General features: G+C 66.0%; 57 protein-coding genes and 1 tRNA gene (2 of these 58 only partly in view). 44 read left to right on the forward strand and 14 right to left on the reverse strand.

What is annotated here, in order from left to right; translation table 11 throughout:
• From ssuD to DIE03_RS24840, 9 genes are all read left to right on the forward strand, one after another.
• Positions 1-436, forward strand: partial view of an FMNH2-dependent alkanesulfonate monooxygenase gene (ssuD, locus tag DIE03_RS24800; RefSeq protein ID WP_124454931.1) — the 3' portion only. Its footprint begins 722 nt before the window's first position; only the last 436 of its 1,158 coding nucleotides appear in the window; its start codon lies off the left edge, out of view; the stop codon is at positions 434-436.
• A 17-nt stretch (positions 437-453) separates the two neighbouring features.
• On the forward strand, positions 454-1,266 hold the full coding sequence (ssuC, locus tag DIE03_RS24805; protein ID WP_124454933.1) for an aliphatic sulfonate ABC transporter permease SsuC: 813 nt from the start codon (positions 454-456) through the stop codon (positions 1,264-1,266).
• On the forward strand, positions 1,263-2,222 hold the full coding sequence (locus DIE03_RS24810; protein WP_124454935.1) for an ATP-binding cassette domain-containing protein: 960 nt from the start codon (positions 1,263-1,265) through the stop codon (positions 2,220-2,222). Before ssuC ends, DIE03_RS24810 begins: the two co-directional genes overlap by 4 nt.
• A gap of 57 nt (positions 2,223-2,279) precedes the next feature.
• Positions 2,280-2,495 (forward strand): molybdopterin-binding protein, encoded by a 216-nt coding sequence (locus DIE03_RS24815; protein ID WP_006476104.1) that lies wholly within the window; start codon positions 2,280-2,282, stop codon positions 2,493-2,495.
• 144 nt (positions 2,496-2,639) lie between these two features.
• A complete protein-coding gene (locus DIE03_RS24820; RefSeq protein WP_059234572.1) occupies positions 2,640-2,837 on the forward strand; it encodes a hypothetical protein in 198 nt (65 codons plus the stop codon).
• A 55-nt stretch (positions 2,838-2,892) separates the two neighbouring features.
• Positions 2,893-3,141 carry a hypothetical protein gene (locus DIE03_RS24825; protein ID WP_124454937.1) on the forward strand — a complete coding sequence of 83 codons (249 nt, stop codon included), beginning with the start codon at positions 2,893-2,895 and terminating at the stop codon, positions 3,139-3,141.
• Between the two features lie 130 nt (positions 3,142-3,271).
• On the forward strand, positions 3,272-4,258 hold the full coding sequence (gene dusA, locus DIE03_RS24830; RefSeq protein ID WP_260434944.1) for a tRNA dihydrouridine(20/20a) synthase DusA: 987 nt from the start codon (positions 3,272-3,274) through the stop codon (positions 4,256-4,258).
• A gap of 54 nt (positions 4,259-4,312) precedes the next feature.
• A tRNA-His gene (locus DIE03_RS24835) sits at positions 4,313-4,388 on the forward strand.
• 769 nt (positions 4,389-5,157) lie between these two features.
• Positions 5,158-5,673: a GNAT family N-acetyltransferase gene (locus DIE03_RS24840; protein ID WP_124454941.1), complete on the forward strand. Its 516-nt coding sequence runs from the start codon at positions 5,158-5,160 to the stop codon at positions 5,671-5,673.
• A gap of 45 nt (positions 5,674-5,718) precedes the next feature.
• Here the strand turns inward: DIE03_RS24840 and DIE03_RS24845 are convergent, their stop codons facing one another.
• Entirely contained in the window at positions 5,719-6,183 is a 465-nt protein-coding gene (locus tag DIE03_RS24845; RefSeq protein WP_124454943.1) for a plasmid fertility inhibition factor family protein, read from the reverse strand.
• A gap of 313 nt (positions 6,184-6,496) precedes the next feature.
• On the opposite strand from DIE03_RS24845, the gene DIE03_RS24850 reads away from it, so the two are divergent.
• Complete coding sequence (locus DIE03_RS24850) at positions 6,497-6,907, forward strand: hypothetical protein (protein WP_124454945.1); 411 nt, start codon at positions 6,497-6,499, stop codon at positions 6,905-6,907.
• A 303-nt stretch (positions 6,908-7,210) separates the two neighbouring features.
• Here DIE03_RS24850 and DIE03_RS24855 read toward each other — a convergent pair whose 3' ends face one another.
• Both DIE03_RS24855 and DIE03_RS24860 read right to left on the reverse strand, forming a co-directional pair.
• A complete protein-coding gene (locus tag DIE03_RS24855; protein ID WP_124454946.1) occupies positions 7,211-7,411 on the reverse strand; it encodes a hypothetical protein in 201 nt (66 codons plus the stop codon).
• Positions 7,412-7,865: 454 nt separating this feature from the next.
• A complete protein-coding gene (locus tag DIE03_RS24860; protein ID WP_124454948.1) occupies positions 7,866-8,609 on the reverse strand; it encodes a DUF695 domain-containing protein in 744 nt (247 codons plus the stop codon).
• 182 nt (positions 8,610-8,791) lie between these two features.
• Between DIE03_RS24860 and DIE03_RS24865 the strand changes: the two genes are divergently transcribed.
• The 4 genes from DIE03_RS24865 to DIE03_RS24880 all read left to right on the forward strand — a co-directional run bounded on the left by DIE03_RS24865 (position 8,792) and on the right by DIE03_RS24880 (position 10,880).
• The gene (locus DIE03_RS24865; protein ID WP_124454950.1) at positions 8,792-9,100 is read left to right on the forward strand and encodes a phosphatidylserine/phosphatidylglycerophosphate/cardiolipin synthase; all 309 of its coding nucleotides are present in this window, start codon (positions 8,792-8,794) and stop codon (positions 9,098-9,100) included.
• Between the two features lie 172 nt (positions 9,101-9,272).
• Positions 9,273-9,680: a lysozyme inhibitor LprI family protein gene (locus DIE03_RS24870; protein ID WP_185658216.1), complete on the forward strand. Its 408-nt coding sequence runs from the start codon at positions 9,273-9,275 to the stop codon at positions 9,678-9,680.
• 31 nt (positions 9,681-9,711) lie between these two features.
• Positions 9,712-10,251 (forward strand): aspartyl-tRNA synthetase, encoded by a 540-nt coding sequence (locus DIE03_RS24875; protein ID WP_124454954.1) that lies wholly within the window; start codon positions 9,712-9,714, stop codon positions 10,249-10,251.
• Between the two features lie 155 nt (positions 10,252-10,406).
• Complete coding sequence (locus DIE03_RS24880; protein ID WP_124454956.1) at positions 10,407-10,880, forward strand: VOC family protein; 474 nt, start codon at positions 10,407-10,409, stop codon at positions 10,878-10,880.
• A 63-nt stretch (positions 10,881-10,943) separates the two neighbouring features.
• Here DIE03_RS24880 and DIE03_RS24885 read toward each other — a convergent pair whose 3' ends face one another.
• On the reverse strand, positions 10,944-11,915 hold the full coding sequence (locus tag DIE03_RS24885) for a diguanylate cyclase (RefSeq protein WP_124454958.1): 972 nt from the start codon (positions 11,913-11,915) through the stop codon (positions 10,944-10,946).
• 263 nt (positions 11,916-12,178) lie between these two features.
• On the opposite strand from DIE03_RS24885, the gene DIE03_RS24890 reads away from it, so the two are divergent.
• Positions 12,179-12,394, forward strand: coding sequence for a hypothetical protein (locus DIE03_RS24890; protein ID WP_124454960.1), 216 nt, complete (start codon positions 12,179-12,181; stop codon positions 12,392-12,394).
• Between the two features lie 151 nt (positions 12,395-12,545).
• On the opposite strand, the gene DIE03_RS24895 is transcribed toward DIE03_RS24890, so the two are convergent.
• Complete coding sequence (locus DIE03_RS24895; protein ID WP_124454962.1) at positions 12,546-13,169, reverse strand: phospholipase D family protein; 624 nt, start codon at positions 13,167-13,169, stop codon at positions 12,546-12,548.
• A 139-nt stretch (positions 13,170-13,308) separates the two neighbouring features.
• Positions 13,309-13,797, reverse strand: a complete 489-nt coding sequence (locus DIE03_RS24900; protein ID WP_124454964.1) for a helix-turn-helix domain-containing protein — start codon at positions 13,795-13,797, stop codon at positions 13,309-13,311.
• Between the two features lie 176 nt (positions 13,798-13,973).
• Between DIE03_RS24900 and DIE03_RS24905 the strand changes: the two genes are divergently transcribed.
• Both DIE03_RS24905 and DIE03_RS24910 read left to right on the forward strand, forming a co-directional pair.
• Positions 13,974-14,411, forward strand: a complete 438-nt coding sequence (locus DIE03_RS24905) for a PaaI family thioesterase (protein ID WP_124454965.1) — start codon at positions 13,974-13,976, stop codon at positions 14,409-14,411.
• 147 nt (positions 14,412-14,558) lie between these two features.
• Positions 14,559-15,611: an NADP(H)-dependent aldo-keto reductase gene (locus DIE03_RS24910; protein ID WP_124454967.1), complete on the forward strand. Its 1,053-nt coding sequence runs from the start codon at positions 14,559-14,561 to the stop codon at positions 15,609-15,611.
• 77 nt (positions 15,612-15,688) lie between these two features.
• On the opposite strand, the gene DIE03_RS24915 is transcribed toward DIE03_RS24910, so the two are convergent.
• A complete protein-coding gene (locus DIE03_RS24915) occupies positions 15,689-16,975 on the reverse strand; it encodes an MFS transporter (RefSeq protein ID WP_124454969.1) in 1,287 nt (428 codons plus the stop codon).
• A 35-nt stretch (positions 16,976-17,010) separates the two neighbouring features.
• Complete coding sequence (locus DIE03_RS24920; protein WP_124454971.1) at positions 17,011-18,432, reverse strand: M20 family metallopeptidase; 1,422 nt, start codon at positions 18,430-18,432, stop codon at positions 17,011-17,013.
• 164 nt (positions 18,433-18,596) lie between these two features.
• Between DIE03_RS24920 and DIE03_RS24925 the strand changes: the two genes are divergently transcribed.
• From DIE03_RS24925 to DIE03_RS24940, 4 genes are all read left to right on the forward strand, one after another.
• On the forward strand, positions 18,597-19,550 hold the full coding sequence (locus DIE03_RS24925) for a LysR family transcriptional regulator (protein WP_124454973.1): 954 nt from the start codon (positions 18,597-18,599) through the stop codon (positions 19,548-19,550).
• Positions 19,551-19,614: 64 nt separating this feature from the next.
• A complete protein-coding gene (gene mnmH / locus DIE03_RS24930) occupies positions 19,615-20,742 on the forward strand; it encodes a tRNA 2-selenouridine(34) synthase MnmH (protein ID WP_124454975.1) in 1,128 nt (375 codons plus the stop codon).
• The gene (locus DIE03_RS24935) at positions 20,739-21,797 is read left to right on the forward strand and encodes a permease (protein WP_124454977.1); all 1,059 of its coding nucleotides are present in this window, start codon (positions 20,739-20,741) and stop codon (positions 21,795-21,797) included. Before mnmH ends, DIE03_RS24935 begins: the two co-directional genes overlap by 4 nt.
• 96 nt (positions 21,798-21,893) lie before the next feature.
• The gene (locus DIE03_RS24940; RefSeq protein WP_185658217.1) at positions 21,894-22,316 is read left to right on the forward strand and encodes a hypothetical protein; all 423 of its coding nucleotides are present in this window, start codon (positions 21,894-21,896) and stop codon (positions 22,314-22,316) included.
• Positions 22,317-22,353: 37 nt separating this feature from the next.
• Here the strand turns inward: DIE03_RS24940 and DIE03_RS24945 are convergent, their stop codons facing one another.
• Both DIE03_RS24945 and nodI read right to left on the reverse strand, forming a co-directional pair.
• A complete protein-coding gene (locus tag DIE03_RS24945) occupies positions 22,354-23,187 on the reverse strand; it encodes an ABC transporter permease (protein ID WP_124454981.1) in 834 nt (277 codons plus the stop codon).
• A 6-nt stretch (positions 23,188-23,193) separates the two neighbouring features.
• Positions 23,194-24,108: a nodulation factor ABC transporter ATP-binding protein NodI gene (gene nodI, locus DIE03_RS24950; RefSeq protein WP_124454983.1), complete on the reverse strand. Its 915-nt coding sequence runs from the start codon at positions 24,106-24,108 to the stop codon at positions 23,194-23,196.
• A 330-nt stretch (positions 24,109-24,438) separates the two neighbouring features.
• Here nodI and DIE03_RS24955 point away from each other — a divergent pair, with 330 nt between their 5' ends.
• Positions 24,439-24,936 (forward strand): universal stress protein, encoded by a 498-nt coding sequence (locus DIE03_RS24955; RefSeq protein WP_124454985.1) that lies wholly within the window; start codon positions 24,439-24,441, stop codon positions 24,934-24,936.
• Between the two features lie 84 nt (positions 24,937-25,020).
• Here DIE03_RS24955 and DIE03_RS24960 read toward each other — a convergent pair whose 3' ends face one another.
• The 3 genes from DIE03_RS24960 to lexA are packed head-to-tail and all read right to left on the reverse strand — an operon-like array spanning position 25,021 to position 26,769.
• Positions 25,021-25,731 carry a DUF2939 domain-containing protein gene (locus tag DIE03_RS24960; RefSeq protein WP_124454987.1) on the reverse strand — a complete coding sequence of 237 codons (711 nt, stop codon included), beginning with the start codon at positions 25,729-25,731 and terminating at the stop codon, positions 25,021-25,023.
• Positions 25,732-25,760: 29 nt separating this feature from the next.
• Entirely contained in the window at positions 25,761-26,096 is a 336-nt protein-coding gene (locus DIE03_RS24965) for a hypothetical protein (RefSeq protein ID WP_006476078.1), read from the reverse strand.
• A 25-nt stretch (positions 26,097-26,121) separates the two neighbouring features.
• Complete coding sequence (gene lexA, locus DIE03_RS24970; protein WP_006759459.1) at positions 26,122-26,769, reverse strand: transcriptional repressor LexA; 648 nt, start codon at positions 26,767-26,769, stop codon at positions 26,122-26,124.
• 264 nt (positions 26,770-27,033) lie between these two features.
• On the opposite strand from lexA, the gene DIE03_RS24980 reads away from it, so the two are divergent.
• From DIE03_RS24980 to DIE03_RS25060, 16 genes are all read left to right on the forward strand, one after another.
• Positions 27,034-28,071, forward strand: coding sequence for a sulfate ABC transporter substrate-binding protein (locus DIE03_RS24980; RefSeq protein WP_124454989.1), 1,038 nt, complete (start codon positions 27,034-27,036; stop codon positions 28,069-28,071).
• 121 nt (positions 28,072-28,192) lie between these two features.
• Positions 28,193-29,086, forward strand: coding sequence for a sulfate ABC transporter permease subunit CysT (gene cysT / locus DIE03_RS24985; RefSeq protein WP_124454991.1), 894 nt, complete (start codon positions 28,193-28,195; stop codon positions 29,084-29,086).
• Positions 29,083-30,021 (forward strand): sulfate ABC transporter permease subunit CysW, encoded by a 939-nt coding sequence (cysW, locus tag DIE03_RS24990; protein ID WP_124454993.1) that lies wholly within the window; start codon positions 29,083-29,085, stop codon positions 30,019-30,021. The genes cysT and cysW overlap by 4 nt, the downstream gene beginning before the upstream one ends.
• A 13-nt stretch (positions 30,022-30,034) precedes the next feature.
• Positions 30,035-31,093 carry a sulfate/molybdate ABC transporter ATP-binding protein gene (locus DIE03_RS24995; protein ID WP_011545347.1) on the forward strand — a complete coding sequence of 353 codons (1,059 nt, stop codon included), beginning with the start codon at positions 30,035-30,037 and terminating at the stop codon, positions 31,091-31,093.
• Between the two features lie 75 nt (positions 31,094-31,168).
• The gene (locus tag DIE03_RS25000) at positions 31,169-32,095 is read left to right on the forward strand and encodes a CysB family HTH-type transcriptional regulator (protein WP_006484201.1); all 927 of its coding nucleotides are present in this window, start codon (positions 31,169-31,171) and stop codon (positions 32,093-32,095) included.
• Between the two features lie 344 nt (positions 32,096-32,439).
• On the forward strand, positions 32,440-32,826 hold the full coding sequence (locus DIE03_RS25005) for a DUF805 domain-containing protein (protein ID WP_124454995.1): 387 nt from the start codon (positions 32,440-32,442) through the stop codon (positions 32,824-32,826).
• 325 nt (positions 32,827-33,151) lie between these two features.
• Positions 33,152-34,102 carry a sugar ABC transporter substrate-binding protein gene (locus tag DIE03_RS25010; RefSeq protein WP_011545349.1) on the forward strand — a complete coding sequence of 317 codons (951 nt, stop codon included), beginning with the start codon at positions 33,152-33,154 and terminating at the stop codon, positions 34,100-34,102.
• A gap of 145 nt (positions 34,103-34,247) precedes the next feature.
• Positions 34,248-35,861: a sugar ABC transporter ATP-binding protein gene (locus tag DIE03_RS25015; RefSeq protein ID WP_124454996.1), complete on the forward strand. Its 1,614-nt coding sequence runs from the start codon at positions 34,248-34,250 to the stop codon at positions 35,859-35,861.
• Complete coding sequence (locus tag DIE03_RS25020; protein ID WP_124454998.1) at positions 35,858-36,877, forward strand: ABC transporter permease; 1,020 nt, start codon at positions 35,858-35,860, stop codon at positions 36,875-36,877. The genes DIE03_RS25015 and DIE03_RS25020 overlap by 4 nt, the downstream gene beginning before the upstream one ends.
• 35 nt (positions 36,878-36,912) lie before the next feature.
• Positions 36,913-37,944 (forward strand): LacI family DNA-binding transcriptional regulator, encoded by a 1,032-nt coding sequence (locus DIE03_RS25025; RefSeq protein WP_034186950.1) that lies wholly within the window; start codon positions 36,913-36,915, stop codon positions 37,942-37,944.
• Positions 37,941-38,876 carry a ribokinase gene (gene rbsK, locus DIE03_RS25030; protein ID WP_124455000.1) on the forward strand — a complete coding sequence of 312 codons (936 nt, stop codon included), beginning with the start codon at positions 37,941-37,943 and terminating at the stop codon, positions 38,874-38,876. Before DIE03_RS25025 ends, rbsK begins: the two co-directional genes overlap by 4 nt.
• 296 nt (positions 38,877-39,172) lie before the next feature.
• A complete protein-coding gene (locus DIE03_RS25035) occupies positions 39,173-40,933 on the forward strand; it encodes a methyl-accepting chemotaxis protein (protein ID WP_124455002.1) in 1,761 nt (586 codons plus the stop codon).
• Positions 40,934-41,482: 549 nt separating this feature from the next.
• Positions 41,483-43,405, forward strand: coding sequence for a PrkA family serine protein kinase (locus DIE03_RS25045; protein WP_124455003.1), 1,923 nt, complete (start codon positions 41,483-41,485; stop codon positions 43,403-43,405).
• A 125-nt stretch (positions 43,406-43,530) separates the two neighbouring features.
• The gene (locus tag DIE03_RS25050) at positions 43,531-44,799 is read left to right on the forward strand and encodes a YeaH/YhbH family protein (protein WP_124455005.1); all 1,269 of its coding nucleotides are present in this window, start codon (positions 43,531-43,533) and stop codon (positions 44,797-44,799) included.
• Positions 44,796-46,475 carry a SpoVR family protein gene (locus tag DIE03_RS25055; protein WP_124455007.1) on the forward strand — a complete coding sequence of 560 codons (1,680 nt, stop codon included), beginning with the start codon at positions 44,796-44,798 and terminating at the stop codon, positions 46,473-46,475. The genes DIE03_RS25050 and DIE03_RS25055 overlap by 4 nt, the downstream gene beginning before the upstream one ends.
• A gap of 235 nt (positions 46,476-46,710) precedes the next feature.
• Complete coding sequence (locus DIE03_RS25060) at positions 46,711-48,015, forward strand: MFS family transporter (RefSeq protein ID WP_124455009.1); 1,305 nt, start codon at positions 46,711-46,713, stop codon at positions 48,013-48,015.
• A gap of 78 nt (positions 48,016-48,093) precedes the next feature.
• Here DIE03_RS25060 and DIE03_RS25065 read toward each other — a convergent pair whose 3' ends face one another.
• On the reverse strand, positions 48,094-49,023 hold the full coding sequence (locus DIE03_RS25065) for a LysR family transcriptional regulator (protein ID WP_124455011.1): 930 nt from the start codon (positions 49,021-49,023) through the stop codon (positions 48,094-48,096).
• Between the two features lie 101 nt (positions 49,024-49,124).
• Here DIE03_RS25065 and DIE03_RS25070 point away from each other — a divergent pair, with 101 nt between their 5' ends.
• The 6 genes from DIE03_RS25070 to DIE03_RS25095 form a co-directional block, all read left to right on the forward strand.
• Complete coding sequence (locus DIE03_RS25070) at positions 49,125-50,162, forward strand: agmatine/peptidylarginine deiminase (RefSeq protein ID WP_124455013.1); 1,038 nt, start codon at positions 49,125-49,127, stop codon at positions 50,160-50,162.
• Between the two features lie 45 nt (positions 50,163-50,207).
• Positions 50,208-51,122: an N-carbamoylputrescine amidase gene (gene aguB, locus DIE03_RS25075; RefSeq protein WP_124455016.1), complete on the forward strand. Its 915-nt coding sequence runs from the start codon at positions 50,208-50,210 to the stop codon at positions 51,120-51,122.
• A gap of 9 nt (positions 51,123-51,131) precedes the next feature.
• Positions 51,132-52,244 (forward strand): polyamine ABC transporter substrate-binding protein, encoded by a 1,113-nt coding sequence (locus DIE03_RS25080; RefSeq protein WP_124455019.1) that lies wholly within the window; start codon positions 51,132-51,134, stop codon positions 52,242-52,244.
• A gap of 50 nt (positions 52,245-52,294) precedes the next feature.
• Positions 52,295-53,407 (forward strand): agmatine/peptidylarginine deiminase, encoded by a 1,113-nt coding sequence (locus tag DIE03_RS25085; RefSeq protein ID WP_124455021.1) that lies wholly within the window; start codon positions 52,295-52,297, stop codon positions 53,405-53,407.
• A 149-nt stretch (positions 53,408-53,556) separates the two neighbouring features.
• Positions 53,557-55,071, forward strand: coding sequence for an agmatine/peptidylarginine deiminase (locus DIE03_RS25090; protein WP_124455023.1), 1,515 nt, complete (start codon positions 53,557-53,559; stop codon positions 55,069-55,071).
• A 277-nt stretch (positions 55,072-55,348) separates the two neighbouring features.
• Positions 55,349-55,835 carry the 5' portion of an alpha/beta hydrolase gene (locus DIE03_RS25095; RefSeq protein ID WP_124455025.1) on the forward strand. 206 nt of this gene lie beyond the right edge of the window, so the window shows 487 of its 693 coding nt (coding positions 1-487); the start codon lies at positions 55,349-55,351; its stop codon lies beyond the right edge, outside the window.

Consider the following 55,835-nt stretch of genomic DNA (forward strand, 5'->3'; position numbering starts at 1 on the left):
ATGGCGTGACGCCGAGCGCCTGATCAGCCGTCTCGACGACGACACGATCGCGCGCGCGCAACAGGCGTTCGCGAACATGGATTCGGAAGGCCAGCGCCGGATGGCCGCGCTGCATGGCGGCAAGCGCGGCGGCCGCGACGCGCTCGAGGTGTATCCGAACCTGTGGGCCGGCGTCGGCCTCGTGCGCGGCGGCGCGGGCACGGCGCTCGTCGGCAATCCCGAGCAGGTCGCGGAACGCATGCGCGAATACGCGGATCTCGGTATCGAGACGTTCATCCTGTCCGGCTATCCGCACCTCGAGGAGTCGTATCGCTTCGCCGAGCTCGTGTTCCCGCTGATCAAGGGCAAGGGCGCAGAGAAGGCGACCGGCCCGCTGTCGGGGCCGTTCGGCGAGATCGTCGGCAACAACTATCTGCCGAAGGCGAGCCAGAGCTGAGCGAGAGGAGGCCTGCGATGACAACGAAAACGTCGACGACGGGCGCCGTCGTGGCCGCCCGCGCGTGGCGCAGCGTCGCGCCGTGGCTCGTGCCGCTCGCGCTGCTGGTGGCGTGGGAGGTCGGTGCGCGCACCGGCTGGCTGTCGACCCGCGTGCTGCCCGAGCCAGTGGCGGTCGTCCGCGCGGCCTGGTCGCTCGTGACGTCGGGTGAAATGTGGGCGAACGTGAAGGTCAGCACGTGGCGTGCGCTGTTCGGCTTCGCGATCGGCGGTGGCGTCGGCCTCGCGCTGGGGCTCGCGACCGGTCTGTCGAAGGCCGCCGAAGTGGCGCTCGATTCGACGATCCAGATGATCCGCAACATCCCGGCACTCGCGATGATTCCGCTCGTGATCCTGTGGTTCGGCATCGACGAGAAGGCGAAGCTGTTCCTCGTCGCGCTCGGTGTGTTCTTCCCGGTCTACATCAACACGTATCACGGGATCCGTTCGGTCGACGCGAACCTGATCGAGATGGCGAAGAGCTATGGCGTGCGCGGTTTCGCGCTGTACCGCGACGTGATCCTGCCCGGTGCGCTGCCGTCGATCCTCGTCGGCGTGCGTTTCGCGCTGGGGCTGATGTGGGTGATGCTGATCGTCGCGGAAACGATTTCCGCGCAGTCGGGCATCGGCTACATGACGATGAACGCACGAGAATTCCTGCAAACCGACGTGGTGGTGGTCGGCATCCTGCTGTACGCGGTGCTCGGCAAGCTGGCCGATGTGCTGGCGAAATGGCTCGAGCGCGTGACGCTGCGCTGGCACCCCGCTTATCAATCAGGAGCAAAGGCATGAATGCGACGACTTCGGCGGCCGCCTACGGCCCGCTCGCCGGCGCAGACCTCGAGGTCGAACTGGCGCAGGCACGTGTCGCGGACGACGACGCGCGCAACGCGGCGATTCTCGATCGTGACGGCGGCGCATCGGTCGTGCCGCTCGCGCGGCGGCGCGCGGGCAGCCCGGCACCCGACGACGCGGTGACGCTGTCCGGCGTCAGCAAGCGTTTCGGCGCACGCACGGTGCTCGACGACGTCGAGCTCGGCATCGCACGCGGCAGCTTCGTCGCGATCGTCGGCCGCAGCGGCTGCGGGAAATCGACGCTGTTGCGCCTCGTCGCGGGACTCGAGCAGCCCAGCAGCGGCGCGCTCGTGACGCGCGGCGAGGGCGGCGGCGTGCTCGATACGCGGATCATGTACCAGGATGCGCGCCTGTTGCCGTGGAAGACCGTGCTGCAGAACGTGATGCTGGGGCTCGGGCGCGGTGCGCGCGACCGGGCGCGCGCGGTGCTCGATGAAGTCGGCCTGCTGGAACGGGCCGACGACTGGCCCGCGCAACTGTCGGGCGGTCAGCGGCAGCGCGTTGCGCTGGCCCGTGCGCTCGTGCACCGGCCGCAGCTGCTGTTGCTCGACGAACCGCTCGGCGCGCTCGACGCGCTGACCCGCATCGAGATGCATGCGCTGATCGAGCGGTTGTGGCGCGAGCATCGGTTTACCGCGTTGCTCGTCACGCACGATGTGCAGGAGGCCGTCGCGCTCGGCGACCGCATCCTGCTGATCGAGCAGGGGCGCGTGGCGCTCGACCAGCCCGTGCCGCTCGACCGGCCGCGTGCCCGTGCGTCGGCCGCGTTTGCGGCGCTGGAAGATCGCGTGCTGAAACGCGTGCTCGCCGGTGGGCCCGGCGCGGCCGATCAGCACGCGGAACATGAGGCAGAAAACGTTCGACCGGTCGGGCAGATCCGCTGGGCCGTTTAATTCCGGGCGGCTCCGGCCGCCCGTTCTGAGACTTTTTTCTTCGGAGCGATCATCCCGATGAGCATCACTGCAATCAACGTACGTAATCAGTTCAAGGGCAAGGTGAAGGAGATCATTCGCGGCTCCGTGGTCTCCGAAGTCGACGTCGAGACGCCGTTCGGCATCGTCACGTCGGTGATCACGACCCGTTCGGTCGACGAACTCGAACTGAAGGTCGGCGCGGAAGTCGTCGCGCTCGTGAAGTCCACTGAAGTATCGATCGCGCGTCTCTGAACGCGCGTGTGTCCTGCGCCGGCGGTGCCGGCGGGCAACGTGCCCGTCGGCGCCGCGTCGGCATTTCCGCAGCGCGTTTGCCTCGGTATTCGACGTCCGGATGAAGTGCTAGGATGGAAAGAAACCGATGCCGGAGGCCAACGCATGACCCCCATCCTTTCCCCTGAAGCCATCGAGGCGCTGAAATGGATCGACCAGTTTGGCGAAAGCCGGCCGGTTCCCGCCGCGTTCGACGACGTCGTCTATGCGTTGCTGAACGAGGGGCTGATCTATCAGGCAACGGCTGACCGGGTCGACCTGACGGCCGACGGCAAATCCTTTTTGTCCAACGAATACGATTGAGCGCCCGGCGCTGGCCGCGGGAGCGGCCTGGCGCCGCGTCGCCACGGAGCGTGCGATGGAACCGAGAGGCAGCGACCTCGGCGATTTCAGCGAGCCGTACCGCGGCTTCGAGATCGAGGTGAAGACCGAGCAGGTATGGGACGGCGAGCACGCGCACTACCGCGTGCTGCAAGGCGATGCCGTGCGGATCGACTGGCGGCTCGTCAAGGTCGACGGGGTGCTGCTGACCGAGCGACGCGTGATCGAGCGCGTGTTCGACGAGGCGCGCCGGGCCGTCGATGCGGAGCTGGGCGAGGGCGGCTAGCGCGGGTGCCGGGCAGGTACGGCCCGTGTTGCGGTAAAATGCACGGTTGTTCCCGTGCCGCCTGGCCTGTTGCCCGAATTCCATGTCCGTTTCGTCCTCGCTTCCTCCCCGCCGCGTTTCCGTCGCGCCTATGCTCGACTGGACCGACCGTCATTGCCGGTCGTTCCACCGTACGCTGACGCGCAACACGTGGCTGTATACGGAGATGATCACGACGGGCGCGCTGCTGTTCGGCGATGCCCAGCGGCATCTCGCGTTCACGCCGAGCGAATCGCCGATCGCGCTGCAGCTGGGCGGCAGCGAGCGTGACGACCTCGCGCGCGCCGCGAAGCTCGGCGAGCAGTGGGGCTACGACGAAATCAACCTGAATTGCGGATGTCCGTCCGAGCGCGTGCAGCGAGGCGCGTTCGGCGCGTGCCTGATGAACGAGCCGCAGCTCGTCGCCGACGGCGTGAAGGCGATGCGCGATGCGGTGTCGGTGCCGGTCACGGTCAAGCACCGGATCGGTGTCGATGCGGTCGAGGACTACGCGTTCGTGCGCGACTTCGTCGGCACGGTGGCCGAGGCTGGTTGCGAAACGTTCGTCGTGCATGCACGCAACGCGATCCTGAAGGGGTTGTCGCCGAAGGAGAATCGCGAGATCCCGCCGCTCAAGTACGACTATGCGTATCAGCTGAAGCGCGATTTCCCGTCGCTGGAGATCGTCATCAACGGCGGCATCACGACGCTCGATGAAGTTGCGCAGCATCTGGAGCATGTCGACGGCGTGATGCTGGGCCGCGAGGCGTATCACAACCCGTTTGTGCTGGCCGAAGTCGATGCGCGCTTCTACGGGGCGACCGCAGCGGTACCGACGCGCGAAGAAGCCGAAGCGCAGTTGATCGAATATTGCGCGGCCGAACTGAAGCGCGGCACCTATCTCGGTGCGATCGTGCGGCACGCGCTTGGGTTGTACCGCGGCATGCCGGGCGCGCGTGGCTGGCGTCGTGTGCTGTCCGACAACAAGAAGCTCGCACGCGGCGATCTGGCCGTGTTCGACGAGGCGCGCGCGCATCTGAACGAAGCCGAAGAAATTTTTGAAAAAAAGGCTTTGCAAGATTCAAAAGTCTTCGTATAATCTTGTTCTTCGCTGCTGAAACAAAACGGCGAAACGAAGTAAGCAGTATCAGTGGTGGCTGTAGCTCAGTTGGTAGAGTCCAGGATTGTGATTCCTGTCGTCGTGGGTTCGAGTCCCATCAGCCACCCCAACAAATTCAAGCAAAAAGCCCGGTTCATTGAACCGGGCTTTTTGCTTTCCGGCGTCGGTGTCAGGCAGTGCAGCCTGCAATCGACAACACCTGGATTGCGAACGGTTCGGGTCTGTAAAGAAGGAGCCGAATCGACCAGGCGATATGATTTCGACATTGCGTGTGACACCTCGGGCGATGCGAAGTGCGCACGCGTCAAGATTGAGCGCGCACTTCGTGTTCGGCTACTAACCGATAGCACCGTCGCTGTTGAATTTGCGATGTTGCCGGCGCAAATCGCGAATGCCTTGGAAGGCCCGGGTTCGAATCACTTCACGTTTCCCGGTCGTTGCGCTGACAACGTCCACACCTGTTCGCCTGCATTGCTTCCTTTCCCGCCTAAGGTTCGCGCGCGCCGTGCCGTTATCTTTCCTGGACAGCCCTCGTGCCTCGAATGCTGATCCGTTTCCTTGCCTGCTCGCGTTTCGCTCGAGCAGGCTTTTTTCGTTTACGGCGCGCCGTTGCCGGATGGGTTGGCGGAATGGAACAGTGACTTGGCGTGACCCGACAAAGCGCAACAGTCTTACATTGGTGTAATGTATCGACTTCCTCGTGCGCGCATGCTTTTCAGGGCCGTTCGATCCCGACGACCCATGAAGGCGCCGGGATTTTTTTGCATGCGCGCTGAGTCTCCGCGACACGCCATCGAGAAATGCATTCTGCAAAGCACGGTATATTTTGCGACGAGACATACCGATCGAGAGAACACGCTGCAAGGAGCCGCCACCCCATGCCGGACACCCGGACCACGCTGCGCGCCGCGACGGCGCACGACGCGCCCCTCATCGCTCGCCTGCATACGCTTAGCCGGCAGACCGCATACAGCCATATCCTTCCGGCCGCCTATCTGTCCGATGAGGCGCCGACGGAGCACGCGGTTCGGTGGCGCAAGTATCTCGATCGCAACGAAGGCGAGTGGGGCCTGGTGCTGATCGCCGAGTCGGACGGCGAGCCCGTGGGCTTCGTCAGTGCGGAACGTCCTGCCGATCCGGCACTCGGCGTGTTGCTCGATTGCCTGCATGTCCATCCTTCGCATCACGGCGGCGGGACGGGCAAGCGCATGATCGAAGCCGTTCGCGCCTGGGCGCGATCGATCGGCGTGTGCAAGGTCCACCTGCAGGTGCTGGACGACAACGTGCGTGCAATCGGCTTCTACGAGCACAACGGCTGGCAATTGGCCGGTATCGAAACGAGCCGCATCGGCCAGACGGAGGTCACCGATCGGATCTACGTGATACAGGCCTGAAGGCTTGCCGGCATCCGCTGGGCGAAAGCCGGACGCGCTTCGCCGTTACTCGCCGCAATACCGAACGAGCAAATCGGCTTCGGTCTCGTGGATCTCGACGGGCAGCGCCGTTGCGCCTGCATAGGCAAGATAGCGCGCGCGATGCTGGCCGTTGCGAAACGACGCGACGCCAATTTTCGACAGGCCGGGAATGCCGAGCAGCGTTCGCGTCCTGGTCTCGCGAAACGTGATGAACGGCATGTCGGGAATCCTGTGCTGGTCCGGGGCGAGGAATTCGCGAATTCCCGCGGCTTTCCCCGGCGCCCAGTACTGAACTGACGGCAGCACATAGTCCGTGGTGTCGCGGTCAGCGCAGGCCAGCAATTTCTTGAGGTCGATCGTCACGACCCGGTGTCGCGAGTCGTCGGACGAGAACACCCGCTTGAGTTGCGTATAGGCATACGGGGCATGCCCGGGGAGCTGGACAATCCAGACATCTACGCCGCTCTGTTGTGCGTGGGCGAGTGCCATTATTTCCTCTTCTGGCGCAATCGATCTCTTTGGTTTGAGTTTAACAGCGCGATCACGGCCGCGGAGCAGGCCGATGCCCGGAATGGAAAAACGGAGCGACTCGCCGCGCAGCCGGAAGCGCAGAACAAACAGGTGGCAAATTAGAGGCGGTCATGCGTCGGCGATCGATATCGACAGGTTGCGAGAATATCGTGATACTGCCAGCCGAAACGACACGCTGTGCAACAGTCATGCAAGATTCACGCAGCGACACGAAACGCGGCACGAGCGGATCATCACGAGAGCGGAGAGGGTGGAGTGTCGGGAGCGAACCATGTCGTCGAAACTTGAGATCGAGTATCTCGATTACTGTTTCACCGCGACGCTCGAAATCAGGGCGTCCGGCCGGACTGCCGTCGTCGACTGGCAACTCGAGTCCGATACGCGAAGCAAGACACTCGCGTGGATCGTGTTCGATCGCTTTCTCGCGCGGAATGACTTCGCCGATGAAGAAGAGGCGCGTGCCAATATCGTCGACTGGCTGGAGCGGCTTGCCGATCCGAGGTCCGGCGCATCTGCCGAGATCGCGAGGGCGGGTGCGGTAGCTCCCAGGGCGGACGCTTCCGGGGCGGTGGCGACAGACGCATCGGCTGCCGAAATCGTCGGCGAAACCGTCATTGAAATCGTCAGCGACATGGACTGGATCGATATGATTGCCGACTGGTTTTCCAGCGGCTCGCCTTGATGACCAAACCGGATTAACGCGATTTCGGATGATTCCGGCTATTGTGCGCTCGCGAAATGCCGCTTCACAAAACCAGGCACGAGAAAATGCAGCCGGAATTACGTCACTTAAAAAATAGAATAAACCTGCTTTGACAATACGCGTGACTTAACGGAAACTGCGTCGATTCCGAGAGAGGCCGCTTGAACCAGAAAAATAGAACTCCAGACATGAAAGGAAAAACGCCGCTGACGGCTGGCGCAATCAAAATCGCTGTCGTCGTGGCAGACCGTACTGTCATGCCGATCGATGACGGCAGAAATATCACACCATCTTCGATATGCCCGAGTGTCGCGGCGCGGTATGGGCGTCGTCCTGCCGGCGATCGATCGCGGTGTTGTGATACGGGTTCGTCACGCTGGGTGGAAAGATCGCGGGCACATTCCATTCGCACTTTACTGCACCGCCATGACCGATTGCCGACCGCGTAATGGCGATCGGGGCGACGATACCGATGCCCGTCATCGTCGCGGTGCTCGATCGACCGTGGATCTTGTGTCCGGCCCGTGAGGCTATCGGCCGTCGACGCATTGTCACCAAAGGGTGAGTTGCCGCACAGACCGTCGTGTGACCCGCGATCACAATTTGGCCGGTTGACCGTTCTTCCCCGGCCCGGTCAACCATTTCCCCGCTCGCTCGCGCAGGAGCGGGGGCTTTTTGCCCACCCGACGCCGGAAGGCTGCGTCGGCGGAACCGGACAGGCGTTCGGCAGGCTGCTCGATGGCACCCACGGCGTGCCTCGGCAACCGTTCACCTGATCCGCACGCATCGCTTTCCTCGTGCCTGAGCGAACCCTCAGGCCCATCGCCGGTTTCGGCCGGCGATGCCTTGATCCCGGCGGCGCGTCACAACGCTGCCGGGATGTTTTTTGCGCCGGACGCATCGCGTCAACTCGTGCGCAGCGGCCATGCCGATCGACTTAGCCAGCCTGTTCGACGCTGGTTTCCCATCCGTCGTATTCCCCGCCGAGCGAACGCACCTCGCGATTGATCGCGATCGTATGGCGCGTGATGTCGGCCAGCGCCATCGTGCCTTCGTGCGAAAACCGTACGGCCGACTTGCCGTCTTCGGTCGGCGCGACGGATTCGACCGGATAGCCTTTTGCTTCGGCCCAGTCCGCGAACTGGTGCGCGTCGCTCGGGTCGGGGAAGTACGCCCAGTGCATCACGCGCCGGCTCACGCCGCTGGCGTCGCCTTTCTCCCGCAGTGCATCCAGTACGCGCATGTCGCGCATCATCTGCCAGTCGTCGTCGGTCGGGTAAAGGGTCTGCCAGTACGCTTCCTTGTCCGGATCGTCCTGGTGCGCGTACTGAAGCGCATAGGTCGTCTGTTCGTCCAGAGCGTCGACGATCTCGGCCGCAGCCGCTTCATCGAACGGCACATAGAACAGGAAATCGCGGTTGCCGTCGACGGTAATGCGGCCGACCTGCACGCCGCCTTGTGCGGTGATCGCCGCGTCCAGCAGGTCCTCGACCTTCGCGAGATCGGCGAATTCGTCGCCGGCCGGCAGGCCTTCGGGCGTCGGGTGCGCGAACGGAACGCGCACGGTGAGCAGCGACGTGCGCGGATCGCCTTCGGCCATTTCCGCGAAGCTGTGGTTGAAGCTGATGAATGCCTGATGGTCGCCCATTCTGGCAGGGAAGGTTCCCCAGGCGTCGGTCATGTGTTTCTCCCGTACACGATCGTCTGTTGACGGTTGCAAAGCGTCCCAATGTATCATCGAAAATCGCGTTGGCAGGGGAAGCGCGCATGACGGCGGCCACGCGGGGCGCAAGCGAGATCCGCGCGCGCTCGTGACTCGCCGCAGGTGTGCGACGGGCCGCAAGAAAATCGAAGGAGAATCCGATGTCGATGTTTGCGGTGAATGGTGTTCGAATCGACCCGCGCAGTGCGCGCGTGACGCACGTGCGCTGGGCGGCCGTGAATCCGGCCGACCGGTCCTGGGCCGCAACGCCGAGCGAGGCGCCGGTGGCCGACGTGGCGCGCGCGCTTGCGTCCGGCAGCGATGTGCGCGCGGTCTTCTCGGCGGCGGACGCTACCGCGATCGGGCCCAGGCTGAAACGCGTGCTGTATCGCGACGCGTCGGAAGGCATCGAACTCGACATCGATGCAACGAGCGAGTCGCGCACGTTGCGCGATCTTCCGCAGATCTGACCGGAACGGCCCGCGCCGACACGCGCGCGAGTCTGCATCGACTACTGCGCCTGGCCGAACGGTCGACTCGCGCAACGCCGATCGCGACGCGTTGTCGCGTATCGTCACAGTTTCGACGGCATCGCTTGCCGTCCGCCGGGTGAACGCGAACCGATCAGAGCTGGATGATTCGATGAACAGGTTGTTGTCAAACAAGTGGCTGGCGAGCGTGATGCTCGCAGCGATTCCCGTTTTGGCGTTTGCACTCGATTGTGACGCGCCGTCAGGCGGCGTCGGTCTCGAGGCCGCGCGCGCGAGTCTCACGTGCGCTGAACGCGATGCGGCCAGGAACGACAAGGCGCTGAACGAAGCGTATGGGCGCCTGAATGCCTCGCTCGGCAGCCGGCCTGACGAGCGAGATGCGTTGCGCACGGCGCAGCGCGCATGGATCGCGTTTCGTGACGCCGAATGCGACCTGCGCGCGATCGATGCCGGCGGTGCGCCGCAATGGGTGCCCGTCAACCGCATACAGTGCGTGTCGGAGCTGACGGCCGAACGGGCCGCGCAACTGCGCAGTTATCGAGACGGGCATGCCGACTGATGCCGGTGGCCATTGCCGAGGCGATCGAACGATGAGCGACGAACACGCAGCAAGCGATTCCGGCTTGCATGTCGATCCTGCCGGCGGAACGGTCCTCGGCCCGTTGCCGGTGACGCTGGCGGTCGACGGCCGGAGCCTAAAAAGAAGGGCGATGGTGTGTGCGGTGCTGGCCGCGGCGAGCCTGTGCGGTTATGCGGCCGATCCGACGCTTTGGCCCGTGGCGGCGCTGGCCGCGCTGCTGGCGCTGGCCAGTGGGGCCTTCTTCGCCTCGTCGCGGCGCAAGCTGGCGTTGCATATCGACGAGACAGGTTTCAAGCTGATCGGGGCCGTGCGCGAAAAGCCCGTCACGCCATGGCGCGACGTCACCGAATTCCGGATCATCAGCGTGGCCGGAAATCGCTACATCGGCTACCAGTTCTCGCCGCATTCGTCGCGCACCAAGGTGCCGGGCGGCGTGATGCTGCCGATCGCGCGGTTTGTCGATCTTCCACTCGACGCGGTGGCCGGATTGCTGGAGGCATGCCGTCGCCAGTTCGGTGTGCCGGATGATCGGGCCGACCGAATGGAGTGACGGCAACCGATTCAGGCGCCCGCCGACCGGCGCCTAAAAAAAAGTCGGGCGTCGTGTCGAATTTCGCTGCGGTCGTCCGTCGTAGCATCGGAGGCGTGCGCATCGCGCGTCCGTCCCGATTTTCGATACGACAACCGACTGAAGGAGCGACACCCATGTCCACGTCCGTCAAACCGATCCCGGAAGGGATGCGCACGCTGACGCCGCACCTGATCTGCGCCGGCGCGACAGCCGCCATCGACTTCTACAAGCGCGCATTCAATGCAATCGAACAGTTTCGCCTGGCAATGCCTGATGGCCGGCTCGCGCACGCGTGCCCCTTGATCGGCGATTCGACGCTGATGCTGGTGGATGAAATGCCCGAACACGGCGCGCTCGGGCCGAAGGCGCTGAAAGGCACGTCGGTCTGCCTGCATCTGTACGTACCAGACACCGATGCGGCGATCGCGAAGGCTGTCGCGGCCGGCGCGACGGTCACGATGCCGGCCGCCGACATGTTCTGGGGCGATCGCTATGGCCAGGTCGAGGATCCGTTCGGCCATCGCTGGTCGCTCGCGACACATCAGCGCGACCTGACGCCCGAGCAGATCGCGGAGGCCATGGCCAGCGCGCCGCCGTGCGGGAACTGATGCAGCGGCGCCACCGCCGTTGAAAAAGGCGGCGCCAAGTGCCAAAGGCCGGTTCGCGCGTCGCTATGTGCCGGCCGTCTTGCCGCGCTGCTTGTCCTCGTACATCAGGTGATCGGCGGAGGCGAGCAGGTCGGCCACGGCCGGATGGCGGGCGGGATCGTATGCGACGTGGCCGACGCTGAACCGGATTGCATAGCCGCGCGCATCGGCCGCGTTGCGTACCGCGAGTGCCTGTGTCACGCGTTCGACCGGCTCGGCGACGTCGGCCGGATCGGTGGCGCTCAGCAGCACGACGAACTCGTCGCCGCCGAGCCGGGCGATCACGTCGCTGTCGCGCAGCGCGCCCGTCAACGTCTCGGCGAATGTCTTGAGCGCACGATCGCCTTCGGCATGGCCGAAGCGATCGTTGATCGCCTTGAAATCGTTCAGGTCGAAGAACAGCAGCACCGCGTGACGGTCGAGGCGATCGCACAGGCTCAGCACGTGACGGGCGAGGATCTCGAAGCCGCGCCGGTTCGTCAGTTGCGTGAGTTCGTCGGTGGTCGCGAAATGCAGTGCGGCGATCTCGCGTTCGGTCATGTGCGCGAGATCGCCGAGCAGCGCGAGTTCTTCGGGTTCGAGCGAACGCGGCCGCGTGTCGATCAGGCACAGTGTGCCGATGGGGGCGCCGTTCGGCGCCGCGAGCGGCCGGCCGGCGTAGAAGCGGATGCCCGGCGTGCCGGTGACGAGCGGGTTGTCGTGGAAGCGGTTGTCGTTCAGTGCGTCCTGGATGACCATCGTATTGCCCGTGAGCAGCGCGTGCGCGCAGAACGATACGTCGCGCGATGTCTGCGTGGCGTCGAGGCCCGCGTGGCTCTTGAACCACTGGCGATCCTCGTCGACGAGACTGACGAGTGCGATCGGTACGTCGAACAGCCGGCGCGCGAGACGCGTCAGGCGGTCGAATCGCTCTTCGGGCGGCGTGTCGAGGATCGAGAGCGAATGAAGCGTGTCGAGTCGGGCCGCCTCGTCGGCCGGTTTCGGTGCGATTTGCATGGGCTTCGTCTCTTGTCCGGGCTGAAACGCCGGTCACGGGATCATATGTCGGACAGTATCGCGCATTATTCGGCGCATCGCCAAGTTGCCAGTCCGGCGACGGGCATTTCGGCGTCGCCCCGATCGATGAAGATGCGGTGAGAAGCAGGTGTCATGAACCTGCGTTGCATCACGATGCGGAATCGGATGCGTGACGTCTCAAGGTGCGCGGCGCAATGCCGTAAATAGGGCGAGTCCAATCGTTCATCGCATCCCACCGCACCATGGTTCGAATTCTGTACGCGGGCTATCTCGCGTTTGCGCTGTATCTTCTGTACCCGATGGTTCAGAACACACTGGCATTCAGCACCGATTGCGTGCGCAATGCACTGCCCGGTTTGTCGACGTCTTCGGCAAGCGGCGTGGACGGGCACGCGAACCGCTGTGCGCCGACCACGCAGGCCGGCACCGCGACCGGGCGAACGACCGAAATCCATTGAGTGCGATGGCCGTTACGTGTCCCGTTCGATGCACGAGGCGGTGTACTGGCCATTCGGCCGAATTGATTGTCGCGCCACACTCGACGATCATCTGCAACACGACGGTTCGCATGCGAGGTATCGGGCAGCGGCGCCAGGCGCGCGGCGTGCGTCAGTAGCTGGAGCGGTACGGCGTGCCCTGGTCGAAGCGGCTTTGCCAGTGTGTGAGATAGCGTGACGCGAGTTGCGGATTGTTCCACACCACGACGACGTTCTCCGAATTGCGGCTGGCCGCCGACGCGCTGTAGTTGAACGAGCCCGTTTCGACGTGCTCGGCGTCGATCACGAGGTACTTGTCGTGATGAATCGCATAGGCGTCGATCGTGCGAGTGGGAATGCCGGCGTTGACGAGCAGGTTCAGTGCCTGCTTGCTGCTCTTCGCGCGGTTGCCCTTGTCGTCGACGACCACCGCGACATTGACGCCACGTCGCTTCGCGTCGAGCAGCGCGCGCGTGACGGGCGGCGACGTGAACGAATACGCGGCAACGCGGATCGAGCTGCGTGCGGCGCCGATCGTTTTCAGCACGAGCGCCTCGGCGCCGCCGTCGGGCGAGAATGCCGATTCGACGACTTGTGTCGCGGGTGCTTCGTGGGTGGGCGCAGGCAGCCATCGCGACACGAGGTCGATCGCCTGCTGGAGCAGCGATTCATTTTGCGTCTTGCCGAAGGCGGCGAAGGGTGTGGCGAGCAGGGAGGCGGCGAGACAGGCAGCGGCGAGGCGATTGCGCGACAACATCGTGGACAGCGAATAATTTCGAGACAGCGGGCCGTGAGTGTAACGCAGACGTTGCGGCGCGGTCACGCGAGTATCGTGCGCGATTGCCCGCGCGATGTTCATTCACGCGAATGGAGATGTCGCGAAGTTGCGGTGCGCGTCAATCCTTGGTCGTCGGCACGCCGGTTTCGCCTGAAGCGATCCACCCGGGCCCGGGTTCGGGCTGAACGTCGCGTGCATCGAGTGGTTCGCCGCAGGCCGAGCACACGGTGACCGCATGCATCAGCTGGCCGCAGGTACGGTGGCGCAATTGCACCGGCGGCCCCTGGCCGTCGTCCTTCCAGCGGTCTCCCCACGCCATCAGCGCGAGCAGGGCCGGGTAGAGGTCGAGGCCCTTGTCCGTCAACCGGTATTCGAAGCGCGGCGGGCGTTCCTGGTACGCGCGCTTGACCAGCACGCCTTCGTCGACGAGCCGCGCGAGCCGTTCGGCCAGCACGTGGCGCGTGAGGCCAAGCTGGGTCTGGAACGCATCGAAGCGGCGGCAGCCGAGGAACGCGTTGCGCAGGATCAGCATGGTCCAGCGGTCGCCGAGCACGGCGAGCGCGCGTGCGACCGAACAGTTCAGCGTGCCGATGTCATCCCATTTCATCGTCGAGTCTCTTGCCTTTTGCGGCGGTTCAGCGAAATAGCGGGTTCGATTATAGAACCCGCCCTCAGTCGTAGCGGTCGCGGCTGCGTTGACAACGGCCGGTGTCGTTGTCAATAATGAGTTCCAATTTAGAACTTACTCGCGCGGCGACGCGCTTTCAACCCGGAGACAACCCGATGAATCCGCTTTCCCTGTCAGGTCTCGATCTGTTGCGCGCAGCCGCGTCGGGCGATGCGCCGCTCGCATCGATTTCCGAGACGATTCCGATGCGTCCGCTCGACGTCGAGCTCGGTTACGTGAAATTTTCCGCGCGGGCGGACGGCCGGCACCTGAATCCGCTTGGCGGCGTGCATGGCGGGTTCGCCGCGACGGTGCTCGATTCGGTCACCGGGTGCGCAGTGCATTCGATGCTCGACGCGGGCATCGGCTATGGCACCGTCGACCTGCACGTGAAGATGCTGCGGCCGGTGCCGCGCGACGTCGACCTGATCGCCGAAGGGCGCGTGATTCACCTGTCGCGTTCGCTGGGCGTCGCGGAAGGCACGCTGAAGACGCCGGACGACAAGATCGTCGCGCATGCATCGGCGACCTGCTTCATTCAGCGGCCGCAGTAACGGCAGGCGGCAGCGCTGTCGTCCGGGCACACGCGTGAAGCGCCGGATCAGCGCCGAAGGCGGCTTGTAAGCGTGCGCGGCGCGCGCCTGAAGCGGTTGCTTCAATGTGATAGCGTTCCTGCTTTCCACCGACGCGACAGGAACAGCATGGAATACCGCACACTCGGCGATTCAGGCATCGAAGTCAGCCTGATCGGGCTCGGCACGATGACGTGGGGCGAACAGAATTCGGAGCGCGACGCGCACGAGCAGATCGACTACGCGATCGCCGAGGGCGTCACGCTGATCGATGCCGCGGAGATGTATCCGGTGCCGCCGAAGCCCGACACGCAAGGACGCACCGAGCAGTACATCGGCACCTGGCTCGCGCAGCATCGCGCACAGCGCGACCGCATCGTGCTCGCGACGAAGATCGCGGGTCCCGCGCGGCAGCCGCACAACCCGCGCCATATCCGCGGCGAGGGCAACCAGTTCGACCGCAAGAACCTGACCGAAGCGCTCGACGGCAGCCTCAAGCGCCTGCAGACCGACTATGTCGACCTCTATCAATTGCACTGGCCCGATCGCAGCACGACGACGTTCGGCCGTCCCGCGTATCCGTGGGTCGACGACGCCTACACGGTGCCGATCGAGGAAACGCTCGGCGTGCTCGCGGAATTCGTGAAGGCCGGCAAGGTGCGCGCGATCGGCGTGTCGAACGAGACGCCGTGGGGCGTCGCACAGTTCCTGCGCGCGGCCGAGAAGCTCGGGCTGCCGCGTATCGCGAGCATCCAGAATCCGTACAGCCTGCTGAACCGTACGTTCGAGAACGGATTGTCGGAATTCACGCATCGCGACGGCGTCGGCCTGCTCGCGTACTCGCCGCTCGCGTTCGGCTGGCTGTCCGGCAAGTACGAGAATGGCGCGCGTCCGGCCGGTGCACGCATCACGCTGTTCGAGCGCTTTCAGCGCTACAGCAAGCCGCAGTCCGTCGGGGCAACGTCGCGTTACGTCGCGCTCGCGCAGCGTCACGGGCTGTCGCCCGCGCAACTCGCGCTCGCGTTCGTCAACAGCCGGCCGTTCGTGCGCAGCAACCTCGTCGGTGCTACGTCGCTCGAGCAGCTGAAGGAGAACATCGGCAGCATCGACGTGAAGCTGTCCGACGAGATCCTGGCCGAGATCGACGCGCTGCACGAACTGCAGCCGAACCCGGCGCCGTAAACGGCGCGCGGCCCGCGCGGCAGCGAAGCTGCGACGGGCCGCAGCGGCGGAGCATTGCTGCGCCGTCGTTTCCTTCGTTATCGCATCTTGAGCCGCGTGTGCGCGATGAACAGCGCGGCGAGACTCAGCACCGCACAGCCCATCAGATAGAGCGCCGGCGACAACCGGTTGCCGGTCGTGCTGATCAGCCAGGTGATCACGAACGGCGCAAAGCCGCCGAACAGCGTGACGCCCGTGTTGTAGCTGACTGCGAGCCCCGTTGCGCGCGTCTGCGACGGGAACAGTTCGGCCATCAGCGCCGGCAGCGCACCGCAGTACATCGCCTTCAGCACCCCGATCCAGACCAGCGCGGCGAGCATCGTCGCGAACGACGCATGGTGCGTCAGCCACGCGAATGTCGGCCACACGGTGACGAGCATCAGCAGTGCCGCGACCGCCATCATGCGGATCCGCCCGGTGCTGTCGGACAGATGACCGACGACCGGCGTGACGAGCGTCAGCACGAAGCCGGTCGCGAGCGTCGCCGCGAAGCCCGTCGACGCGGGCAGCCCGAGCTGCTTGATCGCGTAGGTCGGCATGTAGAGGATCATGTAGTTGATCGCGGTCGAGATCACGAGCGCGCCGATCGACAGCAGCACGCGCACCTTTTGTTCCGCGAACAGCTCGCGCACCGGCGCTGCGGAACGCGCCTGCGTCTTGAACTCGACGCCTTCGTCGACGTAGCGGCGGATATACAGCCCGACCGGGCCGATCGCGAGACCGAACAGGAACGGCACGCGCCAGCCCCAGCTTTCGAGTTGCGCGGGTGTCAGCGTGGCCGTCAGCAGCGCGCCGAAGCCCGACGCGAGCAGCGTCGCGAGGCCCTGGCTCGCGAACTGCCAGCTCGACATGAAGCCGCGCCGCTGCGGTGCGTGTTCGACGAGGAACGCGGTCGAGCTCGCGAATTCGCCGCCGGCGGAAAAGCCCTGCATCAGCCGCGACAGCATGATCCCGAGCGGCGCGAGAATGCCGATCGATGCGTAGGTCGGCATCAGTGCGATCAGCAGCGTGCCGGCCATCATCATCGCGATCGACAGCAGCAGCGACGCCTTGCGGCCCGCGCGATCCGCGTACGCGCCGAGCACGAAGCCGCCGATCGGCCGGATCAGGTAGGACAGCCCGAACGTGCCGAGCGTCAGCATCAGCGACGTCGCTTCGCTCGTCGCGGGAAAGAACAGCTTGGCGATCGTCACCGCGAAGAAGCCGTAGACGATCAGGTCGAACCATTCGAGCGCGTTGCCGATCGACGCCGCGAAGATGAGGCGCCGGATCTTCGCGGCGCTGGGGCGCGCGGCGTCCTGCGAGGTCAGGGTGGTCGTGTTCATCGTATGTGCAGGTCCCGAGAAAGGGGCGAAGCGCGTTACAGGGCGGCGCCGGCCGCGGCGGAGGCCGCGCGGCGAACGGGCGGGGCGTCGTCGCCGAGGTCCCAGAAGAGGCCGGCCATCATCTGCAGCCCCTCGCTGACGACGCTCGCGAGCAGGTGCTCGTCGGGTGCGTGCTGCGAGCACGCCGGATACGAGTGCGGCACCCACAGCGTCGGCAGCCCCAGCGTGTCGGCGAACACCTCGTTCGGCAGCGTGCCGCCGAGATTCGGCAGGATCGCGGGCTTCTTGCCGGTCGTGCGCGCCAGCGACGCGACGGCCCAGCGCACCCACGGATCGTCCGGCGGCACGCGCGTCGCCGGGGCGCCGCGTTCGACGTCGATCTCGATGTCGACGAAACCGTGCGCATCGAGGTGCGCGCGCAGGTGCGCACGCAGCGCTTCCCAGTCGGTGCCGACGACGAAGCGCAACTGGCAGTGCGCATACGCGACGGGCGGGATCGCATTGACGGGATGCTCGGGATTGCCGGCCTTGAACGCGAGGATCTCGAACGTGTTCCAGCCGAACACGCGCTCGGCCGCGGACAGGCCGGGCTCGCCCCAGCCGGCGTCGAGCGCCGGATCGCCGGGATCGCCGCCGACGGTGAGGTCGGCGAGCGCGTCGCGCACGGCGGCCGGGATCGGCGGCGGGCGCAGCCCCTCGACGCGAATCGCGCCGCGCGCGTCGACGAGGCTCGCAAGTGCATGCGCGAGCACGATCGCCGGATTGCGCAGCAGCCCGCCCCAGTTGCCGGAGTGATGCGCGCCGTCGCGGGCGCGCAGGCTCAGCTTGAAATTGACCGAGCCGCGCGAGCCGAGGAACACGGTCGGACGCGCGGCGGCGATGCGCGGTCCGTCGGACGCGATCAGCACGTCGGCCGCGAGCGCGTCGCGCTCCTGGCGGCACAGTGCGTCGAGGCCCGGCGACCCCGTTTCTTCACCCATCTCGATCAGCAGCTTCGCGTTGAAGCCGAGCCGGCCGCCGCGCGCGTCGAGCACGCTCGCGAGCGCGGCCAGGTTGATCGTGTGCTGGCCCTTGTTGTCGGCGCTGCCGCGACCGTACCAGCGATCGCCGTCGGCCGTCAGCGTCCACGGCGACAGCGGCGCGCGCCACTGCGCGTCGTAGCCGCGCACGACGTCGCCGTGGCCGTAGATCAGCACGGTCGGCAGCGCGTCGTCTTCATGGCGCGACGCGAGCAGGAACGGACCGCCGCCGTCGACGGGGTTGTCGACGATCCGCGACGTGAAGCCGAGGCGGGCCGCCTCGGGGGCGATCTCGTCGGTCAGGTACGCGCGCAACGCGGCGTCATTGCCGCTGTCCTGGCTTTCGGTGCGCAGGCCGACGCGGCGGCTCAGGGTCGTGAAGAACGCACCGGATTCGAACTGGTTCAGCGCGTGCTGGATGGCGGCGGTACGGCTCAAGTCGGGTCTCCTCGGACGGGGCGCTGCAAGCGCGGAGCGCGCGTGCAACATGAAGTGCGATCGATTCTAGAAAGCCGTTTTTTTTGTCACAATGATCGAATTTCGAACCTTTCTTTGCCGAAAAGGCAAAGCAGCGCGGCCAGAAAAGGCCCGGGGACAGAACGATGGCGGCTTTCCTGCATGGCCTGGCGTTGCGGTATTTCGTCGAAGTGGCGCGCACCGGCTCGATCAGCGACGCGTCCGCGCGGCTGCACGTGGCCGTGTCGGCGATCAGCCGCCAGATCGCGAAGCTGGAAAGCGAGCTCGGCGCGCCGCTGTTCGAGCGCCGGCCGCGCGGCATGGCGCTGTCGGAGGCCGGCGAGCGGCTGCTGGCGTTCGCGCAGCGCAGCCTGCTGGAAGCCGAGCACGTGATGAAGGACATCGGCGGGCTCGATGCGCTGCACGGCAGCCTGTTGAAGCTCGCGTGCTCGGAAGGGTTCGCGATCGATTTCCTGCCCGGCGCGCTCGCGAGCTTCAAGGCGCGCCACCCGGGCGTCGATTTCACCGTGTGGGTCGTGTCGCCGGCGGAAGCGACGCGGCGCGTGCGCGACGGCGATGCGGACATCGCACTGACCTTCAGCCTCGCGCCGGAGAAGGGCGTCCGTGTCGAGCACACCGAGCGCGCGCCGGTCTTCGCACTGGTGCGGCACGATCATCCGCTCGCGACGCGCGACGCGGTGTCGCTCGCCGAGGCCGCGCGGCACGCGCATGTGCTGCCCGAGGCCGGCACGACCGTGCGCCAGCTGATCGACATCGCGTGCGCGCTGGACGGGCTGCTGCTCGAGCCCGAGCTGACGAGCAACAACACGGCGGCGATGTACGGCTACGCGCGGCGCACGGGCGCGGTGATGTTCACGGGGCTGCTGTCGGTGCGCGACCGTTTCGATGCGGACGGCTTTGTCGTCGTGCCCGTGACGAACCCGCAACTGCGTGAACGCAGCATCCAGGTACAGACGATGGCGGGGCGCGATCTGCCCGCGTCGGTACGCGCGTTTCGCGACCACCTGATCGACGCGATGCAGGTCGCATCGACGCCGCCGACTGCCGTGCGCGGCCCGAGACGCCGGCCCGTGAGATAATCGTCAATCCGCCTTCCGTGCCCATACGGCTCATCGAGCCGTATCGCCCCTGTTCGACGCCAAATTGAAGAACCTGATTGTCACCCTCGATCGCGCCGGCGAGTTCGACGAGATCATCGACGTGCGTACACCGCTCGAGTTCGCCGAGGACCATATTCCCGGCGCGCTGAACGCGCCCGTCCTCAGCAATGAGGAGCGCGTGCTCGTCGGCACGATGTACCGCCAGGTATCGCCGTACGAGGCGACGCGCGTCGGCGCGGCGATCGTCGCGCGCAACATCGCGCGCCATCTCGACACGACGTTCGCCGATCGGCCGCGCAACTGGCGGCCGCTGATCTACTGCTGGCGCGGCGGCAAGCGCTCGGGCTCGATGACGACCTGGTTCAACCTGATCGGCTGGAAGGCACGCCAGCTTGACGGCGGCTACAAGGCGTACCGCCAGTCGGTGTGCGCGACGCTCGACTCGCTGCCGACGCGCTTTCGCTACATCGCGCTGGTCGGCCATACGGGCTGCGGCAAGACGCGCCTGCTGAACGCACTGCACGACGTGGGCGCGCAGACGCTCGATCTCGAGGCGCTCGCATGCCATCGCGGCTCGCTGCTCGGCGCGCTGCCAGGCAAGCCGCAGCCGGCGCAGAAGGGGTTCGATTCGGGGCTCGTCGAAACGCTGGGGCGTTTCGACCCCGAATGGCCGGTGTTCGTCGAATCGGAAAGCCGCAGGATCGGGCTCGTGCAGTTGCCGATCGCGTTGATCGAAGCGTTTCACGCAGGGCCGTGGGTGCACGTCGACGCGGCGCACGACGAGCGGATCGCGTTCCTCCTCGACGATTACGCGCACCTGTTCGACGAACCGGACGCGTTCAAGGCGCAGCTCCATCGGCTGATCGGCCTGCACAGCCGCGAGCAGGTGACGCACTGGAAGGCGCTGATCGACGCGAACGCACGCGCCGAACTGTTCACCGAGCTGATCGACAAGCATTACGATCCGGCCTACGCACGGACCTACCGCGCGGCATACAACAAGCCGAACCGGGCGCTGACGTTCACGTTCCGGCCCAACGCGGCCGACGGGCGCGATCAGGCGCGCACGCTGCTGGCCCAGCTCGCGCAGGCCGGGCTGCCCGCATCGGCCGCGTTTGCTGCAGGCGCGACACTCGAAACCGATCAAAACCAATCGACGACCACACGATGACGACCACACGCACCCAACCCAATCCGGCCCTCGGCTGGATGACCTTCCTGCTGATCGCGGTCGCGGGACTGTTCTATGTGAAATGGTTTCCGTACTACAACAAGGCGTTCGTTGCCGCCGAGCACCATTCGATCGGCCAGTCGATCCTGATGGGCACGTCGGCGGCCGCTCCCGAGCCGTCGCTGAAGGCCGCGCTCGACTACGCGTGGGCGTACGGCAAGGCGATCTGGCAGGCGATGGTGCTCGGCCTGCTGCTCGGCTCGGCCGTGCAGGCGCTGCTGCCCGCGCACTGGGTCGCGCGCGTGCTCGGCCGTACCGGGTTCGGCAGCGTCGCCGCGGGCGGCCTGCTGTCGCTGCCGGGGATGATGTGCACGTGCTGCGCGGCGCCGGTCGTCGCGGGGCTGCGTGCGCGCCATGCGTCGCCGGGCGGTGCAGTCGCGTTCTGGCTCGGCAACACGGTGCTGAATCCGGCTGCGCTGGTGTTCATGGGCTTCGTGCTCGGCTGGCACTGGAGCGCGCTGCGCTTCGTGCTCGGCATCGCGATGGTGTTCGGCATCGGCTATCTGCTGAACCGCATTGCGCGTCCGGAAGACCGCAGCATCGACGATACGCAGCTCGCCGCGCTGGCGGCAGAGCAGGCCGCGGCCGGCAATCCGTTCGTGCGCTGGGTGAAGCTGCTCGCGCGCATGGCCGTGCGGCTCGTGCCCGAATACATCGTGCTGGTGCTGCTGCTCGGCGCCGCGCGCGCATGGCTGTTCCCGCATATCGGCCCGGACATCGGCAATCATCTCGGCTGGATCGTCGCATTCGCGGTCGCGGGCATGCTGTTCGTGATCCCGACGGCCGGCGAGGTGCCGATCATCCAGGCGATGCTGTCGCTCGGCATGGGCGTCGGGCCGGCCGCCGCGCTGCTGATGACGCTGCCGCCGATCAGCGTGCCGTCGCTCGCGATGCTCGCGCGTTCGTTCAAGCCGACCATGCTGGCGATCGTCGCGGCGCTCGTCGTCGTGTTCGGGATCGTGAGCGGCTTGCTCGCGATCGCGTTCGGATTCTGACGCGCGCAGGCCCGGTGCGATAGCCGCATTCATATTCATCCGGCGCCGCCGCGTCACGCGTGCGGCGCCCTTTACAAGAAGCAAACAGGAAAACGCATGACCCAACCGAAGATTCATCCTCGACTCGAAAAGGCGCTGACGCGCGGCGATCTCGCGATCCGCCAGGCCAATTCCGCGCGGGCGACTGCCGTGCTGAGCGCACTCGGCATGATGATCATCGAGGCCTCCGCAACGATCGGTGTGGAAGCCAGCATCGACATTCCGCAGGGCGACCGCATTTACGATCCCGTCAACGGCCTCTGGCCGCAGAAGATGCTGGTGTCGTTCGACGGCCCGGTGGACGAGGCCGAAAAGGAAGAACTGCGCACGGTCTATCTGGTTGCGGACGATCCGGGTACGCAGTTCCGCGTCGAATGGCATCGCGCGGACGGCAAGCTCGGTCGCCAGGAAGGCGGCCCGCTCGCGACCGTCGCGTTCCTGACCGACGTCGAGATTCCGTGGAGCGACGACGACGAGTAACGTCGTCGCATGAAGCCGGCGCCTCGCGCGCCGGCCGTCAGCGCATCATCCGCCGCCGGAACAGCCACGCGGACAGCAGGAATCCGCCGAGCGCGTAGCCGGCGAGCACCGCGACATGCAGCACGATGTCGGTTGCCGGCCGGCCGAGCATCGCGGGCCGGATCAGCTCGACCGCGTTCGCGAGCGGCAGCGCCTGCGCCGCGAGCTGCGCGAGCGGCGGCAACTGCGTGATCGGGAAGAACACGCCCGACAGCAGCAGCATCGGCGTCAGCACGAGCGTCTGATAGAACATGAAGAAATCGTAGGACGGCGCGAGCGCCGTGACGATCATCGCGATGCTGGCAAACGCGAGGCCCGCGAGCGCGATCACGGGCAGCGCCGCGAGCATCGACGGAAACTGCGCATAGCCGAGCGCGCCCGCGACCAGCATGATCGCGACCCCCGACAGCATCGCCTTGCTGGCGCCCCAGACGATCTCGCCGAGCACGATGTCGCCGAGCGCGAGCGGCGTATGCATGATCGCCTCCCACGTGCGCTGCACGTGCATCCGCGAGAAGCCCGAATACATCGACTCGAAGCTCGCGGACATCATCACGCTCGACCCGACCGTGCCGGCCGCGAGGAACGCGATATACGACACGCCGTCGACATGGCCGAGCATCAGGCCGAGCCCGAAACCCAGCCCGAACAGATAGATCATCGGATCGGCGAGATTGCCGAACATCGACGCGAGTGCGAGCTTGCGCCAGACGAGATAGTTGCGTCTCCAGACGGCAATCCAGTTGGTTGCGTTCGCGGGCATCGCGATCGCGAAGCGTGACTCGCGCAGCGGCGCGGACGGTGTGGCGGCGGAATAGTTGCGCACGTCCATGATCGATCAGTCCTGCATTTCGCGGCCCGTGAGCCGCAGGAACACATCTTCCAGATTGGCCGGGCGATGCAGATAGCGCAACCCCGTACGACCCTTGAGTCGCGCACTGAGCGGCTCAGCGTCGCTCACGTAGCAGAACAGCGTCTCGCCGCTGATCTCGGTGTGCTTCGCGAATCCCGACAACTCGTCGCGCAGGGCGGCCGGATCCGGCCCGTAGATCTCGATCACGTCGCAGCCGATCTCCGATTCGATCAGCGCGTGCGGCGCGCCTTCGGCGATCTTGCGACCTTCCTCGATCACGCACAGCCGGTCGCACAGGCGTTCGGCTTCTTCCATGAAGTGCGTGGTGATCAGGATCGTCTTGCCGCGCGCGAGCAGCGAGCGCAACCGCTCCCACATCAGGTGCCGTGCCTGCGGATCGAGGCCGGTCGTCGGCTCGTCGAGCACCAGCACGTCGGGATCGTTGACGAGCGCGCGGGCGAGCGTGAGACGGCGTCGCATGCCGCCCGACAGTTCGCCGACCTTCGCATCGGCCTTGCTCTCGAGCTTCGCGAATTCGAGCAGCGGCTGTACGAGTGCGCGCGCAGCCTGTGCCGACATGCCGAAATAGCGGCTGAACACGAGCAGGTTCTCGCGCACGGTGAAGTCGGGGTCGAGATTGTCGAACTGCGGGACGACGCCGACGCGCTGGCGTGCATGCCGCGCACGCGATGGAACCGGTTCGCCGCACAGGGAAATGGTGCCGGCATCGGGGTGCGCGAGGCCGAGCAGCATTTTCAGCGTGGTGGTCTTGCCTGCGCCGTTCGGCCCGAGCAGACCGTAGCATTCGCCGGCCTGCACGTTGAAGGACAGGCCGTTGACGACGAGCTTGTCGCCATAGCGCTTTTCGACGTTGCGAAACTCGATCGGTGTGACGGACATGGGCATGTTGTCGTTGTAAGCGGGCACCTGGCTGCCCGATGCGCGGCCGGCTGGCGAACGGATCGCGCGAATGCGTGTCACACGAGCATGACCGAAGCGCGCGGCGCCTGCGTAGTGATGGCCCGCTGGAGTACGAACGGGCCATTCTAGTGCATCGGCTGCGTCTCTTCAGGGCATGCCTGCACGGTGCGATGCATGCGCGCACCGATCGTGCACTGCATCATCGCGCACGGGCCGAGCGGGGCGAATCAGCGTTTTCCATCCCTTGCGTCCTGAATTGCGGCGCACCATGATGAATGCGTAGGCTCGTTGTCGCGATAGGGAGGTTTCATGGCTAGCTACAACAAGATTTTGCTGTGCTACGACGGCACGCTCGAAGGGCGTAAGGCACTGCGCTGCGGTGCCAATCTCGCAATGGACCTGAAGGCTGAAACGCACTTGCTGTCGGTCGTCGACATGCGTTCGAGCATTGCGCAAAGCGCAGGCCTGCTGACCGATGTCGCGTGCGGGCGCTTCGAGGAAACCGCGCGGGAGATCCTGCAGGAAGGCGTGAACTGGCTGCGTGAGCGCGGCGTGCAGGCCGAAGGCCATTTCGCATTCGGCTATCCGATCGACGAAATCGCGAATCTCGCGACGGAGCTGAAGGCCGACCTCGTCGTCGTCGGCCACAGGTGCCGCAGCGGGCTGTCGAGATGGTGGATGGGGTCGGGCAATACGCAACTGCTCGATCGCGTGAACTGCAGCATCCTGGTGGCGTGTTCGTCGGCACAGGAGCAGAAGGAAGAAATCGCACGCGAGCGCGAAGCCGCCATGGCGAACGGCAAATGATCGAATGATTCGATGACGGCCCGACCGGCGATGCGCGCCGGTCAGGCGCCGTGCCGCATCAGCGGCGCGGGACCCGCGCAGCTGTTACGCGTGCAGGTCGATTGCGGACAATTTCCACGAGAACAGCCCGAAGCGGTGGAATATCGCCGCGTAGCGCGTGCCGTCGGCGCTGCGCTGGTACGTCACGACGAATTCGTCGAAATTCCGGTATCCCGCACTGGTTTGCTGCTGATGCGGCGAATGCGTTGCATCGTTCGCGCTGGCCGGTGCGGATGAGGTGGGTGCCGGGGATGACGCAGTTGCCGCGTTGTTGCCCGGAGCGGCAGCGCTTGCCGGTGCCGGGCTCGCCGGCGGTGCCGCTGGTGTGTCGGCCGGTGCATTGCCTTGCGGCTGATTCGACCATTCGGGCGGGCGCTCGCCGGGATTGCCGCGCGGCGGCAATCCGCTCATCAGCGCGGCCACGCCGTCCGGTGTCGCGTACGCATCGACCAGCGGCCCGACCAGTGCGGACCCGATCAGCGCGCCGATCACCGCGAACGGATTGTTCTTCTTCACCGCGTCGATCCGGCGCATCAACTCTTCCGTGACCTGCTGCTTCAGGCTGATGCGCAGCGACGGGAAATCGACATATTCGCTGATGGCCTGCGCATCGCGCGCGTCGATCGCCGATTTCAGGCGACCGAGCGCGACGTACGGTGACGCGTACGCATAGCCGATCGTCGACACGACGGCGATGGCCAGCACGACGATCAGCAGGGGCTTGAGCCGCCATGCGCGGCCCGAAGATCCAGTCACGTTGCCTCCGGTGCGGGGATGTTCCGCAATCAGAGACCGCCAGGCGTAGCCGATCGTTCCTCGGCGATGCAGCGGTCGATCATCCGGCATACGGCATCGATCGTGCCGACCATGATCAGGCGCGAACGGCCGTGATAGACGCGTACCGGCGCGCGGCGCGCGGGTTCCGCATGATTCAGGCCGGCGTTCAGCGATACCCGCGCGAACGCGGGAAGCGCCGACGGCAGCAGGGACGCCTGCCGTTCGACTGCGACTTCTTCTTGCACGGGCGCGGCCGCGGACAGCGGTGCGCAGGGCGTACGGCCGCGCAGATGGCGCAGGCGACCGAATTGACGGAAAGGCAGCAGGCGGGCAAGGCGTTCCATGATGTTCTCCTAGCGAGACGGAATGTCAGAGTTCGCCCGAGCGGATCAGCCCGACGGCGATGCCTTCCAGCGCGAATTCCGCGCTGCCGGCCTTGACGAAGATGTTTTCGTAATCCGGGTTCTCCGCGATCAGCTCGAGACCGCCAGGCCGGCGCATCAGGCGCTTGACCGTGACGTCGTCGCCCAGACGCGCGACGATGATCTGGCCGTCCTTCGCTTCCGTGCGTTTCTGCACGGCGAGGAGGTCGCCGTCGAGAATGCCGGCGTCGCGCATCGACAGGCCGCGCACCTTCAGCAGGTAGTCGGGCTTGCTCGTGAACAGCGCGGGATCGCACGCGTAGTGCTGCGAGATGTGCTCCTGCGCAAGGATCGGGCTACCGGCCGCGACGCGGCCGACGAGCGGCAGCGACAGCTGCATCAGGCCGGCATGCGGCAGCGTGAACTGGTGCGGGGCGTCTTCGATGCCGAGCAGGCGGATGCCGCGCGACGCGCCGGCAGCCAGCTCGATCACGCCCTTGCGTGCCAGCGCACGCAGGTGCTCCTCGGCCGCATTCGGCGAGCTGAAGCCCAGTTCGGCCGCGATCTCGGCGCGGGTGGGCGGGAATCCGGAGCGCTCGATCGCGCGACGGATCAAGTCGAACACTTGCTGCTGACGGGCGGTGAGTTTGGTCATGGCTGAACTGTATGGATAGACAGTGAGCTGTATTTTTATACAGTACTTCGCGAATTTCAAGCGTTACTTGAGGTTCGACGCGATCGCGCCGGTTCCGACGTGATTTCGCGACGTCCGGACGGCGGTTTATCTGCCGCAACCATCCATCCCGTCTGCGTTAGCACTTTTGAGTATTAAAAAATAAGGAACGATTATTTTTAATCATGTAACCCGTTCGTTAGACTGGCCCGACATCGCAATACCGACAACACTGGAGAACCAAGGATGGCGAAGCGCAATACGGGGCTGGTGGGCGGAGTGGGCCGCCTGATCGCAACACTCGCGCTGGGCGCGGCGGCGGCGCTGGGCGTCGCGACGCATGCCCAGGCCGATACGACGTTCCTGAACGTGTCGTACGACCCGACGCGCGAGCTGTATCAGGACTTCAACCAGGCGTTCGGCAAGGAGTGGAAGGCGAAGACGGGCGAGACCGTCAACTTCAAGCAGTCGCACGGCGGCTCGGGCGCCCAGGCACGCTCGGTGCTCGACGGCCTGCAGGCCGACGTCGTCACGCTGGCGCTCGCGTACGACATCGATGCGATCGCGAACAAGGGGCTCGTGAACAAGGACTGGCAGAAGCGTCTGCCCGACAACGCGTCGCCGTACACGTCGACGATCGTGTTCCTGGTGCGCAAGGGCAATCCGAAGGGGATCAAGGACTGGGACGACCTGACCAAGCCGGGCATCTCGATCGTCACGCCGAACCCGAAGACGTCGGGCGGTGCGCGCTGGAACTACCTGGCCGCATGGGCGTACGCAGTGCACAAGCCGGGCGGCAACGAGCAGACGGCGAAGGAATTCGTCACGAAGCTCTACAAGAACGCAGGCGTGCTCGATTCGGGCGCGCGAGGCGCGACGACGAGTTTCGTGCAGCGCGGGATCGGCGACGTGCTGATCGCATGGGAAAACGAGGCATTCCTGTCGGTGAAGGAGTTCGGTACCGACAAGTTCGAGATCGTCGTGCCGTCGGTAAGCATCCTGGCCGAGCCGCCCGTCGCGGTGGTCGACAAGGTGGTCGACAAGAAGGGCACGCGCAAGCTGGCCGAAGCGTACCTGAACTTCCTGTACAGCCCGCAGGGCCAGGAGATCGCGGCGCGCAACTACTACCGGCCGCGCTCGAAGAACGTGCCGGCGGAACTGACGAAGCAGTTCCCGAAGCTGAAGCTGTACACGGTCGACGACACGTTCGGCGGCTGGACGAACGCACAGAAGACGCATTTCGCGGACGGCGGCGTGTTCGACTCGATCTACAAGCCGCAGTAACGCCATAACGACAGCGGCGCGCCACGCAGCGCGCCGCATCCCCGACGGTTCGCCGGCGCGATGCACTGCGCCGGCGTTTGCGTCGGACCCGTGAGCAGCATCGACCCAGCAAGAGCATCCGATGACGACGTACACCTTTCGCAAGCCGAGCGCGCTGCCCGGCTTCGGCGTGACACTCGGCATCACGGTGGCCTATTTGAGCCTCGTGGTGCTGATTCCGCTCGCCGCCACGTTCCTGAAGACCGCGACGCTGTCGTGGGACCAGTTCGTCACCGCCGTCACGTCGCCGCGCGTGCTCGCGTCGTACCGGCTGACGTTCTCGGCCGCGCTCGGCGGCGCGCTGATCAACGCCGTGTTCGGCTTCCTCGTCGCGTGGGTGCTCGTGCGCTACACGTTCCCGTTCAAGCGCCTCGTCGATGCGATCGTCGACCTGCCGTTCGCGCTGCCGACGTCGGTCGCCGGCATCTCGCTCGCGGCCGTCTACGCGACCAACGGCTGGGTCGGCCAGTATCTCGCGCCGCTCGGCATCAAGATCGCGTTCACGCCGGCCGGCGTGCTCGTCGCGCTGACCTTCATCGGGCTGCCGTTCGTGGTGCGCACCGTGCAGCCGGTGCTCGAGGATTTCGAGCGCGAGCAGGAAGAAGCGGCCGCGTGCCTCGGCGCATCGCGCTGGCTGACGTTCCGCCGCGTCGTGCTGCCGGCCGTGCTGCCGGCGCTCCTCACCGGGTTCGCGCTCTCGTTCGCGCGTGCGCTCGGCGAATACGGCTCGGTGATCTTCATCGCCGGCAACGTACCGATGAAATCCGAGATCACGTCGCTGCTGATCATCACGAAGCTCGAACAGTACGACTACGCGGGCGCGACCGCGCTGGCGGTCGTGATGCTGGTCGTGTCGTTCCTGATGCTGCTGCTGATCAACACGCTGCAGTGGTACCTGCAGCGCAGGACGAGCAAGGGCGCAAGCGGCCCCGCGCCCGCCACCGTCACCGCCGTCGCAGCAGGAGGCCAGCAATGAGCCAGGAGGCCACCGTCGTGCTGAAAACCCCGTCGCCGGCCGTGCGCGCCGCGAAACGGCTCGACCCCGTCAGCGAGTCGCGCGTCGTGCGCTGGCTGCTCACGGGCATCGCGCTGGCGTTCCTCGCGTTCTTCCTCGTCGTGCCGCTCGCCGCGGTGTTCGTCGAGGCGCTACGCAAGGGCGTCGGCTTCTATCTCGAATCGCTGGCCGATCCCGACGCGTGGTCGGCGATCAAGCTGACGCTGACCGTCGCCGTGATCGCCGTGCCGCTGAACCTCGTGTTCGGCGTGTGCGCGTCGTGGGCGATCGCGAAATTCGAATTCCGCGGCAAGGCGCTGCTCACGACGCTGATCGACCTGCCGTTCTCGGTGTCGCCGGTGATCTCGGGCCTCGTGTACGTGCTGCTGTTCGGCGCGCAGGGCTGGCTCGGGCCGTGGCTGCAGGATCACGACGTGCAGATCATCTTCGCGGTGCCGGGCATCGTGCTCGCGACGATCTTCGTCACGTTCCCGTTCGTCGCGCGCGAGCTGATTCCGCTGATGCAGGCGCAAGGCACCGACGAGGAGGAAGCCGCGCGCGTGCTCGGCGCGTCGGGCTGGCAGATCTTTCGCCGCGTGACACTGCCGAACGTGAAGTGGGGCCTGCTGTACGGCGTGATCCTGTGCAATGCGCGCGCGATGGGCGAATTCGGCGCGGTGTCGGTGGTGTCGGGCCATATCCGCGGCCAGACCGACACGATGCCGCTGCACGTCGAGATCCTGTACAACGAATACAACTTCGCGGCGGCGTTCGCGGTAGCGTCGGTGCTGGCGCTGCTCGCGCTCGTCACGCTCGCGCTGAAGCTGATCGCCGAGCGTCATCTCGCCGCCGAACTGGCCGGCGCGAGCGACACCGTTCCCGCACATGCCGGCCCCGCCGTTTCGTCGAAATCGTAAAGAGGCAACCAGAATGGGTATCACCGTCCGTAACCTTCAGAAGCGCTTCGGCGATTTCACGGCGCTCGACAACGTGTCGCTCGACTTTCCGCCGGGCGAACTGGTCGCGCTGCTCGGGCCGTCCGGGTGCGGCAAGACCACGCTGCTGCGCGTGATCGCGGGCCTCGAGCACGCGGACGCCGGCCAGGTCGTGCTGCAAGGGCTCGACGTCGCGTCGGTCGGCGCGCGCGACCGCCAGGTCGGCTTCGTGTTCCAGCACTACGCGCTGTTCCGCCACATGACGGTATTCGAGAACGTCGCGTTCGGGCTGCGCGTGAAGCCGCGCCGCGAGCGGCCGTCGGAAGCCGCGATTCGCGAGAAGGTGCACGAATTGCTCAAGCTCGTGCAGCTCGACTGGCTCGCGCAGCGCTATCCGTCCGAGCTGTCGGGCGGCCAGCGCCAGCGCATCGCGCTCGCCCGCGCGCTCGCGGTCGAGCCGAAGGTGCTGCTGCTCGACGAGCCGTTCGGCGCGCTCGACGCGAAGGTCCGCAAGGAACTGCGCGGCTGGCTGCGCAGGCTCCACGACGACCTGCACATCTCGACGATCTTCGTCACGCACGACCAGGAAGAGGCGCTGGAAGTCGCCGATCGCATCGTCGTGCTGAATCGCGGCCACGTCGAGCAGGTCGGCAGCCCGCAGGACGTCTACGATCATCCGCAAAGCGCATTCGTGTACGAGTTCCTCGGCGCCGCGAACCGGCTGCCGGGCACGGTGGCCGGGCGCGGCTTCGTCGCCGAGGGCGCGGCTGCGCCGATCGAGGTCGACGCCGATTTCGCGGGCCCCGCGAACGCCTACGTGCGCCCGCACGACCTGCAGCTGTGGCCGGTGGGCGAAGGGCACCGCGACGGCATCGCGGTGGACGTGCGCCGCGTGATCCCGCTCGGCGGGTCGGTGCGCGTGGAGCTCGAGGCGCGGGCGGGCGGTGCGCTCGAGGCCGAACTCGATCGCGATGCGTGGCGGGCGCTGTCGCTGCAGGTCGGCGACGGTGCGACGGCCGTGCCGCGCGCGGTGCGTGTGTTTCCCGCGCGTTGACGAGCAAATACAGGGCAGGGGGCGGAACATGCTCCGAATCGACAATCAAACAACGACAGCCTAAGAGGCATACCCATGAATTTTCAGCAATTGCGGTTCGTGCGCGAAGCGGTGCGCCAGAACATGAACCTGACGGAAGTCGCGAACGTGCTGTACACGTCGCAGTCGGGCGTGTCGAAGCAGATCAAGGATCTCGAGGATGAACTGGGCGTCGACATCTTCATCCGGCGCGGCAAGCGGCTGACGGGGCTCACGGAGCCCGGCAAGGCCGTGCACCAACTGATCGAGCGGATGCTGCTCGACGCCGAGAACCTGCGCCGCGTCGCGCGCCAGTTCGCCGACCAGGACAGCGGCCACCTCGTCGTCGCGACGACGCACACGCAGGCGCGCTACGCGCTGCCGAAGGTGATCCGGCAGTTCACCGACGTGTTCCCGAAGGTGCATCTGGCGCTGCGCCAGGGCAGCCCGCAGCAGATTGCGCAGATGATCCTGAACGGCGAAGCCGATCTCGGCATCTCGACCGAGGCGCTCGACCGCTATCCGGACATCGTCACGTTCCCGTGCTATTCGTGGCATCACACGGTCGTCGTGCCGAAGGGCCATCCGCTCGTCGGCCGCGAGAACCTGACGCTCGAGGAAATCGCCGAGTATCCGATCATCACGTACGACCAGGACTTCACGGGCCGCTCGCACATCGACCAGGCGTTCACGCAGGCGGGCGCCGTGCCGGACGTCGTGCTGACCGCGATCGACGCGGACGTGATCAAGACCTACGTCGAGCTTGGAATGGGGATCGGCGTCGTCGCGGCGATGGCCTACGATCCGCAGCGCGACACGGGGCTCGTCGCACTCGATACGCAGCACCTGTTCGAGGCGAGCACGACGCGCGTCGGGCTGCGCAAGGGCGCGTTCCTGCGCGCGTATGCGTACCGGTTGATCGAGATGTTCGCGCCGCACCTGAACGAAGCGGAAATCGCGGGGCTGTTGCGCGAAGCCGTTTGACGGCTGCTCGCAGCGCACGCCGTCCGGGCAGTTGCCGCGGACGGCGCGAAGCGCGCGCACGGAGCCGTGCACCGGGCTGCGGCAGCGCAATGGCCGCGGTCACGGTTGCCTGATTCATCGAACCACCGGTTGCGGTCGCCGCGCCCGGCCCGGTTCTTCGCCGCGTGCGGCGATCGACATGTGTTCTCGTGCCGACAGAACGACAAGACGGCAGATACGAGTGCCTCGATCCGGTGTCGGCCATCCCTGGCCATCGCGGCCGGGCCATTTCTCGGAAGATATGATTCAATGCCCGTGCATGGTCTGAACGCGGGCGTTCACGCCGCACGACGAAGAGGCGAACAATGAATCTGAAATGGTTTCTCTTTTCCTTCAAAGGCCGGACCGAGCGCCTGCCGTGGTGGATCTACTCGCTGGTTTCCGGGTTGATCGGCGTGTTCTTCGACGCGGGGTCGCGCGGTTCGTCGAACGACGACCTGCCGCCGCTGGTGGTGCTCGTCATGGTCGCGATCGCCGTCGTCGCGACATGGTCGTGGCTGGCGGTCACCGTGAAACGGCTGCACGACATCGACAAGTCGGGGTGGTGGATGCTGCTGCTCTTCGTGCCGATCGTCGGTGCGATCGCGTTGTTCGTGATGAACGGATTCATCGCCGGTACGCCGCATGCGAACCGCTTTGGCGAACCGCCGGCGGTCGATGAGGACGAACCCGCGCCGCAGGACCCGGCGTGATTGCGCCGCGCTGTGTGGCAGCGTTGCGACTGTCGCATTTGCGCGTCGTGCGGCACGATCGCGCGCTCCGAATAAACCCTTAAATATTGATCAGACAGGTTGCGCGCCGAAGCGAATCGGTACAGCATAGCCTCCACTCCGCCGGCCTCCCGCCGGCGGCGGCGCGTCAACGACAGCACGCGCCAGGCAGTCGGCCGTCTGCCTCGCTTCCATTCCGTGGTACCGACAGCAGCATTGATGGCCATTGCCCGGGTAGTGTGGCGCAAACGTTTGCTCACATTAAAACAACAGTCCGGCCCTATGGGCCAGTCGCCAGGAGATGTGTATGAATGTCCGCTTTCGCCGTCGCTTCCTGACCGCCGCGCTCGCCGCCGTCGCGGTCGCTGCCGCACCGGCCGTCCACGCGCAATCGGCAGCCAAGCCGAAGGTCGCGCTCGTGATGAAGTCGCTCGCCAACGAGTTCTTCCTGACCATGGAAACCGGCGCGAAGGAATACCAGAAGCACAACGCGAATCAGTTCGACCTGATCACCAACGGCATCAAGGACGAGACCGACACCGCGAACCAGATCCGCATCGTCGAGCAGATGATCGTGTCGAAGGTCGACGCGATCGTGCTCGCGCCGGCCGATTCGAAGGCGCTCGTGCCGGTCGTGAAGAAGGCCGTCGACGCGGGCATCGTCGTCGTGAACATCGACAACCGGCTCGATCCCGACGTGCTGAAGTCGAAGAACCTGAACGTGCCGTTCGTCGGCCCGGACAACCGCAAGGGCGCGCGCAAGATCGGCGACTACCTCGCGAAGCGGCTGAAGGCGGGCGACCAGGTCGGCATCGTCGAAGGCGTGTCGACGACGACCAATGCGCAGCAGCGTACGGCCGGCTTCCAGGACGCGATGAAGGCGGGCGGGATGAAGGTCGTGTCGGTGCAGTCGGGCGAATGGGAAATCGACAAGGGCAATGCGGTCGCTGCCGCGATGCTCAACGAATACCCGAACCTGAAGGCGCTGCTGTGCGGCAACGACAACATGGCGATCGGCGCCGTGTCGGCCGTGCGCGCGGCCGGCAAGCAGGGCAAGGTGCTCGTGGTCGGCTACGACAACATCAACGCGATCAAGCCGATGCTGAAGGACGGCCGCGTGCTCGCGACCGCCGACCAGTACGCGGCGAAGCAGGCCGTGTTCGGCATCGACACGGCGCTCAAGGCGATCGCCGAGCATCGCAAGCAGGCCGACATGTCCGGCGTGGTCGAGACGCCGGTGGACCTCGTGACGAAGTGACGCGGCTCCGGGCCGGCCGCCGCCCTCAAGAATCCGGCGTGGCGGCCGTTATCCGGAGTGAGCGCGATCACGGCCACTGCATGCACATGCACTTGTGAGCGTCATACCCGCGCGTCGCGTGCGCGCGGCCGCAACCAGGATCGCGATGGAACCGACCTTCCAACCCTCCCGTTCAGCCATCCCCGTGCTGTCCGTATCCGGCATCGGCAAGACCTATGCCGAACCCGTGCTCGCCGACGTCACGCTGACGCTCGAGGCAGGCCACGCGCTCGCGCTGACGGGCGAGAACGGCGCCGGCAAGAGCACGCTGTCGAAGATCATCGGCGGGCTCGTCGACCCGACCACCGGCACGATGCAGCTCGGCGGCCAAGCGTACGCGCCGGCCAGCCGCACGCAAGCCGAGGCGCTCGGCGTGCGCATGGTGATGCAGGAGCTGAACCTGCTGCCGACGCTGACGGTTGCCGAAAACCTGTTCCTGAATCGCCTGCCGCGGCGCTTCGGGATCATCGATCGTGCGCGGCTGCGCGAGGACGCGCGTGCCGCGATGGCGCAGGTCGGGCTCGACGCCGTCGATCCCGATACGCCGGTCGGCGCGCTCGGCATCGGCCATCAGCAGATGGTCGAGATCGCGCGCAATCTGATCGGCGACTGCCGCGTGCTGATTCTCGACGAACCGACCGCGATGCTGACCGCGCGCGAAGTCGAGCTGCTGTTCGAGCAGATCGACCGGCTGAAGGCGCGCGGCGTCGCGATCGTCTACATCTCGCACCGGCTCGAGGAGCTCGCGCGTGTCGCCGAGCGCGTCGCGGTGCTGCGCGACGGCCGGCTCGTGCATGCGGGCGACATGGCCGCGACGACGTCCGACGGGCTCGTCACGCTGATGGTCGGACGCGAGATCGGCGAGCAGATCGATCTCGGCGAGCGTCATATCGGCGCGCCGCGGCTCGTCGTGTCGGGGCTCACGCGCGGGACGGCCGTGCGCGACGTGTCGCTCGAGGTGCGCGCGGGCGAGATCTTCGGCATCTCGGGGCTGATCGGCGCGGGGCGCACCGAGTTGCTGCGGCTGATCTACGGCGCCGACACGCCGGATGCGGGGATGATCGCGGTCGGCCAGCCGCTGAAGCCGGCGAAGATCGACTCGCCCGTCGATGCGGTGAAGCTCGGCATCGCGCTGATTACCGAGGACCGCAAGGGCGAGGGGCTGCTGCTGTCGCAGTCGATCACGTCGAACGTGTCGCTCGGCCAGCTCGACCGGCTGGCGCGCGGCGGCGTTGTAGATGCCGCACGCGAGACGGCGCTCGCCGAGCAGCAGATCGATGCACTGCGGATCCGCACGCACGGCGCGGCGCAGCCGGTCGGCGAGTTGTCGGGCGGCAACCAGCAGAAGGTGGTGATCGGCCGCTGGCTCGCGCGCGACATGGGCGTGCTGCTGTTCGACGAGCCGACGCGCGGAATCGATGTCGGCGCGAAGTTCGAGATCTACACTTTGATGGGCGCGCTCGCGCGCGAAGGCCGCGCGCTCGTCGTCGTGTCGAGCGACCTGCGCGAGCTGATGCTGATCTGCGACCGGATCGGCGTGATGTCGGCCGGCCGCATGACCGCCGTGTTCGAGCGCGGCAACTGGACCCAGGATGGGCTGCTGGCCGCGGCGTTCGCCGGCTTCGGCCGCGAGACGCCGGCGGGCGGTGCGCCGCATCCGGACGCGGGGCAGGCGCGAGGCGCCGCTCCGGGCAATTCGACGACAGGACCACAGCAATGACCCAGCCTCCCGTATCCCCGACCGACGCAGGCTCGCAGCAGGACGTGACGGGGCGCCGCGCGCGCACGCTGTCCGGCACGCGCCTCGGCCTGTCGAACTATCTCGGGCTCGCCGGCGCGCTCGCCGCGATGATCGCGCTGTTTTCGGTGCTGAGCTCGCACTTCCTGACCTACGACACGTTCAGCACGATCGCGAACCAGATTCCCGATCTCGTCGTGATGTCGGTCGGGATGACCTTCGTGCTGATCATCGCCGGGATCGACCTGTCGGTCGGCTCGGTGCTCGCGCTCGCCGCATCGATGGTCAGCGTCGCCGCGCTGAAATGGCAGTGGGGGCCGCTGCCGGCCGCGCTGATCGGGATCGCGGTCGCGACCGTCACGGGCGCGCTGACCGGCGCGGTCACGGTCGGCTGGCGGATTCCGTCGTTCATCGTGTCGCTCGGCGTGCTGGAGGCCGCGCGCGGCCTCGCGTACCAGCTGACGAATTCGCGCACGGCGTATATCGGCGACGCGTTCGATTTCCTGTCGAACCCCATCGCGCTGGGCATCTCGCCGGCGTTCGTGATCGCGGTCGCGGTGATGATCGCGGCCCAGTTCGTGCTGACGCGCACGGTGTTCGGGCGCTATCTGGTGGGCATCGGCACGAACGAGGAAGCGGTGCGACTTGCAGGGGTTAACCCGCGGCCGTATAAAATCCTCGTATTCGCATTGATGGGCGCGCTCGCGGGGCTCGCGTCGCTGTTCCAGATTTCGCGGCTCGAGGCCGCCGACCCGAACGCGGGCGCGGGTCTCGAACTGCAGGTCATCGCGGCCGTCGTGATCGGCGGCACGAGCCTGATGGGCGGGCGCGGCTCGGTGATCAGCACGTTCTTCGGCGTGTTGATCATCTCCGTGCTGGCCGCGGGGCTGGCGCAGATCGGCGCGAACGAGCCGACCAAGCGGATCATCACCGGGGCGGTGATCGTGGTGGCCGTCGTGCTCGATACGTATCGCAGCCGGCGCTCGCGCGCCCGGTAGAAAGACAGACAGAACAGACCAGAGAGAAACGGGAAATGGCGACGATCAAGGATGTGGCAGCCATGGCGGGCGTGTCGTTTACGACCGTCTCGCACGTGGTGAACAATTCGCGGCCGGTGTCCGCGGATGTGCGTGCGAAGGTCGAGGGCGCAATCCGCGAGCTGAATTACGTGCCGTCGGCCGTGGCGCGCTCGCTGAAGGCGCGGGCGACGGCGACGATCGGCCTCGTCGTGCCGAACAGCACGAATCCGTACTTCGCCGAGCTGGCGCGCGGCATCGAGGATCAGTGCGCGGCCAACGGCTATTGCGTGTTCTTCTGCAACTCGGACGACGATCCCGTGAAGCAGCGCAACTATCTGCGCGTGCTGCAGGAAAAACGCATCGACGGACTGATCGTCGCGTCGGCCGGCGAGGACGCGGTGCTCGCGCAGACGCTCGCGGATATCCATGCGCCGCTCGTCGTCGTCGACCGCAACATCGAGGGGCTCGCGGCCGATCTCGTGCAGATCGACCACGAGCGCGGCGCGTACCTGGCGACGCGCCACCTGCTCGAACTCGGGCACGCGAAGATCGGCTGCATCACGGGGCCGACCGACACGGCCGTCAGCGCGATGCGCGTGCACGGCTTCATCCGCGCGATGGCCGAGCGCGGCGTCGACATCGTGCCGGGCGCGATCGCGGAAAGCGACTTTTCGTGCCTCGGCGGCTATCACGCGGCGTCGCGGCTGTTCGAATCGGTGCGGCCGAGCGCGATTTTCGCGGGCAACGACCTGATGGGCGTCGGCGCGCTGCGCGCGGCGGCCGAGCGCGGGCTGCGCGTGCCGGACGACTGCTCGATCATCGGTTTCGACGACATCGAGTTTTCCCGCTACACGTATCCGGCGCTGTCGACGGTCGGCCAGTCGGTGCGCGCGCTCGGTGAAATGGCCGCGCAGACGCTGATCGAGCGGATCGGCGGCGGCTCGACGGCCGTGCCGAGCCGCCGCCGCGTGGTGTCGCCGCGCCTCGTGCTGCGCGAATCGACCGCGGTTTACCGCGAGCCGCCGGCATCGGGCGGTCGCGCATGACGGCGCCCGCAGCGGGTGCCGGCCGCGTGACGGTGGTCGGCAGCCTCAACATGGATCTCGTCGTGCGGGCGCCGCGGCTGCCGCTGCCGGGCGAAACGCTCGCCGGCCATGCGTTTGCGCAGGCGGCGGGCGGCAAGGGCGGCAACCAGGCCGTGGCCGCCGCACGGCTCGGCGCGCAGGTCGCAATGATCGGTTGCGTCGGCGCGGATGCGCACGGCGCGGCACTGCGCGCGGGCCTGGAAGCCGAGGGCATCGACTGCACGGGGCTCGCGACCAGCGCGTCGGCGTCGACCGGCGTCGCGCTGATCGTCGTCGACGATGCGAGCCAGAACGCGATCGTGATCGTCGCGGGCGGCAATGGCGAGGTCACGACCGGGACGGTTGCGCGGCACGAGGCCGCGCTGGCGTCGGCCGACGTGCTGATCTGCCAGCTCGAGACGCCGCCGGACACCGTGTTCGCGGCGCTGGCGGCCGGGCGGCGGCTCGGCCGCACGGTGGTGCTCAATCCGGCGCCGGCCGTCGCGCCGCTGCCGGACGGCTGGCTGCCGCTCGTCGATTATCTGATCCCGAACGAGGTCGAGGCCGCCGCGCTGACCGCGCTGCCCGTGCGCGACCCGGCGGAGGCGGAGGCCGCCGCGCGTGCGCTGCAGGCCGGCGGCGCGCGCAACGTGCTGGTCACGCTCGGCGCGCGCGGCGTGCTCGCGCTGACGGCCGACGGCACCGCGCGGCACTATCCGGCACCAGTCGTGCAGGCCGTCGACACGACGGCCGCCGGCGACACCTTCATCGGCGGTTTTTCCGCACGGCTGGCGGCCGGCGCGGACGTCGACACGGCGATCCGCTTCGCGCAACGCGCGGCGGCGCTGTCGGTCACGCGCGCGGGCGCGCAACCGTCGATCCCCACGCTCTCCGAACTGGCCGACCAGGCCTGATCCCAGGATTTCGGGTCCGCATCGAGGCCGGTCCGTCGCACGAGACGGCCGGCCGCGCCTGCGCGCGCCGGCACATCGCCGATCTTTTCCTCCCGTTGTCGAACTCCTCCCGTTGTCGAACCGGTCCGAATTTGCGTCGATTCATTCAGCTATTTGTAATGTTCAGACTAATAATTCGAAAAAATGGGCTGAAATCCGTCAAGTTGTGCGTGGTGCGGTCGTAAATAAATCAAGTGAAGCAATGCTTCGAGCCAACGGGCCTGGCCCGTTCATGACGACGCAACACAGGATGGATGATGGTGTTCAAGAACCTGACGATTCGTGCGCGCATCGGTTTGACGATGGCGTTTCTGGCGGTACTGCTGGGTGTCACCGGCGTGCTCGGTCTGTACGGGATGACGCGTTCGAACGATTCGACGCGCGAGATATTCACGAACCAGATGCCGAGCGCGGTCGACGTGACGCTCTCGGAAATGTTCGCCGCGCGCGAGCGCCTCGCACTCGACCGGGCGGCGCTGCTGGCCGGCACGCCCGACTCCACGGCCGCCATCGAGCGCAGCCGCGGGATGCGCACGCAGTCGGACGCGTGGTGGCAGAAATACCTCGCACTGCCGCGCGGTGCGGAGGAGGACCGGCTCGCACAGGACGTCGCCGCCCGCCGCAAGGCGGTGCAGGACACCTGCGACGCGTTCGCGAGTGCGATCGGGGCCGGCGATCACGACCGGATCGGCGAGGGCGCGAAGCAGCTTCAGACGCGCTTTAACGATCTGGCCGTGGCCGGCGAAGCACTGCGCAATTTCCAGTTCACCGATGCGCAAGCCGGATTCGATCGGGCGGAATCGGTGTTCGAGACGCTGCGCGTGCTGTCGATCGTCGCGTTGCTGGCCGGCATCGGCGCCGCGCTGCTGTCGTGGCTGACGCTGAGTCGCGCGATCGGCCGCCCGATCGCCGACGCGCTGTCGCATTTCGACGCGATCGCCGCCGGCGACCTGCGCCGTCCGATCGTCGTCGACCGGCGCGACGAGATGGGCCAGTTGCTGGAAGGCCTCGCGAAGATGCAGCGCGGGCTGGTCGACACGGTGCGCACCGTGCGCGGCGGCAGCGAGTCGATCGCGACCGCGGCGCGCCAGATCGCGGCCGGCAACATCGACCTGTCGTCGCGCACCGAGGAGCAGGCCGCGGCGCTGCAGGAAACCGCGTCGAGCATGGAACAGCTGACCGGCACCGTGAAGCAGAACGCCGACAATGCGCGCCAGGCAAGCTCGCTGGCCGCGAATGCGTCGGAGATTGCGAACAAGGGCAATACGGTGGTCGGCCAGGTGGTCGGCACGATGGGCGAAATCAACGACAGCTCGGCGAAGATCGCTGACATCATCGCGATCATCGAGGGAATCGCGTTCCAGACCAACATTCTTGCGCTGAATGCGGCCGTCGAAGCCGCGCGGGCGGGCGAGGAAGGCCGCGGCTTCGCGGTCGTCGCGGGCGAGGTGCGCAGCCTCGCGCAGCGTTCGTCGAGCGCGGCGAAGGAAATCAAGGCGCTGATCGACGCGTCGGTGGAGCGGATCCGGACGGGTTCGACGCTGGTCGACGAAGCCGGGCGCACGATGAGCGACGTGATCGGCGCCGTGCAGCGCGTGACCGACATCATGGGTGAGATCGCGGCGGCGTCCGAGGAGCAGAGCGGCGGCATCGACCAGGTCGCGCGTGCCGTGGCGCAGATGGACGAAGTCACGCAGCAGAATGCGGCGCTCGTGGAGGAAGCGGCGGCCGCCGCGCAGTCGCTCGACGAGCAGGCCGGGCGCCTGCGTGAAACGGCAGCGGTATTCCAGCTCGATGACGAAGCAGCACGCGCTGTCGCGCCGGTTGCGGCGCGCCAGGTGTCGCGCGCGCCTGCCGCTGCGGTTGCCGCACCCGTGCAGGCCGCTGCGCGCGACGATCGCGATGCACCGCCGAAGCGCACGGCCGCGCCGCTGCCGGCACGCAAGCCCGTCGCGGCCGCTGCTGCGCCGGCACCGGCTGCTGCCGCGGCAGGCGGCGACGACTGGGAGACCTTCTGATACGCGCGTGCCGCGCATCTATCCCCATTTGGTGACGAACGACGCCCGCGACATGCGGGCGTCGTCGTTTCCGCGACAGACGAAATGTGACAGTGCGAACGATCGATCGCGCATCGTTGCGTGCGTCGCGCGTCCCGCCTCGATGGATGCGCGTACGCGTGCGGCATCGATGAGGTTCCCGCGTCCGTCGTACGGGTATCTCCGTAAGGGCGCTGCGAAAAAAATTTGTAACGGTGCGCGCAACGTGTCATCGCACGCGGTTGCTCGAACGTCTAGGGATGAAGGGGGAAGCGACGACGTCGGATGTGTCCAACGCACAGGATGTTCCGTCGTTCGACGAGACGTGGCGGATGCAGTTTCTGCGGCTCGGGAGATCGATTGTAAAACGACGAAATGCGTTGTCCAAGCGGTGTTGTCGAGAATGACGAACTTCATACGAAGAGTTCGTGAAAAAAAATAAGAAAGGGTTTAGGATGAATTCGAACGCGCTTGCTTCTGCGCAGTCGTACGAAGGCAGGCACGTCTTCAGACTCAGGCGAGGGAGGTAGCATGGATATTTACAGCAGCTTCGCGAACCGCTTCGAAAAAACGCGAGAGGAAGAGCTCTCGCTGGAGGAGTATCTCGCGCTCTGCAAGAACGATCCATCCGCGTACGCGACGGCGGGTGAACGCATGCTGGAAGCAATCGGGGAACCTGAACACATCGATACCCGCAACGATCCGCGCCTGTCGCGCATCTTTGCGAACAAGGTCATCAAGGTCTATCCGGCATTCCGTGAGTTCTACGGAATGGAGGAAGTGATCGAGCAGGTGGTCGCGTACTTCCGCCACGCTGCGCAAGGGCTCGAAGAGAAGAAGCAGATCCTCTACCTGCTGGGCCCGGTGGGCGGCGGCAAGTCGTCGATCGCCGAGCGTCTGAAGCAGCTGATGGAGCACGTGCCGTTCTATTCGCTGAAGGGCTCGCCCGTCAACGAATCGCCGCTCGGGCTGTTCGACTACGACGAGGATGGTCCGATCCTCGAGGAACAGTACGGCATTCCGCGCCGCTACCTGAAAAGCATCCTGAGTCCGTGGGCCGTCAAGCGCCTGCACGAATACAACGGCGACATCCGGCAGTTCCGCGTGGTGCGCCGCTACCCGTCGATCCTGCGGCAGGTCGGCATCGCGAAGACCGAGCCGGGCGACGAGAACAACCAGGACATCTCGTCGCTGGTCGGCAAGGTCGATATCCGCAAGCTCGAACAGTATGCGCAGGACGACGCCGACGCCTACAGCTACTCCGGCGGCCTGTGTCTCGCGAACCAGGGCCTGCTCGAGTTCGTCGAAATGTTCAAGGCGCCGATCAAGGTGCTGCACCCGCTGCTCACTGCGACGCAGGAAGGCAACTTCAAGGGCACCGAAGGGTTCGGCGCGATTCCGTTCGACGGCGTGATCCTCGCGCACTCGAACGAGTCGGAGTGGAAGGCGTTCCGCAACAACCGCAACAACGAGGCACTGCTCGACCGGATCTTCGTCGTGAAGGTGCCGTACTGCCTGCGCGTGTCGGAAGAGACCAAGATCTACGAGAAGCTGATCCGCAACTCGTCGCTCGCCGAGGCCGTGTGCGCGCCGGGCACGCTGAAGATGATGTCGCAGTTCGCGGTGCTGTCGCGCCTGCACGAGCCGGAGAATTCGAGTTTGTTCTCGAAGATGCAGGTGTACGACGGCGAAAACCTGAAGGACACCGATCCGAAGGCGAAGTCGTACCAGGAGTACCGCGACTACGCGGGCGTGGACGAAGGGATGACCGGCGTGTCGACCCGCTTCGCGTTCAAGATCCTGTCGCGCGTGTTCAACTTCGATTCGAGCGAGGTCGCGGCCAACCCCGTGCACCTGATGTACGTGCTCGAACAGCAAATCGAACGCGAGCAGTTCCCGCCGGAAACCGAGCAGAAGTACCTGTCCTTCGTGAAGGACGTGCTCGCGTCGCGCTACGCGGAGTTCATCGGCAAGGAGATCCAGACGGCTTACCTCGAATCGTATTCGGAGTACGGCCAGAACATCTTCGACCGCTACGTCACGTATGCAGACTTCTGGATCCAGGACCAGGAATTCCGCGATCACGATACGGGCGAGAGCTTCGACCGCGCCGCGCTGAACGCGGAGCTGGAGAAGATCGAGAAGCCTGCGGGCATCAGCAATCCGAAGGATTACCGCAACGAGATCGTGAATTTCGTGTTGCGCGCACGGGCGGCGAACGCCGGCAAGAACCCCGTGTGGACGAGCTACGAGAAGTTGCGCGTCGTGATCGAGAAGAAGATGTTCTCGAACACCGAGGAACTGTTGCCGGTGATTTCGTTCAACGCCAAGGGTTCGGCGGAGGAGCAGCGCAAGCATGAGGACTTTGTGAACCGGATGGTCGCGAAGGGCTATACGCCGAAGCAGGTGAGGCTGCTTTGCGACTGGTACCTGCGCGTGCGCAAGTCGTCATGACGCGCGCGGTATCGCGCCCGTACGGCGAGTCCGTACGGGCGCTTTCAGAGGCGCCGCCCGCATGACGGCAGACGGCATGCGCGGCGAGTGCCCCGGCAGATCGACTTTCGAGCGGGAGACCGGGAGTGCTTCATCAAATCATCGACCGCAGGCTGGCCGGCAAGAACAAGAGCATCGCCAATCGCGAACGCTTTCTGCGTCGCGTCAAGAACTACATTCGTCGTGCCGTGTCCGACGCGGTACGCGACCGTAGCATCAAGGATATCCAGAGCACGCAGAGCATCACGATCCCGCGCAAGGACATCGCGGAGCCGAATTTCCGGCACGCGCCTGGCGGGCGTCGTGAATACGTGCACCCCGGCAACGAGGACTACGTGCGCGGCGACAAGATCCCGCGCCCGCAGGGCGGCTCGGGCGGCGGCGGCAGTCAGGCGAGCAACGAGGGCGAAGGTCAGGACGACTTCGTGTTCGAGTTGTCGCGCGACGAGTTCATGCAGTACTTCTTCGACGATCTCGAACTGCCGCGCCTCGTGAAGACGCACCTGCTGACGGTGCCGAGCTGGAAGAACGTGCGCGCGGGCTGGTCGGCGGAAGGCACGCCGAACAACATCGACGTCGTGCGTTCGCTGCGCAGCGCGCTCGGCCGGCGCATCGCGCTCGGCTCGCCGCTCGTCAACGAGTTGCGCGAACTCGAGGCGCAGCTCGAAGCCCTGAAGAGTGACCCTGAGGACCGCCGCGCGGAAATCTCGGCACTCGAGGCCGAGATCCATCACCTGAAAGGGCGCATCTGGCGGATTCCGTTCATCGATCCGTTCGACCTGCGCTACATCAACCGCGTGAAGCAGCCGCAACCGTCGAGCCAGGCCGTGATGTTCTGCCTGATGGACGTGTCGGGCTCGATGGACGAGCAGCGCAAGGATCTCGCGAAGCGCTTCTTCATCCTGCTGTACCTGTTCCTCAAGCGTAACTACGAACGCATCGAGGTCGTGTTCATCCGTCACCACACGCGCGCCGAGGAAGTCGACGAGGACACCTTCTTTCATTCGACCGAAAGCGGCGGCACGGTCGTGTCGAGCGCGCTCGAACTGATGCGCAAGGTGATGAACGAGCGCTACTCGCCGACCGAGTGGAACATCTACGGCGCGCAGGCCTCCGACGGCGACAACTGGACTGACGATTCGCCCAAGTGTCGCAAAATCCTGGAAGAGGATATCCTCACGAAGACGCGTTACTTCGCGTATATCCAGGTCGCGCCGGAAGAGCAGAACCTGTGGCTGGAATACGCGCAACTGGCGGTGTCGCAGCAGCATCTCGCGATGAAAAAAGTGGAATCGGCTGCCGACATCTACCCGGTGTTTCGCGAATTGTTCGAAAAGCAGGTGGAAACGTCATGACGACCCGCCATCTGCACAACGAGTCGCGCGGCTACGAGCCGCGCCCTTCCGGCGACGATACGGCCGGTCCTGCCGCAGCGCAGCAACGCGTGCAGGCCGAACCACCGCCGCCGGCCGCCGACTTGCCCGGTTCCGGGCAGAAGGAAGCGCGTATGAACGTTGCCGAACGCAAGCCGCTGCCGTGCCCGTCCGACTGGACGTTCGAACTGCTCGAGGAATACGACACGCACATCGCGCAGGTCGCCGAACAATACGAGCTCGACATCTACCCGATCCAGCTCGAACTGATCAGCGCCGAGCAGATGATGGACGCGTATGCGTCGGTCGGGATGCCCGTCAACTACCGTCACTGGTCGTTCGGCAAGCACTTCCTCGCGACCGAGAAGAGCTACCGCCGTGGCCAGATGGGCCTCGCGTACGAAATCGTCATCAATTCGAATCCGTGCATCGCGTACCTGATGGAAGAGAACACGATGACGATGCAGGCGCTCGTCATCGCGCACGCGGCGTACGGACACAACTCGTTCTTCAAGGGCAACTACCTGTTCCGGCTGTGGACCGACGCGCACGCGATCATCGACTATCTCGTGTATGCGAAGAACTACGTCGCGGAATGCGAGGAGCGCTACGGTCTCGATCGCGTCGAGGAACTGCTCGATTCGTGCCATGCGCTGATGAATTACGGCGTCGACCGCTACAAGCGCCCGCAAAAGCCGTCGCTGTCGAAGGAATCCGCGTTGCGGCGCGAGCGCGAGGCGTACCTGCAGTCGCAGGTGAACGAACTGTGGCGCACGCTGCCGGGCAAGAAGCCCGAGCTGATGGAGGAGCAGGAAGACCGCTATCCGCCCGAGCCGCAGGAGAACCTGTTGTATTTCGCGGAGAAGAATGCGCCGCTGCTCGAGCCGTGGGAGCGGGAAGTGATCCGCATCGTGCGCAAGATCGGCCAGTATTTCTACCCGCAGCGGCAGACGCAGGTGATGAACGAGGGCTGGGCGACGTTCTGGCACTACACGCTGCTGAACACGCTGTACAACCAGGGGAAGCTGGAAGACGGCTTCATGATGGAGTTCCTGCATTCGCACAGCAACGTGGTTTACCAGCCGCCCGTCACGAAGCCGTACTACAGCGGGATCAACCCGTATGCGCTCGGTTTCTCGATGATGAGCGACATCCGGAGGATCTGCGAAGCGCCGACGGACGAAGACTACAAGTGGTTTCCGGAGATCGCGGGCACCCCGTGGCTGCCGGCGATGCACTACGCGATGCGCAACTTCAAGGACGAGAGCTTCATCGCGCAATACCTGTCGCCGAACCTGATCCGCGAAATGCGGCTCTTCTCGGTGCTCGACGACGACATGCGCGATTCGCTCGAAGTCTCGGCGATCCACGACGATTCCGGCTACCAGTACGTGCGGCAGGCGTTGTCGCGGCAGTACGACATCCATCACCGCGAGCCGAACATCCAGGTGTGGGCGGTGAACACGCGCGGCGACCGCAGCCTCACGCTGCGCCACTTCATGACCGACAACCGCCACCTGTCGAACGACAGCGACGAAGTGCTCAAGCACATGGCGCGGCTCTGGCAGTTCGACGTGTACCTGGAAAGCGTCGACGAGGCCGGTACCGTGCGCAAGCGCCACGAGTGCCGCTACGTGCCGCCCGAGATCCGCGTTTGATCGCGTATCTTCGAAAATGTTTGCATCGGACGCCAGCCTGACGGCTGGCGTTTTCATATGACAAGCGCGTGGCGGGAGAAAATTCTTCTACATCCGGACGAACCCGGAGTGCCTGTTACTTTACATTTCGCTAAACTCTCGTAGCGCCGTGCGCCGGAACCGGTGCCACGTGCGACCGCATGCGGCGGCCCCCAGCCGTCTCGCCCAGAAAGCACTAAAAGGAACAGACCAACCCATGGACGTCCAGACCGACCAAGCTGCGCTGTCCGCGCATGACACCCGGCGGCGCGTGTTCGCCATCGTCGGCGCCTCATCGGGCAACCTCGTCGAGTGGTTCGACTTCTACATCTACTCGTTCTGCGCGCTGTACTTCGCGCCGGCGTTCTTCCCGAGCGGCAACACGACGACGCAGCTGCTGAACACGGCCGGCGTGTTCGCGGCCGGCTTCCTGATGCGTCCGATCGGCGGCTGGCTGTTCGGCCGCATCGCCGACCGTCACGGCCGCCGCGCGGCGATGATGATCTCGGTGCTGATGATGTGCGGCGGGTCGCTCGTGATCGCGGTGCTGCCGACCTACGCACAGATCGGCGCGCTCGCGCCGGCACTGCTGCTGGTCGCGCGCCTGTTCCAGGGCCTGTCGGTGGGCGGCGAGTACGGCACCAGCGCGACCTACATGAGTGAAGTCGCGCTGAAGGGGCGCCGCGGCTTCTTCGCGTCGTTTCAGTACGTGACGCTGATCGGCGGCCAGCTGTGCGCGCTGCTGGTGCTCGTGATCCTGCAGCAGACGCTGTCGGCCGACGAACTGAAGGCATGGGGCTGGCGCATTCCGTTCGTGGTCGGCGCGGCGGCTGCGCTGATCTCGCTGTACCTGCGGAAATCGCTCGACGAGACGTCGACCAGCGAATCGCGCGACAAGAAGAACGCCGGCACGATCCGCGGCGTGTGGGAACACAAGGGCGCGTTCTTCACGGTGGTCGGCTTCACGGCCGGCGGCTCGCTGATTTTCTACACGTTCACGACGTACATGCAGAAGTACCTCGTGAACACGGCCGGCATGCACGCGAAGACGGCCAGCAACGTGATGACCGTCGCGCTGCTCGTCTACATGCTGATGCAGCCGGTGTTCGGCGCGCTGTCCGACAAGATCGGCCGCCGCACGTCGATGATCCTGTTCGGCTCGTTCGCGGTGATCGGCACCGTGCCGCTGATGCATGCGCTGAAGGACGTGACGAGCCCCGTGGCCGCGTTCGTGCTGATCACGGTCGCACTGGCGATCGTCAGCTTCTACACGTCGATCAGCGGCCTCATCAAGGCCGAGATGTTCCCGCCGGAAGTGCGCGCGATGGGCGTTGGCCTGTCGTATGCGGTGGCGAACGCAATCTTCGGCGGTTCGGCCGAGTACGTCGCGCTGTGGTTCAAGTCGATCGGCAGCGAGGAAACCTTCTACTGGTACGTGACCGTGCTGTGCGCGATCTCGCTGATCGTGTCGTGGCGGATGCGCGATCCGAGCAAGGAAGGGTACCTGCGTCACGAGCCGTGATCGGCTGCGCGTTGCGCATACCTGCACCATGACGAAACGTCCCGCCGGTTGGCGGGACGTTTTTTTTGCGGCGTGCGATTACGCGGGCGGCAGCTTCGCGCGGTCGGCTGCCGGGTCGGCCGCGCTCGACAGGATGCCTTGTTGGACCAGCCAGTCGAACATCTGCTCGACGATCGGCGAGCGCGACGGGCCTTCCAGCCGCGACAGCCACCACGTGGTGCCGGGCAGGCGCGGGTAGTCGGCGAGTACGGTCAGTGTGTGCTGGTCGAGGCCGGCCTGTGCGACGAGACGCGGCAGGCACGCGATGCCGCGTCCGCGCTGCACGGCGTCCAGTACGAGCCGCTGATCGTCGTAGATCGCCTGCATCCGGAAGTCCGACAGCTGCTCGCGAAAGACGGTCGCCATGCGCTCGTCGGTCAGGCTCGTCTCGAGGCAGACGAGCCCCGTGTGCTGCGCGTGTTCGGCGCGCGGCACGCGGGCGAGCGTCTCGGCCACCGGCGTCGCGCACACCGTCACCCATTCGTCGCGCATGAACGGGATGTCGACCAGGCCGGGCTGCAGCATCGGTCGCGTACCGATCGTCATGTCGACGTCGATCTCGTCGACGTAGCGCGCGGTTTCGTCGGTCGACAGCAGTGGGCACAGGTCCGGCAGCACCTGCTGCAATTGCTCGAGGCGCGGCTGCAGCCAGCCGTGCAGCAACGGCGCTGGGCAGACCAGCACGACAAGCCCCGGGTTCAGGTAGGTCGCGATGCGGTCGAGCCCGCCGCGCAACGTGTCCATCGCGCGCTGCACGCTGCGATGCAGGACCTCGCCGGCGATGGTCAGCTCGACGCCGCGGCCGCGCCGGCGGAACAGCGGCTGCCCGAGTTGCGCTTCAAGCTGCTGGATCTGATGGCTGATCGCCGATTGCGACAGGTGCAACTCGTCGGCCGCACGCGAGAAATTGCCCAGTCGGGCCGCGGCTTCGAAGCCGGTCAACAGTTTCAGGGACGGAACGCGTCGCATCGAGATATGAGGTGAATTGATTGATTCGGCCAATAAATATCAATATTCATCAAGTTTAGCCTGACGGACAATCGCTCATCAATCACAACGGAGTCGGATCGATGGGTCGCTTTGATGCTCGCCAGCGCGGTTACCGGATGCCCGCCGAATGGGAAGCCTCGCATGCCACGTGGCTCGGATGGCCGGTTCTCGACAACCGCGAGGACCTGTGGGGGACGCATTACGCGCAGGTGTGCCGCGAGTTCGCGCTGGTCGCGCGGACCATCGCGCGCTACCAGCGCTGCGTGGTCGCGGTGCACCACAGCCAGGCCGATACCGCGCGCGAGCTGGTGGGTCCGAGCGTCGACGTGCTGCCGGTCGCGGCCGAGGACAACTGGCTGCGCGACTGCGGGCCGATCTTCCTCGTGAGCGAGCAGCGCGGGCTCGGCGCGGCCGTATTCCGTTTCAACTGCTGGGGCGAGAAGTACCAGCCGTACGACGGCTGCCAGCAGGCCGGGCAGGACATCGCGCGTGCGGCCGGCGCCGAGATCTTCAATTCGCACATGGTGCTGGAGGGCGGCTCGTTCTACGTCGACGGGCAGGGCACGCTGGTCACGACCGAGAGCTGCCTGCTGCATCCCAATCGCAACCCGCATCTGAGCCGTGTGGAGATCGAGGCGGAACTGCGCCGGATGCTGGGTGTGGAGAAGATCGTATGGCTGCCGGGCAACCCCGACGAAGTGGAGACGAACGGGCACGTGGACGGCATCGCGTCGTTCATCGCGCAGGGCCGGATGCTGTGCCAGACCGCCGTGCCCGAGCAGGGCGACTATTTCCGCGTGATGCGCGAGAATCGCCGCGCGCTGGAGCTCGCGACCGATGCGGCGGGGCGCCGTTTCGAGCTGCTCGACCTGCCGTCGCCGATCGTCAGCGAACGCTTCGGTTCCGAGCGCTACTGCGATTGCTATGCGAACTACATCCTGGTGAACGGCGCGGTGATCGTGACTGCGTTCGGCGTCGAGCAGGACGAGGCCGCACGCGACGCGTTCAGCCGCGCGTTCCCGGAGCGCAAGGTGGAGATGTTGCCGATTCCGACGCTGTCGATCGGCGGCGGTAGCATCCACTGTTCGACGCAGCAGCAGCCTTTCGTCGCGCACTGAGCGACGTTCCGTCAGCCGTTTCCGGTCTCACCGAGGAGCAACGCAATGCCGTCCAAACACATCACCGTCGCTGCCGTGCAGATGGCGTCGGGCAGCTGGAACTTCGAAGACAACATGGCCACCGCGGAGCGCTTGATCCGCGCGGCCGCCGCACAGGGCGCGAATCTCGTGCTGTGCCCAGAGTTGTTCGCGATGCCGTATTTCTGCGTCGACCAGAACGTGCGCCACCTCGAACTCGCGCAGCCGTTCGAAGGCAATGCGCAGATCGCCCGGTTCGCGGCGCTGGCCGGCGAGCTCGGCATCGTGCTGCCGATCGGCTTCTTCGAGCGCGCGGGAAATGCCGCGTACAACTCGATCGCGGTGGCGGATGCCGACGGGCGCGTGCTTGGCGTCTATCGCAAGACGCATATCCCGGACGGGCCGGGCTATACGGAGAAGTTCTATTTCACGCCGGGCGACACCGGCTTCAAGGTGTGGGACACGCGTTTCGGCCGAATCGGCATCGGCATCTGCTGGGACCAGTGGTATCCGGAGACGGCGCGCAGCCTCGCGCTGATGGGCGCCGAGATCCTGTGCTTTCCGACCATCATCGGTTCGGAGCCGTTCAGCAGCGAGTTCGATTCGGCCGGCCACTGGCAGCGCACGATGCAGGGCCACGCGGCGGCCAACATGGTGCCGGTCGTCGCAGCCAACCGGATCGGCCGCGAAACGGGCTTCGGCAACGGCAATCCGCGGCAGCAGGGGCTCACCGGCGTGTTCTACGGGTCGAGCTTCATCGCGGATCACACCGGCGAGAAGCGGGCCGAGGCGAACCGCACCGACGAAGCCGTGCTCGTGCAGACGTTCGACCTCGACGCGATCCGCGCCGACCGGCAGTCGTGGGGCTTCTTCCGCGATCGCCGCCCCGAGATGTATCGCACGTTGTTGACCAGCGACGGCATGTCGTCCTGCTATCGATAAGGACTCGAAATGAAACGAAAAGGATGGCTGCGTGTCGCGGCGCCGGGTCTCGCACTGTGCATGCTGGCCGGTGCGGCCCGCGCCGATGAAGAGAAGGTGTTGAACCTGTACAACTGGAGCAACTACTTCGCGCCGGATACGATTTCCGCCTTCGAGAAGGAAACCGGCATCAAGGTGCGCTACGACGCGTACGACAGCGACGAGACGTTGCAGTCGAAGCTGCTGACCGGCAACAGCGGCTACGACCTCGTGTGGCCGACCAACGACTTCATGGCCAGGCAGATCCAGGCCGGCGTGTATCGCAAGCTCGACAAGGGCCGGCTGCCTAACCTGAAGTATCTCGACCCGTCGCTGCTGAAGCAGATGGCGCAGTCCGATCCCGGCAACCAGTATGGCGTGCCGTACATGTGGGGCACCGTGGGCGTCGGCTACGACCGCGCTAAGGTGAGCGCGATCCTCGGCAAGGACATGCCGGCCAACAGCCTCGACCTGCTGTTCAACCCGGCGATCGCGGCGCGCGTCGCCGCAAAATGCGGGCTGGGCCTGCAGGACTCCGCGAGCACGGTGCTGCCGCTAGCGTTGCGCTACGTCGGCCGCGATCCGATGCATCCGTCCGCGCAGGATTACGCGGCCGCGCACGCGATGCTGATGAAGGTCCGGCCGTTCATCCGCCAGTTCGTCGGGTCGTCCGACGCCAACGAGCTGATCGAAGGCGAGCTGTGCGTGACAGTCGGCTTCTCCGGCGCGATCAATCTGGCCGCGCTGAAGGCGAAGGCGCGCGATCCGAAGCGCAGCATCGTGTACGACATCCCGCGCATCGGCAGCCTGATGTGGTTCGACGCGATGTTGATTCTGGCGTCGGCGAAGCATCCGGACAACGCGCATGCGTTCATCAACTACATCCTGCGTCCGGACGTGACCGCGAAGATCTCGAACTCGACGCGCTACGCGAATGCGAACCAGGGTGCGTTGAAGCTGATGGACCCGGCGCTGGTGCGCGATCCGGGCGTCTATCCGGACGAGGCGACCCGACGCACACTGTTCACGCCGATCGCCGAATCCCCGGCTGCGATGCGCCTGGAAGGCCGGACCTGGCTCGGCTTCAAGACCGCGCGGCCGTGATGACACACCACGAAACCATTGAAGTAACCGGCAAGCGAAAGAGGGATGCCATGACCACACGACGTCAACTGTTGAAACGCGGCCTGTCCGTCTCGGGCGCGGCGCTGGCCGCCAGCGCGATGGGCGGGTTGTTCGGCCGCGCCGCGCATGCGCAGCAGGGTGCCGCCTGGCACATGCCGGACGAAGGCGCACCGCACACCGCGACCTGGATGGCGTTCGGCCCGAGCGAGGACATCTGGGGCGCTCGCCTGTTGCCGGTGGTGCGCGAGAACCTCGCGGCCGTCGCGAAGGCAATTGCCGCGCACGAACCGCTGAAGATGCTGGTGCGGGAGCAGGACTACGCGCTCGCATCGCGGCTGTGCGGCTCGTCGGTCGAACTCGTCCAGCATCCGGTCGACGATCTGTGGATGCGTGACACGGGGCCCGTGTTCGTGAAGAACGCGTCGGGCCGGCTCGGTGGCGTGAGCTTCAATTTCAACGGCTGGGGCAACAAGCAGGAACACGATCAGGACGCGGAAGTCGCGCCGTTCGTGGCCGAACGCGCCGGCGCGCGGCTGATCGACACGAAGCTCGTGCTGGAAGGCGGCGGCATCGAGGTGGACGGCGAAGGCACGGCGATCGTCACGCGCAGTTGCGTGCTCAATGCGAACCGCAATCCGGGCGTCAGCCAGGCGCAGTGCGAGGCCGAACTGAGCCGCCTGCTCGGGCTGAAGAAGATCATCTGGCTGCCCGGCATCGCGGGCAAGGACATTACCGACGGGCATACCGACTTCTACGCGCGATTTACGAGCCCGGGCGTCGTGGTGGCCGGGCTCGACACCGATCCGTCGTCGTACGATCACGCGGTGACGCGGCAGCATCTGGAGATCCTGCGGAAGTCCACCGACGCGAAGGGGCGCCCGTTGAAGGTCGTCGTGCTGCCGGGGCCGAAGACCGTCCGGCACATCTACGAGAACGCGGAGTTCGCGGCCGGCTACATCAACTTCTACGTGTGCAATCGCGCGGTGATCGCGCCGCAATTCGGCGACAGCCGCGCCGACCGCAATACGCGCGACACGCTCGTCGACCTGTTCCCCGGCCGCGAAGTCATCCAGCTGAACATCGACGGCATCGCCGCGGGCGGCGGCGGCATCCACTGCACCACGCAACAGCAGCCGGCCTGAGAACGGCCGCGGGCCGGTTCGCGTGACCGGTCCGCATGCTGCTTCAAATTTCCAGTCTTTCCGGACTACTGAAAACAATGCGGAGTCCGTCCCGCGGGACGGAAGTCGGCGCGCGCGTGCGCGCCGTCCGCGCAATGGAGTTGAAATACATGACGAAGAAAGATACTCACGCGAGCCCGAACAAGCGCGAGCCGAACCTGCCGGATGCGCGCCGACGCGGATTCATTCGCTGTTCGGCGGCGTGGCTCGGCATGCCGCTGCTGGGCAGCCTGGCCGCGTGCGGTGGCGGCGACAGCGGCAGCGGCGTGTCCGACGCGGCTTCCGCGTCGCGCCCGACGCCGTCGGCACGGCAGGCCGTGTACCGGCTGCCGGCTGAAGATACGCCGCACGCGTTGACCTACATGACCTTCGCGTCCGGCGCGGACGGCATCTGGGCGCCCGTCACGTCACAGAGCACGGACGCCGGCATCGACCGCGTGCGGGCCGACCTGATGGACGTCGCGAAGGCGATCGGCGCGACCGAACCCGTCAACATGCTGGTGTTGCCGGTCGATCTGGACGCGGCCCGTGTGCTGCTCGGGAACGCAAGCGTGGCGAATCCCGACCTGCATGCACGTTATGCGGCGCGCGCCGCAGGCACGGGCGGGATCACTCTCGTGCCGCTCGCCGACGGCTTCAACGATTTCTGGGTGCGCGACACGGGTTGCGTGTTCGTCAGGGATACGACGAACGGCAATGCGCTGAACGCGATCGGCTTCAACTTCAACGGCTGGGGCAACGCGAACACCGACGGCGCCGGCCAGAGTGCGGGAGTGATTCCGCCGGCGCTTCTGGCCGCGAGCAACCGGTCGAAAGCGGGCAAGTTCTTCCAGGCGTTCAGCCAGGACAGCAGGGTGGCGGGCTGGATGGCGCAAACCAAAGGCGCGAACCTGATCCGCAGCACATTGACGCTCGAAGGCGGCGCGATCGAATTCGACGGCGACGGGACGGCGATCCTCACCGAATCGTCGGTGCTGCACGTGAACCGCAATCCGCAGTTGTTCGACATCCCGAACGGCGTGATCGCCAATGCGACGCTGCGGCCGACGGCCCGCGATACCGTGCTGGCCGAACTGCAGCGCACGCTCGGGGTGCGGAAGATCATCTGGTTGCCGGGCACGGCGACGTTTCCGCGCGGCAGCGGCGTCGGTGGCGCGGGCGGTGCGTCGACGCCGGCCGGCGAAAGCGACATCACGAACGGCCACGTCGATTTCTACGCGCGCTTTCTCGCACCCGGCGTGGTCGCGTGCTGCTACGACGCGTCGAATTCGACCGGCGAACGCGCATTGACAGACGCCAACCGGCAACGCCTGGCCGGCCAGACCGATGCGAACGACCGGCCGCTGAAGATCGTCGAGCTCGTGCCGCCGGTCAACTACGGCACGTCGGCGGGCACGACGCTGAACGAGCGGCAGATGTCGCATTTCGCAGCCGGCTACATCAACTTCTATACGTGCAACGGCGCGATCGTCATGCCGAAGTTCAACGACGCGGCGGCCGACGCGGCCGCGGTCGCAGCGATCCAGCCGTATGCGGCGAACCGCGCGATCGTGCAGGTCGACATCCTCGGCATCGCGTCGGGCGGTGGCGGCATCCACTGTGCGACCCGGGAAGTGCCGGCGTGAGCGCGTCCTGTCATATCGATATGGAAATCGATTCGTTGTCCGTCGCACGCGAATTCCTTAATCTGGGCCTGTAGTTCGTGTGACACCTCCTTGACTGGGATTCGCGCCCGCTGCATGCAGCGGGCGTCTTTTTTTGTGCGCTGCATCTCACGCCGGCCCCGGCGGGGTTGGTGGCGCGCGTTGGCTCGCCTATGCTGGTTGCTGCGTGTCCGCGCGAAGGTCCGGATCGGCTGGACCGGTGACGGTTCGATGACATGCCACGTCAAGGAGATTCACGATGAGCAAACCCGCGATCGTGCTCGTGCACGGCTTCTGGGGCGGCGCCGCGCACTGGGCAAAGGTAATCGTCGAACTCGCGCGCAAGGGCCAACCATCGCTGCACGCGGTCGAGATACCGCTGACGTCGCTTGCCGACGACGCCGAGCGCACGCGCAAGATGGTGGCGCAGCAGGCCGGCCCCGTGTTGCTGGTCGGCCATTCGTACGGCGGTGCCGTGATCAGCGATGCCGGCAACCTGCCGAATGTCGCGGGCCTCGTGTTCATCGCCGCGTTCGCGCCCGACGCGGGCGAAAGCCCCGGCGGGATCACGCAGGAACACTTGCCGGCGGCGGCGCCGAATCTCGCGCCCGACAGCGACGGCTATCTGTGGCTCAAGCCCGACAAATTCCACGAGAGCTTCTGCCAGGATCTTTCGTCAGACGAAGCGCTCGTGATGGCCGTCACGCAGAAGGCGCCGCTGGCGAGCACGTTCGCGGACACCATCA

It is taken from the genome of Burkholderia sp. Bp8992 (genome assembly GCF_003853705.1).
Lineage (GTDB): Bacteria > Pseudomonadota > Gammaproteobacteria > Burkholderiales > Burkholderiaceae > Burkholderia.

Bases quoted from the DNA above. Each gene is read 5' to 3' on its own strand.
- ssuC (WP_124454933.1), top strand. From the start codon at position 454: ATGACAACGAAAACGTCGACGACGGGCGCCGTCGTGGCCGCCCGCGCG.
- DIE03_RS24810 (WP_124454935.1), top strand. From the start codon at position 1,263: ATGAATGCGACGACTTCGGCGGCCGCCTACGGCCCGCTCGCCGGCGCA.
- DIE03_RS24815 (WP_006476104.1), top strand. From the start codon at position 2,280: ATGAGCATCACTGCAATCAACGTACGTAATCAGTTCAAGGGCAAGGTG.
- DIE03_RS24820 (WP_059234572.1), top strand. From the start codon at position 2,640: ATGACCCCCATCCTTTCCCCTGAAGCCATCGAGGCGCTGAAATGGATC.
- DIE03_RS24825 (WP_124454937.1), top strand. From the start codon at position 2,893: ATGGAACCGAGAGGCAGCGACCTCGGCGATTTCAGCGAGCCGTACCGC.
- dusA (WP_260434944.1), top strand. From the start codon at position 3,272: ATGCTCGACTGGACCGACCGTCATTGCCGGTCGTTCCACCGTACGCTG.
- DIE03_RS24840 (WP_124454941.1), top strand. From the start codon at position 5,158: ATGCCGGACACCCGGACCACGCTGCGCGCCGCGACGGCGCACGACGCG.
- DIE03_RS24845 (WP_124454943.1), bottom strand. From the start codon at position 6,183: ATGGCACTCGCCCACGCACAACAGAGCGGCGTAGATGTCTGGATTGTC.
- DIE03_RS24850 (WP_124454945.1), top strand. From the start codon at position 6,497: ATGTCGTCGAAACTTGAGATCGAGTATCTCGATTACTGTTTCACCGCG.
- DIE03_RS24855 (WP_124454946.1), bottom strand. From the start codon at position 7,411: ATGACGGGCATCGGTATCGTCGCCCCGATCGCCATTACGCGGTCGGCA.
- DIE03_RS24860 (WP_124454948.1), bottom strand. From the start codon at position 8,609: ATGACCGACGCCTGGGGAACCTTCCCTGCCAGAATGGGCGACCATCAG.
- DIE03_RS24865 (WP_124454950.1), top strand. From the start codon at position 8,792: ATGTCGATGTTTGCGGTGAATGGTGTTCGAATCGACCCGCGCAGTGCG.
- DIE03_RS24870 (WP_185658216.1), top strand. From the start codon at position 9,273: ATGAACAGGTTGTTGTCAAACAAGTGGCTGGCGAGCGTGATGCTCGCA.
- DIE03_RS24875 (WP_124454954.1), top strand. From the start codon at position 9,712: ATGAGCGACGAACACGCAGCAAGCGATTCCGGCTTGCATGTCGATCCT.
- DIE03_RS24880 (WP_124454956.1), top strand. From the start codon at position 10,407: ATGTCCACGTCCGTCAAACCGATCCCGGAAGGGATGCGCACGCTGACG.
- DIE03_RS24885 (WP_124454958.1), bottom strand. From the start codon at position 11,915: ATGCAAATCGCACCGAAACCGGCCGACGAGGCGGCCCGACTCGACACG.
- DIE03_RS24890 (WP_124454960.1), top strand. From the start codon at position 12,179: ATGGTTCGAATTCTGTACGCGGGCTATCTCGCGTTTGCGCTGTATCTT.
- DIE03_RS24895 (WP_124454962.1), bottom strand. From the start codon at position 13,169: ATGTTGTCGCGCAATCGCCTCGCCGCTGCCTGTCTCGCCGCCTCCCTG.
- DIE03_RS24900 (WP_124454964.1), bottom strand. From the start codon at position 13,797: ATGAAATGGGATGACATCGGCACGCTGAACTGTTCGGTCGCACGCGCG.
- DIE03_RS24905 (WP_124454965.1), top strand. From the start codon at position 13,974: ATGAATCCGCTTTCCCTGTCAGGTCTCGATCTGTTGCGCGCAGCCGCG.
- DIE03_RS24910 (WP_124454967.1), top strand. From the start codon at position 14,559: ATGGAATACCGCACACTCGGCGATTCAGGCATCGAAGTCAGCCTGATC.
- DIE03_RS24915 (WP_124454969.1), bottom strand. From the start codon at position 16,975: ATGAACACGACCACCCTGACCTCGCAGGACGCCGCGCGCCCCAGCGCC.
- DIE03_RS24925 (WP_124454973.1), top strand. From the start codon at position 18,597: ATGGCGGCTTTCCTGCATGGCCTGGCGTTGCGGTATTTCGTCGAAGTG.
- DIE03_RS24935 (WP_124454977.1), top strand. From the start codon at position 20,739: ATGACGACCACACGCACCCAACCCAATCCGGCCCTCGGCTGGATGACC.
- DIE03_RS24940 (WP_185658217.1), top strand. From the start codon at position 21,894: ATGACCCAACCGAAGATTCATCCTCGACTCGAAAAGGCGCTGACGCGC.
- DIE03_RS24945 (WP_124454981.1), bottom strand. From the start codon at position 23,187: ATGGACGTGCGCAACTATTCCGCCGCCACACCGTCCGCGCCGCTGCGC.
- nodI (WP_124454983.1), bottom strand. From the start codon at position 24,108: ATGTCCGTCACACCGATCGAGTTTCGCAACGTCGAAAAGCGCTATGGC.
- DIE03_RS24955 (WP_124454985.1), top strand. From the start codon at position 24,439: ATGGCTAGCTACAACAAGATTTTGCTGTGCTACGACGGCACGCTCGAA.
- DIE03_RS24965 (WP_006476078.1), bottom strand. From the start codon at position 26,096: ATGGAACGCCTTGCCCGCCTGCTGCCTTTCCGTCAATTCGGTCGCCTG.
- lexA (WP_006759459.1), bottom strand. From the start codon at position 26,769: ATGACCAAACTCACCGCCCGTCAGCAGCAAGTGTTCGACTTGATCCGT.
- DIE03_RS24980 (WP_124454989.1), top strand. From the start codon at position 27,034: ATGGCGAAGCGCAATACGGGGCTGGTGGGCGGAGTGGGCCGCCTGATC.
- cysT (WP_124454991.1), top strand. From the start codon at position 28,193: ATGACGACGTACACCTTTCGCAAGCCGAGCGCGCTGCCCGGCTTCGGC.
- cysW (WP_124454993.1), top strand. From the start codon at position 29,083: ATGAGCCAGGAGGCCACCGTCGTGCTGAAAACCCCGTCGCCGGCCGTG.
- DIE03_RS24995 (WP_011545347.1), top strand. From the start codon at position 30,035: ATGGGTATCACCGTCCGTAACCTTCAGAAGCGCTTCGGCGATTTCACG.
- DIE03_RS25000 (WP_006484201.1), top strand. From the start codon at position 31,169: ATGAATTTTCAGCAATTGCGGTTCGTGCGCGAAGCGGTGCGCCAGAAC.
- DIE03_RS25005 (WP_124454995.1), top strand. From the start codon at position 32,440: ATGAATCTGAAATGGTTTCTCTTTTCCTTCAAAGGCCGGACCGAGCGC.
- DIE03_RS25010 (WP_011545349.1), top strand. From the start codon at position 33,152: ATGAATGTCCGCTTTCGCCGTCGCTTCCTGACCGCCGCGCTCGCCGCC.
- DIE03_RS25015 (WP_124454996.1), top strand. From the start codon at position 34,248: ATGGAACCGACCTTCCAACCCTCCCGTTCAGCCATCCCCGTGCTGTCC.
- DIE03_RS25020 (WP_124454998.1), top strand. From the start codon at position 35,858: ATGACCCAGCCTCCCGTATCCCCGACCGACGCAGGCTCGCAGCAGGAC.
- DIE03_RS25025 (WP_034186950.1), top strand. From the start codon at position 36,913: ATGGCGACGATCAAGGATGTGGCAGCCATGGCGGGCGTGTCGTTTACG.
- rbsK (WP_124455000.1), top strand. From the start codon at position 37,941: ATGACGGCGCCCGCAGCGGGTGCCGGCCGCGTGACGGTGGTCGGCAGC.
- DIE03_RS25035 (WP_124455002.1), top strand. From the start codon at position 39,173: ATGGTGTTCAAGAACCTGACGATTCGTGCGCGCATCGGTTTGACGATG.
- DIE03_RS25045 (WP_124455003.1), top strand. From the start codon at position 41,483: ATGGATATTTACAGCAGCTTCGCGAACCGCTTCGAAAAAACGCGAGAG.
- DIE03_RS25055 (WP_124455007.1), top strand. From the start codon at position 44,796: ATGACGACCCGCCATCTGCACAACGAGTCGCGCGGCTACGAGCCGCGC.
- DIE03_RS25060 (WP_124455009.1), top strand. From the start codon at position 46,711: ATGGACGTCCAGACCGACCAAGCTGCGCTGTCCGCGCATGACACCCGG.
- DIE03_RS25065 (WP_124455011.1), bottom strand. From the start codon at position 49,023: ATGCGACGCGTTCCGTCCCTGAAACTGTTGACCGGCTTCGAAGCCGCG.
- DIE03_RS25070 (WP_124455013.1), top strand. From the start codon at position 49,125: ATGGGTCGCTTTGATGCTCGCCAGCGCGGTTACCGGATGCCCGCCGAA.
- aguB (WP_124455016.1), top strand. From the start codon at position 50,208: ATGCCGTCCAAACACATCACCGTCGCTGCCGTGCAGATGGCGTCGGGC.
- DIE03_RS25080 (WP_124455019.1), top strand. From the start codon at position 51,132: ATGAAACGAAAAGGATGGCTGCGTGTCGCGGCGCCGGGTCTCGCACTG.
- DIE03_RS25085 (WP_124455021.1), top strand. From the start codon at position 52,295: ATGACCACACGACGTCAACTGTTGAAACGCGGCCTGTCCGTCTCGGGC.
- DIE03_RS25090 (WP_124455023.1), top strand. From the start codon at position 53,557: ATGACGAAGAAAGATACTCACGCGAGCCCGAACAAGCGCGAGCCGAAC.